A 57360-nucleotide genomic window follows, 5' to 3' on the forward strand; every position below is an offset into this window, starting at 1 on the left:
TTCGCGCCATGTTCGTATTAGCAGTCGTGTTGGCGCTAGTGGCGCTGATCTGACAGGGGCAAGCGATGCGAGACCACGGCGGAAATCTGGATGGGGCGATCAGGACGTTCGGCGGGAACCGCGCCAGCTGGATCGACCTTTCGACAGGGATCAACACGGTGCCATATCCGGTGGGGTCGCTGACGCCCGAAGCGTGGACGCGGCTGCCGGAGCGCAGCGCGCTTGATGCGGTGGAAGACGCGGCACGGCGGGCCTATGGCGCAAGCTGCGCGGTCGTGCCAGTGTCGGGGGCGCAGGCGGCGATCCAGCTGGTGCCGCGCCTGATCGAGCCCGCGCAGGCCGCGATCCTGTCGCCCACCTATAATGAACATGCCGCCGCGTTGCGGGCCGAAGGCTGGCAGGTGACCGAAGTCTCTGACCTTGACGCGCTTGAGGGGTACGCCCTTGCCGTGGTGGTGAATCCCAACAATCCCGACGGACAGCGTCACGCCCCCGACGCCCTACGTGCGCTCGCTGAAACGGTCGAGCTTCTGATTGTGGACGAGAGCTTTGCTGATCCTGATCCAGAGGTGTCGCTGGTCCGCGGCGGGGCGGATCTGCCGAAGAATATCCTTGTCATGCGGTCCTTTGGCAAGTTCTACGGGCTGGCGGGGCTGCGTCTGGGGTTCGTCTTGGCGGCAGAGCCAATGGCCGCAAAACTGCGCGCGATGACAGGCCCATGGCCGGTGTCGGGCATGGCGATAGAGGTCGCATTGCGCGCGCTGAACGATACGGAATGGGCGGCGCAGACCACAAGACGTTTACAAGGCGAGGCGGCGCAGTTGGATGCTATGGCGCTGCGGGCAGGGTGGACGCTGAAGGGCGGCACGCCGCTGTTTCGCACCTATGCCACGCCGGATGCCGCAGCGGCCCAGAACGCTTTGGCCGCACATCACATCTGGTCGCGAATTTTTCCGTATTCCGACAGTTGGATACGCCTCGGCCTGCCAGGCCCGCCCGCCGATTGGGCACGGTTGGAAGCTGCCCTGAAGGGCGGGGCGTGATCCGGCAGCGGGCATCGCGCGTGTTGGCTGCTGCCATTGCTTGCGGCACAATGTTAGCCGTTCCCGCCAAGGTCTATGCCCAAGACCTGCCGCGCGTGGTGTCGATGAACCTGTGCACCGATCAGATGGTGTTGCTGCTGGCCGATGCTGATCAAATCGTCTCTCTCAGCCGCTTGGCGCGTGACCCGCGGTCGTCCTCGCTGGCACAAGAGGCGGAGGCCTATCCTCAAAACGCGGGTGGTGCCGAAGAGATTTACCTGTCGGACCCTGATCTGGTGCTGGCGGGGCGGTACTCTGACAGGGCGACGCTGGCGATGCTGCGCCATCTTGGCCTTCAGGTGGCGCAAATGCCCCTCACCAAAAAGCTTGACGATATACCTGCGCAAATCCGCCAGATGGGCGATCTATTGAGACAGTCCACGCGGGCAGACACGATGGCACGTCAGGTAGAGCAAACATTGGCGGCGCAGCCCGCTTTGCCGCCAGATGCACCCGTGGCCGCGTTTTACTACCCTAACGGCTATTCGCTGGGGGTGGATACTTTGGGGCATGACATCGTGACAACGGGCGGCCTGCGCAACCTGTCGCAAAAGCTGGGCCGACGAAACAGCGGGCGTCTGGCACTTGAGGAGCTGGTGATGAACGCCCCTGATCTGTTGGTCACCACGCACCCCTATCGCGGTGGTTCCCGATCCGAAGAGATCATGCTACATCCTGCCCTCGCGCAATATGCCCAGACCGACAGGATGGTGTATAGCTCCCCCGATTGGGTCTGCGGCACGCCGCTGGCACTAAGGGCGGTGCAGGACGTGCGCAGGGCACGCAATAACATACGCCACGAGGAGAGATAACAGATGACCGACAGCACCCCAGAAGAGAACAAGCGCCACGCCGAGAAGATGGCAAAGGTCCAGACTGCCCGCGCCAAGATGATGGCAGAAAAGACGGTGACCAAGGGGCTTATCATCGTGCACACTGGCACCGGTAAGGGCAAAAGCAGCTCGGCCTTCGGGATGATCATGCGCTGTATCGGTCATGGTTTCCCCTGCGCCCTTGTGCAGTTCATCAAAGGTGCGCGGGTGTCAGCAGACCGTCAACTGCTAGAAGACCGCTTTAGCGATATCTGTCAGGTTTACGTGATGGGCGAAGGCTTTACCTGGGACACGCAAGACCGCGAACGCGACGTCGCCGCCGCCGGTCGCGCGTGGGACAAGGCCAAAGAGCTGATACGCGATCCCAACAACCGCATGGTGCTGCTGGACGAACTGAACATTGCCCTGCGCTATGGCTATATCGACGCGCAAGACGTGGTCGATTTCTTGCAGGCCGAAAAACCCCATATGACCCATGTGGTGATCACCGGCCGCAACGCGCCCGACGCGTTGATCGAGATGGCGGATCTGGTGACCGAGATGAAAGAAATCAAACATCCGTTCCGCAAACAGGGTATCGCAGCACAAGCCGGTGTGGAATTCTGATCGACACCGGGGCAGGGCATCGCGCCTTGCCCTGCCAGCCAAAGGGCGGACATATGGACAAGATCACGCTGGTCACCGGCGGTGCAAAATCGGGCAAGAGCCTTTTTGCCGAAACCCACGTCCGCGCCTATGGGCTGCCACTGGTCTATATCGCCACCAGTCAGGCGTTTGACACCGAGATGGAAGACCGTATCGCCGCTCATAAAACCCAACGCGGGGCTGGTTGGGACACGGTGGAGGAACCGCTGGATCTGTGCGGTGCGCTGGCACGTACGGACGGAGCGGGCGCGCGCTTGGTGGATTGCATGACGCTTTGGCTGTCCAATGTGATGCATGCAGAACTGGACTGGCAGGCGGAGCTTGAAAAAGTGCTACAAACCCTGCGTGAACAATCCTCCCCCGTCATGTTGGTCACGAATGAAGTGGGCGGCGGCATTGTTCCGATGTCCGCACTGGCGCGGCGCTACCGCGATGCCTCGGGCCTGATGAACCAGCGTCTGGCGGCAAGTGCGGGGCATGTGGTGATAGTCACTTGCGGCTTGCCACTTGCGCTCAAGGGCAGTGCTGCTGCTCCGGCGTCGCTTGCCTGATCCCTGATCCCGACATACGATATTATTCAAAACGAAAGAGACCCTTTGCATGGCGCATGTGACTTTTCCCCTGACTTCCCTGTCCGACCTCGGTGCGCTGACCCGCGACCTGCCACAGGCTGACGCTGCCGCCCAAGACGCCGCGCGTGACCGTCAGAATGCGCTGACCAAGCCACCCGGATCGCTGGGCCGGCTGGAAGAACTGGCGGTGTTCATGGCGGGTTGGCAGCAACAGGCTGTGCCACAGATCGACTTTGCACAGGCGCTGGTCTTTGCTGGGAACCACGGGATTTGCGCGCAGGGGGTGAATCCCTTTCCGCAAGAGGTGACGGCCCAGATGGTACAGAACTTCAAGGCGGGCGGCGCGGCGATCAACCAACTGTGCCACGTGAATGACGCGCGCCTGTCGGTGATTGATCTGGACCTTGACCGGCCCACGGCTGATTTCACCGAAGGCCCAGCAATGACCGAAGCCGAGTGTGTGGCAGCGCTAAACGCAGGTGCCGCGGCGCTGCATCCGGCGGCAAGCGTGTTGATTCTGGGAGAAATGGGGATCGGCAACTCCACCGTCGCGGCGGCATTAACGGCTGCGGTCTTTGGGGGGGCTGTGCAGGACTGGGTCGGGCGCGGCACTGGCTCTGACGACGAAGGCGTGCGCCGCAAGGTTGACGCCATCACGCGCGGCCTTGCCCGCCATACCGCGACACCTCAGGACGGTGCCACGATCCTGACGTCCTTGGGCGGACGCGAGCAGGCCGCGATTTGTGGCGCTGTTCTCGCGGCGCGGCAACGGCGTGTTCCCGTGATCCTTGACGGCTTTATCTGCACGGCCTCGGTCGCGCCGCTGTTCGCGCTGTCTCCAGCGACGCTGGACCACTGCCTGATTGGCCACCTGAGCGTCGAACCCGGGCATAAACGTCTGCTGGACGCGATCGGCAAAACCGCGGTGCTCGATTTCGATATGCGGTTGGGCGAAGGATCGGGCGCCGCGCTGGCGCTTGGTATCCTGCGCTCGGCTCTTGCGTGTCACAGCGGCATGGCGACCTTTGCCGAAGCAGGCGTGGCGGGCGGCTGATGCTGCGTGCACGGCTGGCAGAGGCACGGCTGGCGATTCTGCTGCTGACCCGTATCCCCGTGGGAAATCTGCGTGATCCGATCCCTGCGACGGGGGCGTCGGCCTGGGCGTGGCCTTTGGCAGGCTTGATCGCGATGCTGCCCGCAAGCTTGCTGTATTGGGGACTGCATGCGGCGGGCTTTGGGCCGACGGTCGCGGCCCTTGGTCTGATCTTTGCCGCGACCCTGCTGACGGGGGCGATGCATGAGGACGGGCTGGCCGATATGGCCGACGGTTTCGGCGGCGGGCAGACCCGCGCGCGCAAACTAGAGATCATGCGCGACAGCCGCATCGGCAGCTATGGTGTCATGGCGTTGATCCTGTCGGTGGCGCTGCATGTGGCGCTGATCGCACGGTTGGATAATCCGGCGCTCGTCGTACCTGCCGCCCTCGGGCTGTCGATGGCAAGCCGCGCGATGCTGCCTTTCTGGCTGGCGCGGATGCCTGCCGCGCGGGCCGACGGGTTGGGGCATGGGGCGGCGCAGGTGCCTGCGACCTGCGTCTATGTTGCGGTCGCCCTTGGTCTGTTTGGGGTGCTGCCCTTGGGGTTCGGCGCAGGGGCTGTGATCTTTGCGGGTGTCGTGGTGTCGACGGCGCTGATCGCGGCGCTGGCGCTGCGCCAGATCGGCGGTCAGACCGGCGATGTGATCGGGGCGATGCAAAAGCTGGCCGAACTGGCGGGCTGGGGCGTCGCCGTTTATCTTGTCGGGTAAAGCTTGGATCATGCGCCCCTTTGACAGGCCGCAAATCCGATGTAGCAAGGCCCCATGTCGAAAAAGACCCTGAACACCGCAAATCTTGCCGCCCTCGGGGCGGACCGTCTGGCCGAGTTGTTGATCGAGGTCAGCACCGGCAGCGCCGATATGAAGCGCCGCCTGCGGCTTGAGCTCAGCCATAACCTTGGCCCCGCGGAGTTGGCGCGTGACGTGCGCAAGCGGCTGGTCACGATCCGGCGGGCCAAAAGCTATGTCGGGTGGCGCAAGCGGAACGCTCTGATCAAGGACCTGCGCACGCAGTCCGCGATGATCATCGACAAGATCGCCCCAGACGCGCCCGCAGACGCCTTTGATCTGCTGTGGGAGTTTCTTGAACTTGCGCCCTTTGTCATGAGCAGGGTGGACGATAGCAAAGGCGATGTGGGGGCGGTTTTCTTTGATGCCCGTGAAGAGATCGGCCCGATTGCGGCCCGTGCCCCGCTGGACCCGGTCCCGCTGGCCGAACGCACGTGGGAGGCGGTGCAAACCAACAGTGATGGTGCGTTTGACGCGATCATCACGCGCATGGCCCCGTCGCTTGGCGAAACGGGGATGGCGCATCTGAAATCCTTGATCCAGCAGTTCGAAGCCGCACCGCTGGACGCCACCGACGATCACCCTGCGCTGCAATTCTTGCGTGAACTGCGGGGGCGGAGTGGGAATTACGCCGCTCAGCGCAAACGGCGCTTTATCCAGATGCACCTGCGCGAGATCGCCTTGGCGCAGGGGGATACGGAAACCTATATCTCGCTGTTTTCACCCACCGATCTGGCGCGGCCCACCGTTGCGGTAGAGGTGGCCGAGCTATGGGCCGCGCAGGGCGACCACACGGCCGCGCTGGACGTCCTTGATGGGGCGCAGCCCAAGGGCAGGGTCGCGGGGCGCGGCGAATGGGATGCGGCCTATGTCAACGTGCTCATGGCATTGGGACGGGAGGACGATGCCCAAGCGCACCGCTGGCACTGCTTTGCCGAAACGCTCGACCCTGACATGCTGCGCGCGCACCTCAAGCAACTGCCGGATTTCGACGATCTGGAGGTAGAAGAAGCCGCCAAGGCGCATGCCGCAGCGTTCAAAGACCTGAACGCCGCAATTGCCTTTTTCCTTGCGTGGCCCGATTTGCGCGGGTTGGCCACCATGGTCGAAACGCGTGCCGACAGGTTGAGCGGTACCCAAGTCGTCCCTTTGACAAAGGCAGCCGATGCGCTGCGGTCCCGCCATCCTTTGGCGGCGGCGCTGTGCTGGCGAACGATGATCGAAGCAACCCTGCGGGACGCTGCCAAGACGCGCTATGGGCAGGCGGCTGATCACCTGATGGATTGCGCGGCGGCGGACCTCGAAATCGAAGAGTATGGACGTTTTGAGAGCCACGACGCCTTTGTCCAACGGTTGCGCAAGCGATATGCGGGCAAGGCCGCGTTCTGGACGCGCGTCACTTAAACGGCGGGGGTAGGGGGTTCTTGGGCGCGTGTGGGAACTATATCGGCTGTGACGCGTATGGATGCATGAACATATTCAAACGCGCCGCCTTCGTCCCCATCGCCGCCCTTGGCTTTGTCCTTCCAATGACCGCAACTGCCGATGTTGTGGGCAACGTGGACGTGGACTGGCTGGGCAATGACATCGTGGTTGAGGCTGTCGCCGACCCGGATGTCAAAGGCGTTACCTGCCATCTGGCCTATTTTGAACGTGGCCTGATCGACCGTTTGCAAAAAGGTAACTGGTTCGAAGACCCGTCGAACTCCTCCATTTCCTGCCGCCAGACAGGCCCGATCGAAATCGGCGATATCTCGCGCGATGACGAAGGGGAGACCGTGTTCAGCGAACGCCGGTCCGTCATCTTCAAGACGCTGAAGGTCAAACGGATTTTCGACGAAGAGAACAACACGTTGGTCTATATCAGCCACGCGCGCGATGTGCAGAACGGGTCCGCCAAAATGTCGATGTCGACTGTGCCGCTCTACGTGCCGACCAAATAGGCAAAGCTTTGCCAAGGCGTATCATCCGCTTTGCCCGCCCCCGCTCTTCGGCTATTCTATGCCGAAGTCATAATGAATAAGGGCGCGGGCAGTATGAGTATTTCAAGAAGAAGTTTTGCAGTCGGAGTGGCCGCGTTGGGCCTTGCGGCATGTACCACGGGGAACAGGGCGGGCAGCTCTGCACCGCGTGGCGATGCGGGGCTGGCAGCAGACCTACAGCCGCAGCCGAATGCAGGCTATGATGCGTGGGTGTCGGCGTTCAAGTCACGTGCCGCTGCGCAAGGGGTTTCCGACAGCACGCTGCGCCGTGGCTTTGCCGGTACGGGCTATCTGCCGGGCGTCGTCAAGCGCGACCGCAACCAGACCGAGTTCAGCCGCTCGCTTGAAGATTACCTCGCCATTGCCGCATCGGATGAACGGGTCACTAAGGGACGCGCCGCGTTTGCGCGTCACCAAGGCGTGCTGCGCCAGATCGAAGCACGCTATGGCGTACCCGCCGAAGTGGTCACCGCCGTTTGGGGGCTTGAAAGCTTTTACGGTGAGCGACGCGGGAATGTCCCCGTCGTGTCGGCCACATCGACGCTGGCCTATGACGGACGTCGCGGGGCGTTCTTTGAAAAGCAGCTGATCGCGGCACTGCGCATCCTTGAACGCGGCGATGTGTCGGCAGCCGGTCTGACCGGAAGCTGGGCCGGCGCGATGGGGCACACGCAGTTCATCCCCACCTCCTACCAGTCCTTCGCTGTAGATTTCACCGGTGATGGCAAGCGCGACATCTGGTCGGATGACCCGTCGGATTCGCTGGCCTCGACCGCAGCCTATCTGGCGAAATCAGGCTGGAAATCCGGCCAGAAATGGGGCGCAGAGATGGGCACAGCGGCGGCAAGCTCTGCCACGCCGGTACAAATCTTGCAGCCGGATGCAGGCGGGCCACGCTTTGCGATCTTTAACAACTTCAAAGCGATCAAGCGCTATAACAACTCGGACAATTACGCGATTGGCGTCGGGCATCTGTCGGACCGTATCGCGGGGGGCGGGCCAATTCAGGCAAGCTTTGGACCGGACAAATACGGGCTGACGATCGAAGACCGCAAGGCGTTGCAGGAACGGCTGACGGCACGCGGGTTTGATACCGACGGCACCGATGGCGTGATTGGCCCGAACAGCCGCAAGGCGATCACCGCGTACCAGCAAAGCCAAGGTTTGCCCGCAAGCGGTGACCCCTCTCGCGCGCTGCTGGCACGGTTGGGCTAACACCGCGATAAAACATTGATCCGTCCGGTCAGGTCGGGCGGATCAGATCGGCGATTTCGGACAGTTTGCTCGCCAGCGGGCTGGTCTTGCGCCAGATCATCCCCACACGGCGCGTCGGTTCGGGCGCGGGAAAGGCGTTGACCGCCACCTGCGCCGACCGCGTTTCAACCGCGACCGCCATTTCGGGGATCAGCGTGACGCCGATACCCGCACCGACCATTTGCACCAGTGTGGACAGTGAACTCGCATCCAGCCCCTCGCGCGCGGTTTCTGACTGCATATCGCAAAACGACAGGGCCTGATCGCGGAAACAGTGCCCTTCCTCAAGCAAAAGCAGCTTCATCTCGTTCAAGCGCGCACTGCTAGGGATCGGCTTGTCACGGTCTGCCTTGGGGCGGACCAGCATGAATTTCTCGTCGAACAGGGCAACTTCGGTCAGTGACGGTTCTGACACGGGCAGGGCCACAATGGCAGTGTCGATGCGCCCCTCTGTCAATTCAGAGATCAGACGTGGCGTCATTGTTTCGCGGACGTGGATATCCAGCGCGGGGTTCATCTGCGTCAGCTTGGTGATGATCGAGGGCAGCAGATAAGGGCCGATGGTGGGGATGATCCCGATTCTCAGCCGGCCCATCAGCCCGTCCTTGGACGCCCGTGCCATATCCTGCAGCTCGTCCGCGCCTTGTAAAATCGCCCGTACGCGCGGCGCGAAATCGACGCCAAAGCTGGTCAGCGTGATAGTGCGTCCGCCGCGATCAAACAGGGGCGTCTGCAGGTTCTGCTCTAGCTCCTTGATTTGTACCGACAAGGCAGGCTGCGAAATCGCGCAAGACTCAGCGGCGTGGCCGAAATGACGGTGATGGGCGACGGCCTCGAAATAGCGAAGCTGCTTTAGGGTGATGTTGGTCATAGCTTATAGTTATCAAACTGATAGGAAATGCCAACTTAAACTAATCAATAACTCCTGTTAGAACGGTTCCAGAAAGAAGGGGGCGGGCAGATTGGACCCTTACCCCTGACATCCATCCCCCGTGCCGCGCCGCATGCGTCGCGCACCCAGACAGATAAAAACGGAGACCACCATGGACGGAAACGACGTCGAAAACATCAGCAAATGCCCGGTTGTCGGCAGCCACGGCAGTCACGGCCGCAACTCAAAGCGCGGTGCGCGGTCGTTGAACGAATGGTGGCCGAACCAGCTGAACCTCAAGCTGCTGCACCAAAACACCATCGATTCGAACCCGCTTGGCCCGGACTTCAACTATGCTGAAGAGTTCAAGAAACTGGACATCGAGGCGGTCAAGGCAGACCTGCACGCGCTGATGACAGATTCGCAGGACTGGTGGCCCGCAGACTACGGCCACTACGGCCCTTTCTTCATCCGTATGGCGTGGCACGCAGCGGGCACCTACCGTACGGCGGATGGCCGTGGCGGGTCCAGCACGGGCACACAGCGTTTTGCGCCGCTCAACAGCTGGCCGGATAACGCCAACCTCGACAAAGCGCGCCGCCTGCTGTGGCCGATCAAACTGAAATACGGCAACCAGATTTCATGGGGCGATCTGATCATCCTGTGCGGGAACATCTCGCTTGAATCGATGGGCTTGAAAACATTCGGCTTCGCCGGTGGCCGTGTAGACCGTTGGGAACCCGAAGAGGACGTTTATTGGGGCCCCGAAGACGAATGGCTGGGCAGCAAGCGTTATAGCGAAGAGCGCGCATTGGAAGACCCGCTGGCCGCCGTGCAAATGGGCCTGATCTATGTGAACCCCGAAGGGCCAGACGGCAAACCCGATCTGCAAGGCTCTGCCAATGACATCCGCGACACCTTTGGCCGGATGGCAATGAACGACTATGAAACCGTGGCGCTGATCGCAGGTGGTCACACCTTTGGTAAGGCGCACGGTGCCGTGGGCGGCGAGAATGCCGGCCCCGATCCCGAAGCGTCGCCACTGGAAAGTCAGGGCTTTGGCTGGACCAACAAGCACGAGACCGGCCACGGCATCCACGCCTTGACCAGCGGGCTTGAAGGCGCATGGTCGCAGACCCCGACAAGCTGGGACATGACCTATTTCGACAACCTGCTGGGGCTCGAGTGGGAAATGACCAAAAGCCCTGCCGGTGCCGTGCAGTGGACACCAAAGAATGGCGACGCCGCAGGCACCGTGCCGGATGCGCATGACCCTTCCAAACGTCACGCGCCTATCATGTTCACCTCTGACCTCGCGCTGCGCGAAGACCCCGAGTATTTCAAAATCTCGACGCGTTTCCACGAGAACCCCGCGGAATTCGCCGATGCCTTTGCCCGCGCATGGTTCAAACTGACCCACCGCGACATGGGGCCGATTGCCCGCTATTTGGGCAACGACGTGCCAAGCGAGGAGCTGATCTGGCAAGACCCGATCCCCGCCGTGACGCATGCGTTGGTGGATGACGCGGACGTTGCATCGCTGAAAGCCAAAGTGCTGGCATCGGGCCTAAGCGTTCAGGAACTGGTAGCCACCGCTTGGGGCTCTGCCGCGACCTTCCGCGGGTCGGACAAACGCGGTGGTGCCAATGGCGCGCGCATCCGTCTGGCACCGCAGAAAGACTGGCCAGTGAACGAACCCGATCAGTTGGCCAAAGTGCTGGACGTACTGGAAGGCATCCGTACCGAGTTCAACGGCGCCCAGTCAGGCGACAAGGAAATCTCGGTCGCTGACCTGATCGTGTTGGCCGGTGCGGCCGGGATCGAGAAAGCTGCAAAGGACGCAGGCCACGACGTGACTGTGCCCTTCGCACCAGGCCGCGGCGATGCTTCGCTTGAGCAGACCGAAGTCGATTCCGTTGCCTATCTCGAGCCTGTGACAGATGGCTTCCGCAACTTTGCCAAGACCCGCTATTCGGTCACCACGGCAGAGCTGCTGGTTGATCGTGCCCAGCTTCTGACGCTGACCGCGCCGGAAATGACTGTGTTGGTCGGTGGTATGCGTGCACTGGACGTGAACGTAGGCCGCTCCAAACACGGCGTGTTCACAGATGCGCCCGGTACGTTGAACAACGATTTCTTCACCACGCTGCTGGACATGGGCACCGTGTGGTCGAAGGCGGAAGAGACTGCCACCGACGACATCTACGAGGGCCGCGACCGCGCCACGGGTGAGCTCAAGCACACCGGTACCGCTGTCGATCTGCTGTTCGGGTCGAACTCGCAGCTGCGCGCCATCGGGGAAGTCTATGCCGGCGACGTCGCGAAAGAGAAATTCGTCACTGACTTTGTGGCGGCATGGACCAAGGTGATGAACCTTGATCGTTTCGACCTCGCGTAAACACGCGTAACGACACTCCAAGGCGCGGCCGGTCTCCGGTCGCGCCTTTTTCTATGCCAGTGTCCTTTGTGGGACGGGGCGCGGGTAGAGGCCCGTCAGGTGCCGACGTGGCGCAACAAATGGGCCTGTGTTTGCTCGGCGGTCGGGGGCGTGCTGGTACCCAGCAACAGCAGATGCCAGTAAAACTGAACCTCGGCGGGGTCCGACATCAGCGCAGCAAAGGCGTCTTGGTGCCACTGGATCGCAGCCTCATGCGCGGCAGCGACGCCCGTCAGGGCCCGCAGGCGGGTCATCTCTGCCGTAGTCGCGGCTATCATCGGGTCGATCATCGTGTCTTTGACCGTGTTGAAATTCCGTTCCGCCCAGTAATGCAGGTCCAGTGGCTTGGTCGTCCGGTTGGGCAGGCCGCGTCCGCGTTTGACCATGAACTCTGCCGCTGACCGCAAGGAATAGTGGTTCAACCGCGCCCGCGCGTGAGTCTGTAGGGCGCCGAATATATTGATCCGGTTGTCATTTTCGGCGAACCCGTCCGGGGCTGCCTGCACACCGCCAAGATTCCACTGCGGGCTGGTGCTGCCCTTTTTCTTGGGTCGGTGCACACCGAGCTTCTGAAAGGCCGCGGGGCGGTGCAGGGTTTTGAAAAAGCTGCCAGCGGGTAGGTGAAAGGGCTCGGGTGCGGCACGGCTAAACCGGAGCGGGGTCAACGCGTCCTGCAGAGCCTCTTGGCCATCCGCACCGAAAAATCGCCACGGCAGGGCGATCGCATCGGTGTCAGCGGGAACCGCGGCAATCAGATCAGTGAGGCTGCCCATCGGAGCCTGAAGGCACAGGAATTCGTCACAATCAAAGAACAGCGCCCAATCGGCCTGCTTCATCAGATCATGCTGATCCGCCAGCCGCATCGCTTGCCACTGAACCGATTTATCGCAGTCGGGCAGAAAAGGTACATGGGTCACGTCGCCAAGCAGATCCAGCAGTTCTGGCGTGCCATCAGTGCAATCATGCGTGAAAATTAGAAAATCGCTCACCCCCGCGGCGCGGTGATGCGCGATCCATTCAAGGCAGTAGGGCCCTTCGTTGCGCATACAGGTTACAGCAAGGATACGTGTCACGTGGGGTCCTTGGGTTAAGGGGCGGGCGTTTGCCATATGGGTTTAATGCGGTTCAGGCCAAATGCAATCTGCGCCAAGGCCGGTGCCGCCCCCGCTTTATGGTGTCACAAGCGGGGGCAATAAAAGCGGTTAACCCGCGACGCTGCGCAGCCCGAGAATGTCGCGCGCTTGCTGCCATGTCGCAACGGGTCGTTCGTATTTCTCGCACAGATCTGCGGCACGCTTGATCAAGGCCGCGTTCGACGGGGCCAGCGTGTCTTTGTCCAGACGTACGTTGTCTTCTAGGCCGGCACGCGTGTGGCCGCCGGCGGCAATGGCCCATTCGTTCACGACAATCTGGTTCGGCCCGATTCCTGCGGCACACCAAGCTGCCTCGGGGGCCCGCGCCTTCATCTGTGCCACATAGAAATCAAAGACCTCTTTGTCGGCGGGCATGGCGTTTTTGACGCCCATGACGAATTGCACATACAGCCGCCCGAACAGTTTGCCGTTCTTGTGGTGCTGGATGGCTTGCAAGATATGGCTAAGGTCAAAGGCCTCGATCTCGGGAACGACTTCGTAGGTGCGCATTTCCGACGCCAGCCATTCCACCAGATCCGGCGGGTTCTCGTAAACGCGAGTGGGAAAGTTGTTCGACCCCACCGACAAAGACGCCATGTCGGGCCGCAAAGACAGCATGCCGCCACGCGCCTCGCCCGCACCGGACCGCCCGCCCGTCGAGAACTGGATGATCATGCCGGGGCAGTGTTTCTCGACGCCCTCTTTCAGCCGCGCGAATTTTTCAGGGTCCGACGAGGGGGTCTCGTCGTCGTTGCGCACATGAGCGTGGCAGATGCTCGCCCCGGCCTCGAATGCCGCATGGGTGCTTTCGATCTGTTCGTTGATCGTGACAGGCACATTGGGGTTGGCGGCTTTGGTGGGCACGCTGCCGGTGATGGCAACGCAAAGAATGCATGGATCAGACATCTAGGAACACTGTCTCTTTCTCGCCCTGAAGATAAATATCAAACCGATAGACGCCATCGGCCTCTTTCTCCGCGATCAGGGTCGGTACGCGGTTTTGATGTTCGATGCGGGTCAGCAACGGGTCTGCGCTGTTGTCGGTATCGGGGAAATACATGCGTGTATTCAAGCCGATATTGATACCCCGCGCGACAATCCACAAGCTGATATGCGGGGCCATCATCCGCCCGTCAGGAAAGGGCACGGCACCGGGTCGGATGGTGTGGAACACCCACTCGCCGGTGTCATAATCCCCCGCCTTGCGTCCCCAGCCGGTGAAGCTCGGGTCCGCCGCGCCGCGTGGATCGTTGCCGGGGTAAAGTCCCGCGGCATCGGCCTGCCATATCTCGATCATGGCATCCTTGATCGCGGTGCCGGTGCCGTCAAAGACCGTGCCCCTGAGGGTGATCCGTTCGCCCTTGGTATCGGCATTGACCATCTGCGCGCCCAGATCCTCAGGGTAAACACCGGTGATATCGCAAAAATTAGGCACGCAGCCGATATGGACATAGGGCCCTGCTGTCTGGGACGGGCTTTCTTTCAACTGGGTCAGCTCTTGCATCAGGTCCCCTCCATCCGGTTTTCAAACAGGGTCGACCGGCGGCCCCGTAGCACGATATCGAACTTATAGGCGCGGGCATCCATTGGCACGGTATTGTCCATGTCCAGCGGTGCGATCAGCTGTTCAACGGCGGCGCGTGACGGGATGCTTTGGACAATGGGGCATTTCCAGATCAGCGGGTCGCCCTCAAAATACATCTGGGTGATCAGCCGTTGCGCAAACCCCTGTCCAAACACGGAAAAATGGATATGCGCAGGGCGCCAGTCGTTCCCCCCATTTGGCCAAGGATAGGCACCGGGTTTGACCGTGCGCAGGCTATAGCCGCCGTTCTCGTCCGTCACCGTGCGCCCGCAACCGCCAAAATTGGGGTCGAGCGGGGCCAGATAGCCCTCTTTCTTATGGCGATAGCGCCCGCCCGCATTGGCCTGCCAGAACTCCAACAAGGCACCCGGCACGCCGCGCCCGTTCTGGTCCAGCACACGACCATGCACGATGATCCGCTGACCAATCGCCATCTCGCCGTCGGCGGCGTAGTTAAGGATCAGATCGTTATCCAGTGCGCCCAGCATGTTGTGGCCAAAGACCGGTCCGGTCTGCTCGCTCAACGTTGTGTTCATGGAAATCAGCGCCTTTTGTGGCGACCGCACAACCGACGCCTTATAGGCCGGTGCCAGCGCGGGCGGATGCCAGTTGCGGTCTCGGTGAAAGAACGCACCGTTCTGATCGGTCATTCGCCGGCTTCCATTTCCTGATAGGTTTGTTTCGCGAGCTTAAGCGCATGGTTCGCCTTTGGCACCCCCGCATAGATGGCAACATGCTGGAACACCTCTATCACGTCGGATTTGCTGGCACCGGTATTGGCGGTGGCACGGATGTGCATCGGGATCTCGTCAAAATTGCCGGTCGCCGCCAGCAACGCCAGCGTCAGCATTGATCGTTCGCGATGGCTGATCTTGTCACTCGCCCAGACCGTGCCCCAGGCTGCTTCGGTGATCAGGTTTTGAAACGGTGCATCCAGATCGGTCTTTGCCGCCTCGGCGCGGTCGACATGGGCGTCGCCCAAAACGGCGCGGCGGGTTTTCATTCCGATCTCGCTTCGGTCTACCATGGTCTTCTCCTCGGTCACGGAACGTCATCATTGTCGCAGAACCGATTGGACAGGAAAAACACGCGGCGCGCAAACGCATATCCGTGCTTCCAAAGGGTCTAAAATCCCGGGGGAGGGGCCGCAAAGCGGCTCCGGGGGCAGCGCCCCGAGTGGCAGACCTTGCCGCGTAGCCGTGCCCCCTTGACCTTGACAAATCGGCTCGTTTTCTCCCTTTTGTCCCAAACAGCAAAAGGACGCTTCTTATGATGAAAACACGCGCCGCCGTCGCCGTTGCCGCAGGTCAACCGCTTGAAGTGATGGACGTAAATCTGGAAGGCCCCAAGCGGGGTGAAGTCCTGATCGAAATCAAGGCCACGGGCCTGTGCCACACGGATGAATTCACCCGTTCGGGCGACGACCCCGAAGGTATCTTTCCCGCCATTCTGGGCCACGAGGGCGCGGGTGTTGTGCTGGAAATCGGCGAAGGCGTCACCACGCTCGAGGTCGGCGACCATGTTATCCCGCTTTACACGCCCGAATGCCGCGAATGCGAATACTGCTTGTCGGGCAAAACCAACTTGTGTCAGGCGATCCGCGTGACCCAAGGTCAGGGCCTGCTGCCCGACGGCACAACGCGCTTTTCGATGATGGATGGCACGCCGATCCACCACTATATGGGGTGTTCCACCTTTGCCAACCACACGGTGATCCCCGAGATCGCGCTTGCCAAAGTCCGCAAGGACGCGCCGTTCGATAAAATCTGCTATATCGGCTGTGGTGTGACCACGGGCATCGGCGCGGTGATCAACACCGCCAAGGTCGAAATCGGCGCGCGCTGCGTGGTCTTTGGCTTGGGCGGCATCGGACTGAACGTCATCCAAGGCCTGCGCCTGGCCGGAGCCGACCAGATCGTCGGCGTCGATCTCAACGACGACAAAGAAGAGACGGGCCGCTACTTCGGCATGACAGACTTTGTGAACCCCAGCAAAGTCGAGGGTGATTTGGTGGCGCATCTGGTTGAATTGACCAAGGGCGGCGCGGACTATACTTTTGATGCGACGGGCAACACCAAAGTCATGCGTCAGGCGCTTGAAGCCGCACATAAGGGCTGGGGCGAAAGCATCATCATCGGTGTCGCACCGGCAGGGGCCGAAATCTCGACCCGTCCGTTCCAACTGGTGACGGGTCGCGTCTGGAAAGGGACTGCATTCGGCGGGGCCAAGGGCCGCACCGACGTGCCCAAGATCGTCGACTGGTACATGAGCGGCAAGATCGAGATCGACCCGATGATCACCCACAAACTGACGCTGGACCAGATCAACGAAGGGTTCGAGCTGATGCACAAAGGTGAATCCATTCGTGCGGTCGTTGAATTCTAAGCGTAAATTTGTAAAATCTATGGCAAACGCCGTCCCAGTGGGGCGGCGTTTTATGCTTTCTACAGCCCCCTAGGCCCTCATGTTTTGACGTGAAGGGAGAGGGGGCTGCGGGACAGGGTGGGTTTACCACTTCGTTTCCGCTGGTATTTATAGAGTGAACGTTGGGAGACAGGGCATGAAACTTACGGTGAATGGCGTGATCCATGATGTGGACGTCGAGGAAGACATGCCGATGCTGTGGGTCTTGCGCGATATTCTGGGCATCACGGGTCCAAAGTATGGGTGTGGCATCGCACAGTGCGGGGCCTGTACCGTGCATATGGACGGGATCGCGGTTCGCGCCTGCCAGCTGGCTGCCGGTGACGTAGAGGGCGAGATTACCACCATCGAGGGGTTGGGGACCCCCGCCGTGCGCCATGCCGTCCAAGAGGCATGGATCGACCTGCAGGTCGCGCAATGCGGCTACTGCCAATCGGGCCAGATCATGCAGGCGGCCTCTTTTCTTGAACTGAACCCGACGCCCACCGACGACCAGATCGACGCCGCCATGAGCGGCAACCTGTGTCGATGCGGTACCTATCCCCGTATCCGCGAGGCGGTGAAGACCGCCGCGCTCAAGCTCAAGGCGGTGTGATATGGGGCGCGTGAAAACCATTGCCCGCCGGAGCTTCCTTGTCGGCTCTGTTGCTGTTGCGGGGGGCGTTGTCTTTGGCACTTATCTTTACAAACGCGAGGGCGAAAACCCGCTGCTTGACGGGCTGAAACCCGGTGAAACCGCGATCACGCCTTACGTCAAGATCGATGCCCAAGGGGTCACGCTGATCACGCCGCGTGCGGATGTGGGGCAGGGTGCGTGGTCGATGCAGGCGCATATGATCGCAGAAGAGCTTGATATCAATCCGCGCAACGCCAAGCTATCGCCTGGTCCGGCGGATGCGATCTATTACAATGGCGTTGTCGGCGCAGAGGCGCTGCCGATTGCCGCGACCTCTGACACGCTGCTGGCACGCGGCGGGCGCGGCGCGGTGGATGTTGTGGGCAAGCTGATGGGGCTGCATATCACCGGCGGGTCGTCGACTGTGCCCGATATGTACGACCGCCTACGTATGGCTGGTGCCGTCGCGCGCGAGACGTTGATCAAGGCCGCGATGAAACAGACCGGCCTGCCGCGCGATCAACTGGGCACCGAAGATGGTTGTATCGTGCTGCCGGACGGGCTGAAGATTGAATACATCGACCTTGCCAGCATCGCCGCCGAGATCGAGCCTGTGCAGGATGTCACCCTGCGCGACCCGTCGGAATGGCGTTATCTGACCAAGCCGCAAAAACGCACCGATGTGGTGGCCAAATCCACGGGCACGCAGATCTATGGCATCGATATGCAGATGGACGGTATGGTGATCGCCACGACCCGCACCAATCCGGCGATTGGCGGCGGGTTGAACAGTTTTGAGGCCGAAGCGGCGCAACAGATGCGCGGTGTTCATGCGGTTTTGCCGATCACAGGTGGCATTGCTGTGGTTGCCGATAACACATGGCGCGCGTTTCAGGCCGCGCAGGCGGTTGACTGTGACTGGGGGCCGTCGCCTTACATCGGCAACAGCGCCGACCAGTTCGCGGCAGTGGCGGCCTCCTTCACCGACGACCACCGCGACAGCCGTTTCAAGGATGAAGGCGACGTAGAGGAAGCGCTGCAAGGCGCCTCAGTTGTCGTGGCAGAATACCGCATCCCCTATCTGGCCCACGCCCCGATGGAACCGATGAGCGTCGTGGTCAAGCTGACCCATGGACGCCTTGATATCTGGACCGGCACGCAAATCCCCCGCTTTGTCAAAGCCAACATGGCGCGGCTGACGGGGATGGATGGCGATGACATCCATGTGCATGTGCTGATGTCCGGCGGCAGTTTTGGGCGACGCCTTGAGGATGACTATATCGCCCAAGCGGTAGAGATCGCGATGCAGCTGCCCGACACGCCGATCAAGATGATCTGGCAGCGCGAAGAAGACTTCACCCATGACTTCCCGCGCCCGCTGGCGATTGCGCGCGGACGCGGAGCTGTGGCGGATGCCGGTATCGCAGCGTTTGATTTATCCATTGCCGCCCCTTCGGTCGCTGAATCCTCGCTCGCGCGGTTGAACCAACCCGCCTTTGGCCCAGACGTGGCGATTGTCGCAGGGGCATGGGACCAGCCGTTCCAGATCCCCAACTACCGCGTCACCGGCTACCGGACGCCCGCGATGGTGCCCGTCAGCTCGTGGCGGTCGGTGGGTGCGTCTGGCAACGGGTTTATGCATGAAAGCTTCATGGATGAAATGTGCCATGCCGCCGGCGTCGACCCGCTGCAAGAAAGACTGCGCCTGTGCTGGCACGATGCCTCGCGCAAGGTCTTGGAAGCCGTGGGCGAGATGTCGGAGTGGGGCAGCGATCTGGGGCCGAACCGCGGGCGGGGGCTGGCCTTTACGCTGGCCTTTGGCGTGCCCGTGGCCGAGGTGGTCGAGGTCACCAACACCTCCGACGGCATTCGCATCGACAAAGTCTTTGTTGCCGCCGATGTGGGCCGCGTGCTGGACCCTGTGAACTTTGAGGCGCAGCTGCAAGGCGGCGTGATCTTTGGCTTGGGCCACGCGATGAACTGCGAGCTGACCTATCGCGACGGCGTGGCAGAGCAGGATAACTACCACGTGTACGAGGGCATGCGGCTGTATCAGACCCCGCAGATTATGGTGCGCGGGCTTGAGAATGGCGACAAGATCAGGGGTATCGGCGAACCCGCCGTGCCCCCTGCCGCGCCCGCCTTGGCCAATGCGATCTTTGCCGCCACAGGGCAGCGTATCCGTGAACTGCCGCTGTCTAAGTCGATCGATTTTGTATGAATATTTTTCGCCTAGCGGCCGCTGGCGTGATCGGGTTTGTGCTGTCCATGGCAAGTGCTGCGGTGGCGCAAGACGCGTCCGATCGCGCCGCGGCGCTGGCCGCGTGGGATGATATTCACGCCGTCGTCTCGCATCCGCGCTGCACCAATTGCCACGTCGGCCCCTCTGGTCTGCCCCTGTGGGAAGGGCTGGAACGCGGCGAAACGTTGGGAAAGGAGCTGGTGCACGGCATGAATGTGCGTGCCGATGACAGCCGCATCGGAGCGGAAACAATGCCATGCCGGACCTGTCACATCAGCGCCGCGTCAGCCAACAGCGTGCCCCATGCACCGCCGATGATTGCAGATGCGTGGCGGCTTCCCCCGATTGAGATGACGTGGAAAGGCAAAACCAGCGCCGAGATTTGCGTGCAGTTGCGTGACCCCGACCGCAACGGTGCTTTCACGCCCGAAGAACTGTCCGATCACGTCGGCACCTCGGCCTTTGTCGCGTGGGGGTTCGACCCCGGCGCAGGGCGCGCGGCCGCCCCCGGATCAATCCCCGAGATGCAGGAAGCGCTGGCAATTTGGGTAGCAGGCGGGACACCCTGTGTCGGCGACCCGTAAAACGCGCGGTTATGCTGTAAACAGGTCCGCGTAAATCTCGCGCAGCAGGTTCTTTTGCACCTTACCCATCGTGTTGCGGGGCAGGGCGTCGACCACCACCAAGCGGCGCGGACACTTGAACCGTGCCAGTGCTTGCCCGATGGTTTGCGACAGTGCATCAAGGTCCAGATCAGCGGTACCATCGGCCACCAGCACGCCGACAGGGGCCTCGCCCAGATCGGCATGAGGCACGCCAATCACCGCGCTTTCCAGCACGCCGGGTTGATCGTCAAGCACCTGTTCGACTTCTTTGGGATAGATATTGTAGCCGCCCGAGATGATCAGGTCTTTGCCGCGTCCGACGATTTGCACATAGCCGTGATCGTCGATCAGCCCCAAATCTCCGGTGATGAAAAAGCCGTCTTCGCGCAGTTCTGCGGCGGTTTTCTCTGGCATTTTCCAATAGCCCTGAAACACATTTGGCCCGCGCACTTCGACGACGCCTATGTCGCCTTGGGGCAGGGTCTCTCCGGTTTCGGGATCGCAAATCTTGAGCTCGACACCCGGTAGCGGGGTGCCCACCGTGCCCCCGCGTCGTGGTCCGTCATAGGGGTTTGACGTGTTCATATTGGTCTCCGTCATCCCGTAACGTTCCAGAATACGGTGACCTGTCCGCTCTTCGAACTGCTTGTGAGTTTCCGCCAGCAGCGGCGCAGAGCCCGAAATGAACAGCCGCATATGTGCGGTCAATCCGGCGGTGAAATCATCAGAGGAGAGTAAGCGGGTGTAGAAGGTCGGCACGCCCATCAGCGCGGTGGCCTGCGGCATAAAGCGGATCAACTGGTCGATATCGAGTTTGGGTAGGAACACCATCGCGCCGCCACTCAGCAGCATGATGTTGGTCGCCACAAACAACCCGTGGGTGTGAAAAATCGGCAGCGCGTGCAGCAGCACATCAGCCTTGGTGAAGTGCCAGACATCGACAAGGGTTTCGGCGTTGCTGAGCAGGTTTTGCTGGCTCAGCATTGCCCCCTTGGACCGGCCCGTTGTGCCGGAGGTGTAGAGGAACGCGGCCAGATCCTCTGCGGTGCGGTCTACGGTGTCGAATGTGTCGGGCAGTGTGGCTGCCAGATCGCGCAGCGTGCCGCGGCCGGTGGCGTCCATGGTTTCAACAGCCGCGCCAGCGGCAGCGGCAACGGGGGCCAGTGCGCTGACATCGGCAGGATCACAAACCAGCAGCCGCGCACCTGAGTTGCCGACGAAGTAATCCACCTCGGACGCGGTGTAGCCGGGGTTGAGTGGCAAAAACACTAGCCCCGCCTGAACACAGGCCGCATAAAGCGCCAGCGCATCGGGGGATTTGCCGATTTGCACCGCCACACGGTCGCCCACTGTCAGCCCCTTGTCGGCAAACGCGTTGGCATAGCGTGCGGCAGAGCGGATGAATTGATCATGGGTGATGGTGCGCCCGTCGGGCAGGATCAGAAATGCCGTGGATTGCCCGATATGGCGACCGAATAAAGCGTCGTAAAGCGGGTTGGGCATTGTCGTCTCCTTGTGTTCTTTCGCGTTGCCGAATTTGCGTCATTGGCCGGACGAGGTAAAGGGCGGCGAGCGGCGCATTCTGATCTTTCCGACATCTTGCCCTCGCAGACGGCCTTGACGACCCGTGGCGGATGACTTACCTCTCCTTTCGTAGCGCGGGCGTTGTGTAATGGTAAGACCTCTGCCTTCCACGCAGAAGACGCGGGTTCGATTCCCGCCGCCCGCTCCACTCTTTCCTGAAATTCCTTTGATTACCCGCATTTGCGCTGGATCAATGCGCTTTTGTCGCAAGTTCGCTAAGGGGGCAGCACTTGACCCCGCGCGGCGTGCGGGCGATGACACAGCAGCACTCCAAAGGATATCTCATGGCACGTACCCCGACGCCCGGCCCCGGCACCGAAGAACGCGAAAAATCGCGTGAGCTGGGGGCCCTGCGCGCGTTGCTGCCGTTTCTCGCGCCGTATCGGGGGCTGATGATCGCTGCCATACTGGCGCTGGTACTGACGGCGATGATTTCGTTGACGCTGCCCTTAGCTGTGCGCCGGGTGATCGACACCTTTGGCAGCGGCGAGGCCGAATTGCTGGACCAGTATTTTGTGGCGGCCCTGATCATCGCAGGGCTGTTGGCCGTCGGCACGGGGCTGCGCTATGCGCTTGTCACCCGCTTTGGCGAGAGGGTCGTCGCTGATATCCGCAAGGCCGTTTTCGACCGCGTCATTTCCATGAGCCCCGCGTTCTACGAGAACCTGATGACGGGCGAGGTGCTCAGCCGGATCACGACCGACACGACGTTGATTCTGTCGGTGATCGGGTCGTCGATGTCGATCGCATTGCGCAATATGCTGATCGTGACCGGTGGTCTGGTGCTGATGTTGTTTACCTCGGCCAAGCTGACGGCGATGGTGCTGCTGATCGTGCCCGCGGTAATTGTGCCCATTCTTGTGTTGGGGCGTCGCCTGCGCGTGCTAAGTCGCGAAAATCAGGACTGGATCGCGGCGAGCTCGGGGAATGCGTCCGAAAGCCTTGGTGCAGTGCAGACCGTACAGGCCTTTACCAACGAGGCCGCCAGTCAGGCGCAGTTCGGGCAGATGACCGAAGCGTCCTATGATGCTGCACAGCGGCGGATCAAGACCCGTGCGCTGATGACAATTATTGTGATCTTTTTGGTCTTTGCCGGTGTGGTGGGCGTCTTGTGGATGGGCGCGCGATGTGCGTGCCGATCAGATGAGCCCCGGTGCGCTGGTCCAGTTCGTGATCTATGCCGTCATGGTCGCAGGCGGGGTCGCCGCCCTGTCCGAGATTTGGGGCGAATTGCAGCGTGCCGCCGGCGCGACAGAGCGTCTGGTCGAACTTCTGCGCACGCAAGACACCGTGCAAGACCCTGAAACCGACATTGCCTTGCCCACCCCCGTCGCAGGGCGCATTGCCTTTGAGAATGTGCATTTCACCTACCCTGCGCGCCCCGGCGTTCAGGCGCTGGACGGGATTAATCTGTCGATCAACCCCGGTGAAACGGTCGCTTTTGTCGGCCCGTCGGGCGCTGGCAAAACAACGATCATCCAGTTGATCCTGCGGTTCTATGACCCCGCCTCGGGGCGGATTACCCTTGATGGTGTTGACCTGCGCGACGTGTCGCGTGCGGTCTTCCGGCAGTCGGTTGCCCTTGTCCCGCAAGATCCGGTGATCTTTGCGGCCTCTGCCCGCGAAAACATCCGCTTTGGCCGCCCCGACGCCACAGACGCGGAAATCACCGCCGCCGCCGAGGCAGCCGCCGCGCACGGGTTCATCACCGCGCTACCCGACGGCTACGATAGCTACTTGGGCGAGCGTGGGGTGATGCTGTCGGGCGGGCAAAAGCAACGTATCGCCATCGCCCGCGCCATCTTGCGCGACGCGCCGGTGCTGCTGTTGGACGAAGCGACCAGCGCCTTGGACGCCGAAAGCGAACGTGCGGTGCAGGCCGCCGTGGACCGGCTAAGCGCTGACCGCACGACCCTGATTGTCGCGCACCGTCTGGCAACCGTGAAAAAGGCCGACCGCATCGTTGTGCTGGAAGCAGGGCAGATCGTCGATATGGGCACCCATGACGAACTGGTGACCAAAGGCGGGCTTTATGCGCGGCTGGCACGGCTACAATTCACCGACGGGCGCGGTGACGCATAAAAAAACCTTGTGAAATACTTGGCGAGGTGGAAACACTCGTACCCGAGTGGATCCAGAAGGAGAGCAACATGGGTTTGTGGAGTTTCGTAAAAGACGCTGGCAAGAAAGTATTTGGCGGCGGTGATGATACCGAAGTCACCGGAGCCGCGCTTCAGGACGAATTGAAAGACCTCGGGCTTGATGCCGACGGGCTCGACATCTCTGTCGAGGGCGACAAGGTCAAAGTATCCGGCAAGGCTGCCAGCCAAGAGATGAAAGAAAAGGTCATTCTTGCTGTGGGGAACGTCGAAGGCGTTGCCGCGGTTGAGGAAGACATGGACGGCGGCGAGGGCGACGGCACCTTCCACACGGTTGAAAAAGGTGACACGCTTTGGGCGATCGCGGCCAAGACATTGGGCAACGGCGCACGCTACGAAGAAATCTTTGAAGCGAATAAAACCCATGCTGTCGCACCCTGATAAAATCTATCCAGGCCAGATGCTGCGCATTCCTACCAAATAATCGTACCAGACATAAAACGGGGGCATTACACGCCATTTCCCCATAAATTAGAGCGGCAGGCAGGGTCTGCCGTTCTTTTTTTGGCCTTCCGTTGGGTCAGTGGGCGTGAACACAGCGTTTGGGGGCCTGCAAATGCTTGCGAAAGCTGAATTTAGCAATCATCTTTGACGACAGGGAATAACGGGATGCGGGCAAACCGCACCACTAAGGGAGGAAAATAATGTCATTTGCCGGTATAGAAGACCGTAATGCAATCGAAGCAGAGATGCCGTGGGCTGACCGCGATGTGCCTAAAACCCTATGGGGTATGCTCAGCGATACCGCGGGAAAGTTTCCCAGCCACGATGCCATCAGCTATCAACTGTTCTCGGGTCCAAAAGATCACGCAGAAACCCTAAGCTGGTCGCAGTTGCGCGGGCAGGTGGGGCGTGCTGCCAACCTGTTCCGGTCGCTGGGTGTCGGCCCGACAGATGTTGTCGCGTATGTTCTGCCAAACTGTAATGAAACGGTCATCACGCTTTTGGGCGGTGCCGTTGCAGGGATCGCGAACCCGATTAATCCGCTGCTAGAAGCGGAACAGATTGCGTCGATCCTGCGCGAAACCAATGCCAAGGTCGTTGTGACCCTGCGGCCTTTCCCCAAGACGGACGTGGCTGACAAAACCGCCGAGGCGGTCAAACTGGCCCCGAATGTCACGACCGTGCTCGAAGTGGACCTATGCCGCTATCTGACCGCACCAAAGTCGTGGATCGTGCCGCTGATCCGCCCGAAAATGACGGTGACCAATCGGGCGACCTACAAAAACTTTAACGCGGAAATTGCCAAACAACCCGCCGAGCTGACCTTTGATGATCCGCAAGAGGATCGCGTCGCGTTCTACTTCCACACCGGTGGGACGACGGGCATGCCAAAAGTGGCGCAGCATAAATATTCGGGCATGGTCTATAATGGCTGGCTGGGGCACACGCTGCTTTATACGGAAAACGACAACATCATGTGTCCGCTGCCGTTGTTCCACGTCTTCGCCTGCCACGTGATCTTGATGGCGGCGGTGAAATCCGGTGCCCATGTCGTGTTCCCGACGCCCCAAGGCTATCGCGGCGAAGGCGTCTTCGATAACTTCTGGAAGCTGGTCGAACGCTGGAAAATCACCTTTATCATCACCGTACCCACGGCGATCTCGGCCAAGATGCAGCGGCCGATCAATGCGGACATCTCTACGGTAAAAACCGCCTTTTCGGGCTCGGCCCCGTTGCCGCTGGAATTGTTCCGCCGCTTCGAAAAGGCTACAGGCATCACGCTGATCGAAGGCTACGGCCTGACCGAAGCGACCTGCCTTGTGTCGTCGAACCCGACGGATGGCCTGCGTAAAGTGGGCAGTATCGGCATCACCTTCCCCTATACGGATGTGAAGATCGTCAAAAGCACCGGCGAGGGGCTTGTCGAGGCTGACGTGGACGAGATCGGCGAAATCTGCATCTCGAACCCCGGTGTCTTTGCGGGCAATACTTATACCGAAGCGGACAAAAACATAGACCTCTACTATCAGGACAAATACCTGCGCACAGGGGATCTGGGCCGTATCGACAGCGACAAATACCTCTGGATCACGGGCCGTGCCAAAGATCTGATCATCCGTGGTGGCCACAACATCGACCCCGCCGAGATCGAAGAGGCTTTGCTGGGTCACGAAGCGGTGGCCTTTGCTGGTGCCATCGGTCAACCGGATGCCCACGCCGGAGAGGTGCCCTGCGCCTTTGTCGAACTGGTTGCCGGGGCGTCGGTCACCGAAGCCGAACTGCTGGAGTTCTGCAAAGAGCACGTGCAAGAGCGCGCGGCGCAGCCCAAGCACATGACGATCATGAGCGAATTGCCCAAAACCGCCGTTGGCAAAATCTTCAAGCCTGACCTGCGCAAAAACGCCATCACCCGCGTCTATGATGAAACGCTCGAGGCCGCGGGCCTGCCTGCGCGGGTTGCCTCTGTCACCGACGATAAAAAACGCGGGCTGGTCGCGCAAATCGCTATGAACGGCGCAAGCGAGGCCGATGTGGGCGCATTGCTGAACGCCTTTACCTTCGGTTGGGAGGCCGCGTGATCTAATGCAAGGTCGTTGACCATCGGCTAGCAGCGCATCGTCTATCATCGGATGTGCGCTGCTTTTCACCTACCTTACCCCGACGGGGCAGCACATGGGACGTTCCTTTCGGAAGCGTCCCATGTCGCGTTTTAGGGGGAGGGCGCGCGTGTCATAGGACAGGGTGTTTGCTTGAACGGCTACCGCGTTCTTCGATCCGGCGACGACTGCTAAAACGCGAGGGCTACTTCAGGAAAGACTGCGCCTTCATCGTTTCGGCGATAGGCGCGCCCAAACGGCCAAGGATCGTCGGCGCAAGCTGCAGCTGGTTGATCACGGTATCCTCTGATGGGCCCTCGGCATCACCAAAGTAATACAGCGCCGTTTCCTGCTGCAATGCGCCGCGCCCGCCGTGGTGGCCGCGCGCGTCCTGACCATGATCGGCTGTAACGATGACTTCGTACCCCATCGCTCGCCATTTGGGGATGAAAGGGGCCAGCATCTCGTCCATCACGGCGCAGGCGTGGTCCATTTCCTGACAATCGTGAAAGAACCGGTGCCCCATGCTATCCAGCGTACAGGTGTGCAGCATCCCGTAGTTCAGACCGAACCGCAGCGCCAGATTGGTGAGAGAGCCGAACAGGTCTACATCCGAGGGCGTCATCTGGTTCACCAGCCCATAGCCGGTCATCGTGTGGAACCGCCCGTGGTTGATCGTATCGCTGTCGGGTTCGTCATATTCAATATCACGCACATAGTCGAACGGATGGCGGTTGAAAAATTGTGACCAAAAGGAATGGGCGACAGCACCCGTCACGCCGCCCGCGGCGCGGGTCTGGGCAAAGACGTCCTTGTGCTTGAGCCGAAAGACATTGCCATTGCCCGTGCAGCCATGCTCTGCCGGTGCCACGCCCGTGTGTATCGACGCATAGCACGCGGCAGAGATCGACGGCAGCACTGCACGCTGGGTCCACACGCGCGCGTCGCCGCTGTCGACCCAACCTTCCAGATTGCCGAACAGACGGCGGAAATTGCGGTAGGGGACACCATCAAGGATGATCAAAAGCAACTTGTTCTTCATGTGGGCTTCCCTTTGGCAGGCGGCAGATATGGCATTTGTCCGATACGAACCTCTGCACTATCCACAGCTTTAATTGCCAGCGCTTTCCATTTTGCGATGTGCGATGGTTTCTTCCAGCCAGCCGATCTTCATTTCGGGGACCGAGCTGAGCAACAGGTCGGTATAATCGTCAAATGGCGGCGACAGCACATGACTTTTGGTGCCATAGCGCACGACTTCGCCCTGATACATCACCGCGATGCTGTCAGCGATGGCCTTTACCGTGGCCAGATCGTGGGTGATGAACAGATAGGCCACATCCTCGATCTTTTGCAGGTTCAGCAGCAGCTTGAGGATGCCGTCAGCGACCAGCGGGTCAAGCGCGCTTGTGACCTCGTCGCAGATGATCAGCTTGGGCTTGGCGGCCAGCGCACGGGCGATGCAGACACGTTGTTTTTGCCCGCCCGAAAGCTCTGCTGGATAGCGGTCCTGAAACCCGTCGCCGAGTTCGATCTCGTCCAGCAGTTCCTGAATACGCTTCTGTTTGGCTTTGCCTTTCAGCCCGAAATAAAACTCAAGCGGGCGGCCGATGATGGTGCCCACGGTCTGACGCGGGTTCATCGCGGTGTCGGCCATCTGGTATATCATCTGCATCTCGCGCAGGTCTTCGATGGGGCGTTGGGCCAACGCGGGGGCAAGTTCGCGTCCGTCAAAGGTGATCGTCCCGTCGCCTGGCGGCAGCAGGCCGGTAATGACGCGGGCCAATGTCGACTTACCCGAGCCGGATTCCCCGACCACCGCCAGTGTCTGGCCCGGGTGGACGTCCACATTGATCTTCTTGAGCACGTCGAAATCCGTACCGGGATAGCGCGCGGTCACGTTTTCCACGCGCAGGACAGGGGTGTCGGTCGGTGTTTTCTCTTCGTGACGGATCGACCGGACTGAAACCAGCGCCTGCGTATACTCTTCCTTGGGGGCGTTGATGATCTGATCAACAGTGCCGTATTCGACCATTGCGCCCTGTTGCAGGACCATGATGTGATCGCTGACCTGCGCCACAACCGCGAGGTCGTGGGTGATATAAAGCGCTGCCACACCGGTCGCCGCAATGGCTTCCTTGATGGCGGCCAGGACGTCAATCTGCGTCGTCACATCCAGCGCTGTGGTCGGTTCATCAAACACCACTAGATCGGGCTGCGGACACAGCGCCAGCGCCGTCATGCAACGCTGCAACTGCCCACCCGACACCTGGTGAGGATACCGGTTTCCGATGGTTTCAGGGTCGGGCAGGCCAAGCTTGCGGAACAGATCGACCGCGCGTTCCTCGGCTTCGGCCTTGGTGAACTTGTTTTGATAGATCGCGGCCTCGGTGACTTGATCCATGATTTTTTTCGCGGGGTTGAAAGACGCCGCGGCGGATTGCGAGACATATGTCACCTCGGCACCGCGCAGGCGCCGCACGGCGCGCAAACGTTCCTTGAGGATATCGCGCCCGTTGACCCAGACCTCGCCGCCGGTGATTTCGACACCGCCCCGGCCATAGGCCATCGCGGCCAGCCCGATGGTGGACTTACCCGCACCGGATTCCCCGATCAGCCCCAGGACCTTGCCAGGTTGCAGATCGAAGTCGACGCCATGCACGATCTTGATATCAATCGGCTTTTCGCCGGGCGGATAGGCCGTCGCGCCGATTTTCAGGCCGCGTACTTTGAGAAGTGGCTCGGTCATCCGCGGCCCCCTTTCAGCGATGTGGTGCGGGTGAGGATCCAGTCCGCAACAAGGTTGATAGAGATACAGAGCGTGGCGATGGCATAGGCAGGATACAGCGCCGCCTGAATGCCATAGTTAATGCCTTCCTTGTTCTCTTTCACGATGCCGCCCCAGTCCGCTTGGGGCGGCTGCACGCCCAGTCCCAGAAACGACAGGGTCGACACAAAGAGCACTGCAAAGATAAAGCGCAGGCCCATCTCCGCGATCAGCGGCGATAGGGCATTCGGCAGGGTTTCACGGAAGATGATCCAGCCGATTTTCTCGCCGCGCAGACGGGCGGCTTCGACATAGTCCATCACAGTGATGTCCACGGCCACAGCGCGCGCCAGACGGTACACGCGGGTGCTGTCCAGCAGGCCCATCAGGATGATCAGGATCGGCACCGTGGTCGGCATGACCGACAATACGACAAGCGCAAAGATCAGCGACGGGATCGACATGATCAGATCGACAAACCGCGAGATAGCCTGATCCACCCAGCCACCGGACACAGCGGCAAAAAAGCCCAGAATGGACCCCAGCGTAAAGCTGAGGATCGTCGCCGCAGTGGCGATAAAGATCGTCGTGCGCCCGCCATAGATCATCCGCGACAGCAGGTCGCGCCCGATGCTATCCGTGCCCAACAGGAACTCCGAGGAGGAGGGCTCCCATACGTCACCGACGATTTCAGCCATGCCATAGGGGGCAAGCCAAGGCGCAAAGAGGGCCATGAAGAAATAGATGCTGGTAAAGAACAGGCCGATCATGGCCGAGATTGGGATATTTTTCATGGGTTGGCTCCCAAACAGATAAAGGGGGCAACGATTGGCGGTGATGCGGCAAATGGGCGGTTCCCTACGCATTTGCTTTGTACAAACGTTCGGTTGCGCATGGCGCGTTTGTTCTGGAATAAACTCATTTGGGATGCCTCAGCCTTGGGTTGGCAAGGATCGACACGATGTCCGCCACAAGGTTGAGCCCGATATAGACCGCGGCAAAGATCAAGCCGCAGGCCTGTACCACGGGCACATCACGTTTGCTGACGTGATCCACCAGATATTGCCCCATGCCGGGATAGGCAAAGACGACCTCTACCACGACGACGCCGACCACCAGATAGGCGAGGTTCAGCATCACCACGTTGACGATCGGGGCGATGGCGTTGGGGAAGGCGTGTTTGCGGATGATCTTGAGCATGCCCAAGCCCTTGAGCTCGGCTGTTTCGATATAGGGCGATTGCATCACGTTCAGGATCGCAGCCCGCGTCATGCGCATCATATGCGCCAGCACAACCAGCGTCAGCACCATCACCGGAATGGCAATCGCGTTCAGCTTGGCCCCAAGGGACATGCTGTCGTTGATGATCGCCACAGACGGGAACAGACGCCATTTGATCGCCACCCAGTAAATCAGCACATAGCCGATCATGAATTCGGGGATAGAGATCGTCGTTAGCGTGATCGCCGAAATCAGTTTGTCCGGCCAGCGGTCTTTATAGCGCACGGCCAACAGGCCTAGAAAGATCGCCAATGGTACAGAGATGGCAGCGGCCCAGAAGGCGAGGAACAGGGTGTTTTTCAGACGCCCGCCAAGGCTTTCGGCGATGTCGCGGCCATTGGTCAGCGCGGTGCCCAAGTCCCCCTGAAGCACGCCGCCAAGCCAAGCGAAATAGCGGGTCATGGCAGGATCGTTTAGGCCAAGCTCGCGGCGCATGTTTGCTAAGGCTTCGGGCGTGGCCGATTGACCTAATATGGATTGTGCCACGTCGCCGGGCAAAATCGAGGTGCCTACGAAGATAAGGATCGACGCGGCAAAGAGGAGAAGAAGGCCCAACGCTAAGCGTTGGGCGATCAGTTTGACGATGGGATGCATAAGCTGGGTCTACCTTATGCGTCTTTGACCCAGCATTTGATTCCGGCTTTGTTGTTGGACATCTCGGCATTGGGATCCACGACCCAGCCACCGACATTGTTGGCAACGCCATCCACAAAGTCGTTGAACATCGGCAGGATCAACCCGCCTTCGTCGCGGACCATCTGACCCATCTTGGAGTAGATTTCCTTGCGTTTGGCTTCATCCAACTCGGCGCGTGCCGACAGCAACATCTCGTCAAATTCGGGACGCTTCCAGCGTGTGTCGTTCCAGTCTGCTGTCGACAGATAGGCGGTCGAATACATTTGGTCCTGTACCGGACGGCCACCCCAGTAAGAGGCACAGAACGGCTGTTTGTTCCAGACTTCGGACCAGTACCCATCGTTAGGTTCGCGCTTGATTTCCAGCGGGATACCGGCGGCTTTGGCGGATTCCTGGAACAGGGACGCCGCATCGACCGCACCGGGGAAGGCACCGTCTGAAACGCGCAGGATGATCGGGCTGCCGTCATGACCAGAGGCTGCGTAATGCTCTTTCGCCTTCTCGACGGAGTATTCACGCTGCGGGATGGTGTCGTCGAACAGCGGGTAGGACGCGTTGATCGGCATGTCGTTCCCGACGGTTCCATAGCCGCGCAGGATCTTGTCGACCAGTTCTTCGCGGTTGATCGCATATTTCAGCGCCATACGCAGGTCGTTGTTGTCGAATGGGGCCGTGTCGATGTGCGCGATGAACACATAGTGACCACGACCGGCGACGGATTTCACCGACAGGTTCGGGGCACGGTCCAGCAGGGCGGCAACTTTGGGGTCGACGCGGTTGATCATATTGACCTGACCCGATTGCAATGCCGCAGTACGGGCGGTCGCATCGTTCAGCACCAAAACTTCGTTATAGTCGGTGTGGCCGCGGTTTTCGGCATCCCAGTAGTTTTCGTTGCGGGTAAAGCCGTGGCGCACTCCGGGTTCGTCGACCTCAAGTGTATAAGGGCCGGTGCCGATGCCCGCGCCGGGGTTGTCCATGCCGCCATCGGGCTGGATCATCAGGTGGTAGTCGGCCAGCAGATAGGGAAGGTCAGCATTACCGACACCCAGTTCAACGATAAAGTTGTCGCCGTCGACCTTCATGTTCTCGATGCCGCGCATGATGCCCAAGGCACCGGACTGGCTGTCTTCGTTCGAGTGGCGCTGCATGGTTTTCAGCACGTCTTCGGGGGTCATGTCCTTGCCGTTGTGGAACTGGATACCCTTGCGGATCTTGAACGCCCAGGTCTTCGCATCGGCAGAGGCCTCATAGCTTTCGGCCATGCGGTTTTCGATTTTGCCGTTCGGATCGACCTCGACGAGGCTTTCGTAAAGGTGGCGCAGGTTGTTCAGCGGAACCTCGGAAGCGGTCAGCGCCGGATCGAGCGTGTTGGTGGATTCACCGCCCGACGACCCGATCTTGAGCGTGCCGCCACGAATCGGAGCCTCGTGGGCAGCCGCCTGGGCATTGTTCGCCAACATCGAATTGGCGACGGCGGCTGTCACGCCCAAAGCAGCGGCGCGACCAACGAATTCGCGTCGTGTCATCGTGCCCATGGCCACTTGGCCGGTCATATGTTTCAGTTGATCATCCATGATGAAAACTCCCTGTTTTAGGTGATATATCCGCGCATTTTAGCGCAGGCTTTTTATTGACTGATGGCACAACGTTAAGCATTTCAGCCCGTGTCGCAAGCAGTATTACCAGCGGCCATTTGACGAGTTTGTTATATAAAGTGTCGCTTAATGTCTTCCGTCACGTCGCGTTCATATATCATTTTGTCGTTTTCGTACGCCTCTAGTCGGGCAGACAGGTGAAAGTGGGTAGCGTCCGACCACATCTGCGACCGGGTTTCCGTACGCAGAAGGATACCGTCACGTTCCAGCTCTTCGGTCCAGTGACAGCTGCCTTTGGCCGAGAGCGGATCGTCGGGATGGATGGTCCATGTTTCGCGTGCAAGGGACCCTGCGATCAGCCCGTGATCGGCATCACGTAGCTTGCCGAAATCATCCTCGATGATCAGTGAAATATTGCCGGTGACGCGGTCGATCTCTTGTCGGCGGATGTGGTTTTCAGGGCGCAGTGTCTCTGTCTCCCACGGGGCGGCAGAGGTGGGCGGGGCAAAGCTGTATTCGTCGCCGCCATTGGTAGGGCGCTGCGGCAGGTCGATATGGCCCGACGACAGTGTCACCTCGGCGGCCTCTGGCGCGGGCCAAAGCAGGGGCCAGTATGCGGTCGAAATCGACACCCGCAGCCGGTGCCCTTTGGGAATACGGTAGGCGATGTGGTCCAGATCAAGTGTGATATCTGTGGCGGCGCCCGGTGTCATTGCCTGCGGGTGTTCGGCGCTGTCGCGATGGCTGAGGTTCAGCACGCCGTAAGTAATCCGCGCCGACGCGCCGTCGGGATGGATATGGTTCAGCCGCACGGCGATCTGCCCCTGCGGTTTGTCGCAAGCCAGGCGCAAATGCAGGCGGGGTGCGCCAACGATATCCATCTGTTGATCCAGCGGCCCGCTGTCAAAGCAGATCGACAGCGCATCGTCTTGCCGCTGGTCGCCGGGCATCTCGGGCCCAAGCCAGATCGCGCAGTATTCGCCGCTATCCGCACCGCAATGGGCGGGGGAGGCGACGCTTTGGTCCAGTGGGGCCGGTGTGTCATGCAGCCCGTCGTTGGTCAGGTGCAGCGTTTCAGCCGGAAGGTGCGAGGTCGCGCCCGTGGCTTCGGTGATCCAGCGGCCAGGGCGCTCGTGTGTCCATGTCGCGGGGCGCATGCCGTCCATCAGATAGGCGCGATAATCGGGGTCGTCTTCAACGCCGGTGTCGATGTCCTTGAGCCAACGATCCCACCAGCGAAGGGCTTCTTGCAGAAAGCCGATGCGCGGTTCGGGGATGGCGAAATGCGGGTATTTATGCACCCAAGGGCCGACGATCCCTTTCGCATCGGGCAGGGCTTCGACCAACTGGGGCACAGCGTTTTTGTAGGAATCGCCCCAACCGCCGACCGCCAGCACCTTGGCTTTGATCGCGCTGTAGTCCTCGATCACCGATCCTTGCTTCCAATAGGCGTCGCGCGACTGATGGCGCAGCCAAAGCGCAGGCAGGAACGGCTCTGCCTCCAGTCGTTCCTGCCACATCTCGCGCCAGTCGGGGCGCAAGGCAGGGTCGGGCGCACGGCTTGAATAGGCCCACATCGTCGCCCCCCAGCCGAGGTTCTCGTTCAACAGGCACCCGCCCTTGTAATGGATGTCATCGGCAAACCGGTCGACGGTGGAGCACAGCGTGATCACCGCTTTCAGCGCGTCTGGCGCATGGGCTGCGACCTGTAGGCCGTTAAAGCCGCCCCAGCTAATACCCATCATGCCGACGGCGCCACTGCACCACGGCTGCGCGGCTAGCCAGTTTATCACCTCTAGGCAGTCGGCCTGTTCTTGCGGGGTGTATTCGTCTTCCATCACGCCGTAGCTGTCGCCGTTCCCGCGCATGTCGACCCGCACACAGGCATAGCCACGTTCGGCAAACCACGGGTGCGTTAGCGCATCACGGGCCGTCGTTCCGTCGCGTTTGCGGTAGGGCAGGTATTCAAGGATAACGGGAACCGGCGTTGCATTTGAATTTTCAGGGCGCCAGATCCGCGCAGAGAGCCGGCATCCGTCCGAGAGAGTGATACCCAAATCCGGGTCTTCGATCAGCGGCAGCGGGGTGTTTGGGGGGGTGTTCATGTCCCGAAGGTTGCGAGGGAACCTATTTTTGTCAACCGTTTAGGTAGGGATAAGGGGCCTGCGCTCAAGAGCTTTTCCTGAATAAATTGAAATGGTTAATAATGCAGCACGTTAACCTTAGTTAACAACTTCCCGCTCTGATAGAAACTGTGGCCGCGATGCACCGTTGAAATAAGGCAAGAATGTGGCGTGTCAGTTTAAACTTGGCTTTTATGTGTCTAGGCGGCTATCTTCTGCCTCAATAATAGCGTCGTTTTAAAGACGAAAAATATTCAGGCGGCTGCACGATGCGATCAACGCGTTGGCGGCCATAAAATTTTCTCAGGTGTCGCGCGTAGAATGCGTACCGAGGTGGAGCAGATATTATGAAGACGATAGATTTCGTCGTTCGCGATCAAGCGGGCGCATTGCAACGTGGCACGGTTGCCGAAAACGCAAACTTCCACGTCATTCAGGCTACATCAGGTCAGGAAATATCGCTGAACCTGCGTCAGACCGATTTCCAGTCGCATCAGCGCTCGGGCGACAATCTTGTGCTCACGCTCAATGACGGGTCGGTCATCACCATCGAGAATTACTTTAACGACACCGGTGCCGCGAACCGTCTGTTTATTTCGGCGGATGGCTATCTGAACGAAGTCGCCTTTGTCGAGGGCGAGGGTGGCGGTCTGTATGCCCAGTACGGCCCGACAGAGCAGTGGGGCAAATGGAGCCCTTCTGACGATCTGATCTATCTAGGTCGCAGCGATGTGGCATCAGTGCCGGGCGGCGTAGAGCCGGGCGATGACGAAGTATCCATGCTCGCAGCCCCCTTGTTGGGTGGCGTTGTCGGCGGCGGTGGTGCAGCAGCAGCAGCCGGTGCGGCAGTTGTGGGTGGCGCGGCGGTCATCGGCGGCGGTGGCGGCGGTGGTGGTGGTGGTTCCTCTGCGGCGGCACCCTTTGTGAACGATGCGGAAACCACCGGCACCGTGGGCGGTGACGATGCGGTTGAACAGATTATTGTCACGGGCGGCGGCGAGCCGGGCTCTGACGTTGTCGTCACGATCGGCGACAAGGACGTCACAACGATCATTGGCGAAGACGGCACATTCGAAGCGGTGTTCGAGGGCGACAACTTCCCCGAAGACGGTGATCATGAGGCCGAGGTGGTTGTCACAACCGACGGAACCGAGGCAGTGCTAGACGGTCCGACGTTCATTATCGACACCACTGCGCCCACGGTCACGTTGTCCCAAGGTACGCAAAGCGTCGGCGACTTCTTTAACGGTGAAGCTTTCGCTGATGGCGTTACTTTGGCCGGCAACGGCGAGGCGGGCGCATCTGTCGATGTGACAATCGCCGGCATCACGCGCAGCACCATCGTGGCCGAAGACGGTACATGGTCCGTCACCTTTGAAACCGGCACATTGCAGGGCGGCGAATACGAATCCGACGTGCTGATTTCGACATCCGATCAATATGGCAACACCTCGACCAGCACTGAAACGCTGGTGGTGGATACTGTTGCGCCGACGGTCGCTGTCACATCCGGCACGCAATCCGTGGGCGACAGCTTTAACGCGGCTTCCTTTGCGGGCGGCGTCACGCTGAACGGCACCGGCGAACCCGGCTCGACCGTGCAGCTGACCATCGGTGGCATCACCCGTAACGCGACCGTGGGCGACAATGGCGCATGGTCCGCGACATGGCAGGCAGGCACTTTGCCCGCAGGTGAATACATCAGCGATGTTACCATCGTAACGACCGATGCTTTTGGGAATAGCTCTACTTCGACCGAGCAGCTGGTGGTGGATACCGTCTCCGAGGTCACGATTGCGGCGGATGCGGTCGAAGTCGACGGCGTGATCAACGCGGCAGAGCGCGGCGACGGCGTGACGCTGACCGGCACATCGCAGCCGGGATCGACCGTTCAGGTCAGCTTTGGCGGCGCGACACGCGATGCGTTGGTTGATGCAAACGGCAACTGGTCCGCGGATTTCGCGGCCTCTGACATTCCAACCGGAGAGACAACAGCGACCGTCACGGCTGTGGCGACGGATACGGCGGGCAACACCGCGACCGCAACCAGCCAAGTCGAGATCGACACACTGGTAAATAATCTGGCCTTCACGGGTCAGACCGGCGGCAACGACGGCGTGATTAACGCGACAGAGGCCGCGCAGGGCATCGTCATGACCGGCACGGTCGAGCCTGGCTCGTCTGTTATGGTCCAGCTTGGCCAGATCTCGCGCGCGGCAACGGTTGCGGCAGATGGCACGTGGACCGTCAGCTTTGCACCCAGCGATATTTCTGCAGGCACATACACCAGCACAATGACCGCCACCGCAACAGACGCGGCGGGCAACGTGGATAGCGTGTCGCAAACAGTCACTGTTGATACCGAAGCCGGATCGCTGACCATCAGCCCGCTGCCGGTTGAAGGCGATGATGTGGTTAACGCCGCCGAAGCAAGCGACGGTGTGGCCATTTCCGGTACCGCAGATGCGGGCGCGGTCGTACAGGTCACGCTGGCCGGTGTGACACATACGGTTGTGGCGAATGGCAGCGGCCAGTGGACAGCATATTACGCCGCCGGCGAGGTTGCCCAAGGCGTCTATACCGCCGACATCAGCGCGACCACGACCGACGCCGCCGGCAACAGCCGCAGCGCCTCTGACAGCGTGCGCGTGGATACCCGCGTCGACAACCTGTCGCTGAACACGGTCGAAGGGGATGACATCATCAGCGGGGCAGAGCGTCTGGCCAACGGCGGCGTGCTGGTCACTGGTACCTCTGAAATCGGGTCGTCCATCGTTGTGTCGCTTGGCGGCGCGTCGGTGAACGGGGCCGTGGATGCCAATGGCAACTGGTCCGTGACCTTTGCGCCGGGTCAGGTGTCCCAAGGCACGATCAACACCACCGTATCTGTCAAGGCAACCGATGCAGCAGGCAATACCGCCACGGCAAGCCACGGCGTGCTGATCGACACGGTCGTTGACCCGCTCGAGATGGCGCAAGCAGGCGGGAATGACGGTGTGGTCAGCTCCCGCGAAGCGCAAGCCGGCATTGATTTGAACGGTCAGGTTGAAGCCGGCTCAAGCGTTGTGGTCAACTTTGACGGCACCAACTACACCGCTTTCGTAGATGGTGCGGGCAACTGGTCGGTGACGATCCCGCCCTCCGAAATCCGCGAAGGCACATATGATGCCAATATCTCGGTCACGGCGACGGACCGTGTCGGCAACATCGCATCAATCACCGACACACTGGCGATTGACACCTATGCCCCCGAAGGCCCCGTCATCGCGTCCTATACCCGTGACGGCGACGGCATCCGAGGTATCTCGACCGAGATCAGCCCCGATACACTGGACGTGCATCAAGTGCATGCAGACCGCTCTATCTCCGAAGTGGAATCGACCAGCTTTGACATCGACCCCATCGGCGAGCGGAACTTTCAGTTCAACAGCAATGTACCGGACGGGTCCGACCTGATCGTGACGGCAACGGATGCGGCGGGAAACTTCTCGGGCACATATCTGGCGCTGGATGACGAGGCGGCAAATACGCAGCTTAACCTGACCAACCCGAACCTGGGCAACTACAACATCGAAACCGTTGATCTGCAGTTCGCCGAAGAGGCGCAACTGACCATTACCGAAACCGCATTGGTCAACCTGTCGAGCAACACAAACGAGCTGATCATCGACGGGCACAACGACGACACAGTGACGATCACCGGCGCGCAGCGTGGGGGGTCCGAAGTACGTGGCAACCAGACCTACGACATCTACACCTTGGGTGACGAAGCCACGTTATTGATCGACAACGATATCAACGTCATCGTCTAACGACTGCACCGCGCCCTCTGTCCAAGGGGGCGCGGGTGGCACACGCAGGCGGCAACGACCGCAGGCGTTTCCAAAATAAAAAAACCGGCACGCTAAGGGCAGGATAATGAGGCAGAGTGTAAAACGGGCAGGGGGCATATGCGCAGCAGCGCTGGCCCTATCCGGCTGCATGTCGGATTTCGGCAGCGGCATGATGCCCGGTGACCTGATGCCGACCGACATCGTCACACGGTTCCGCACCCCCGATGCCTCGCAGGCGATGAAACCCACCTACGCTGAAAAAATCACCGCAGACAGCCAGATCATTCAAGGTCTGGCACTGCGGTCTTCTGTTTTGCCCGATGGTACCGTGTCGGATCAGGTTGCCGCGGCCGTGCTGGCCGCCAACAGCCGCACCGCCGAGGCAGAGCTGCGCGCCGCAACGTTGCGGTCCGAGGCGGCGAGCAAGAACTGGCTCCCCAAGATCGGGCCACAGGTCAACCTCACCTCGCTGGGGTCGCTCGCGGCCAATCTGGTGGTGGATCAGGTGCTGTTCGATAATGGCCGCCGCGCGGGCGAACGCGCCTTTGCTGTGGCCGACGTCGAAGTCGCTGCCGTGTCGCTGGCGCAAGACACCAATAACCGCGTGTCCACTGCGCTGAAACTATACACCAACGCGATCGAGGCGCGCGATACCGCCGCGCTAAACCGTGTCTCGCTCAAGGATATGACCCATTTCGAATGGGTGATGCAGGAACGTGTCAAAGGCGGCGTATCGGATGTGTCCGACCTGACCATCCTGCGCCAGAAGCTGCTGGAAATCCGCGCCACGCTTGATGCCTCGGTTGAGCGCGAAGCGACATCGATGTCCGAGCTGAACGCCATGTCGATCCACCCTCTGGATGCCATGCACGGCGTGCCAGAGGTCCCCGTAAACAGCTTTGCCGGCGCGCCATTGTCCGTGGTCCGTGCCGAAGCCGAAAAGACCCGCGCCATTGCGGCGTCCAAGGTCGAACGTGCCGGATTTCTGCCGGGCCTGTCCGCGGGCGCGACCATCGGTGAAGGGGGCGGTGCAGGACTGTCGCTTGGGTCGGATCAACTGTTGGGTCTGGGCACCAAGGCGTCGCTTGACGCGTCGGGCATGGCCGAGGAAACCGCCACGCGCAAAGTGCGCCAATCGATCGAAGACGCGAACCGCACGTTGCGCCGTCTGGAAAAACAGCTGAGCGCCAAAACCCGTCAGGCCGCCGAAGCCGCAACCCTTGCAGTACAGGCCAAACGCAACCTAGATCTATTTCAGGAACAGTATGACGCCGGTCAGCGTCAGGTCATGGATGTGGTCGGCGTCTACGAAACATACTCGCGCCAGCAACAATCGCAAATCACCCTTAAATACGAGGCGGTGCGTCTGAAAATCGAGATGGCGCAAATACAGGGCGTGCTGGCGGACGGGAGCGCGATTTGACCCAGAAGCCGACCTTTACGCTGACGATCACCAACGGCAACCAAGGTCGAATGGCGGCAACGGAGGCGGTGCAGCCCAAGGCAGAGAATGCCAATCGCCCCGAGGACCGTATCATGGCGCGGGCAAAACTGGCCGCGACCTATGCCGGATTACTGGGGGTCACCACTGCCGCCCGCGATATCTTTGACGTTGTTGCCGCGGCCCCGCAGCATGGCAACGATCCGCATGTCGAGGCCGAAGCGCTAGCGCGTGGGATGGAGACAGCAGGGCTGGTCACTCAGGTCAGCCGCGTGCAGGGCATTTCGAAAGATATGTGGCCGGCCTTGGCCTATATGACATCGGGGCAGGTGCTGTTGGTGATGGGCCAGCAGCGCGGCGATCTGATCCTCTATGATACCACCTGCACCGACAACCGCGCGATGGTGCCGATCAGCGATTTCAAGCCCTTCTTTGCAGGTTTGGTGCTGCGCGCCGAAGCCTCGCTGAAGACAGTGGCGGAAACCCATAAAACCGACGGTGCGCCTGCGCATTGGTTTTGGGGGCAATTTCCGCGTTTTCGTCGCCAGCTGATAGAGGTCGCAACGGGGTCGTTTGTGGCGAACCTGCTGGCTGTCGCCGTGGCGCTGTTTTCGTTGCAAGTCTATGACCGCGTGATCCCGCACCAGTCCGAAGCGACGCTATGGGTGCTCGCCGCCGGTGCAGGCCTCGCGCTGTTGATGGAGGCCTTCCTCAAGATGGCGCGGGCGCGGCTGATGGACGGGGCAGGGCGGCAGATCGAACTATCGGTGCAAGACGTCTTGATGCGCCGGTTGCTGGGCATGCGGTCGGACGCGCGCGGCCAAGCGCCCAACCAGCTGTTCTCCGCAATGCGTGAATTCGGGTCGGTGCGCGAATTCTTTACTGCGTCGACCATTGGCACGATCGCGGATATCCCGTTTATTTTCGTCTTCCTGTTCCTCGTCGCCAGCATCGCGGGCAATGTGGTCTGGGTGCTGGTGCTTGGCGGGATCTTGATGCTGGTGCCGGGGTTCTTTCTGCAAAAGAAAGCGATCCAGTTGACGCAGGAAACCCAAGGGGCGTCGACTAAATCCTCGCGGCTGCTGCACGAGGCGATATTCGAACTGGATACGGTCAAGACCCAGCGGGCAGAGGACCGCGTGCTGCGTCTGTGGACCGAGCTGAACACCTTGTCGTCGGTTAAATCCTCAGAGCAACGGAAGCTGGCGTCGTTCCTCACGTTTTGGAGCCAAGGGGTCCAGCAGGCTACCTATGTTGCCGCGGTGATCGTGGGCACTTATCTGGTGTTTGCGGGTGAATTCACCGTGGGGTCCATTATCGCGGTCGGTATCCTGACGGGCCGGACGCTGGGGCCGCTGACGCAGCTTTCGGGTACGATGGCGCGGTGGGGCAATGTCAAAGGCGCGCTGGACGGGCTCGACGCGATTGTCGCCGCACCGCAGGACACCGCCGAGGCGCGCACCTATTTGCGGCGCGAAAAGTTGAAAGGCCAGTTCGAGCTGCGCGATGTGATGTTCCGCTATGAGGACGACGGCGCACCGACGGTTGATATCAAAGCGATACTGATCCAGCCGGGGCAGCATGTTGCCGTGCTTGGGGCCAACGGATCGGGCAAATCGACGCTGCTGAAAATGCTCAGCGGGCTCTATGCCCCGACCGAAGGGCGCATCCTGATTGACGGCACAGAGCTGGGCCAGATCGAGCCGCGCGACCTGCGCCGGCTGATCGGCTATCTGGGTCAGGACGTGCGCCTGTTCTCGGGCACGCTGCGCGACAACCTGAACCTCACCATGCTGGAGCGTGACGATGATCGCCTGCACGCCGCGCTTGATTTTGCGGGTCTGGGGCCGTTTGTGCGCAACCACCACAAGGGTCTGGACCTAGAGATCAAGGACGCAGGCGCGGGCCTGTCTATCGGACAGCGACAATCTATTGGTTGGGCGCGCCTGTGGTTGCAGGATCCGGCGATCTGCCTGCTGGATGAACCGACGGCTGCGCTGGACCAACGACTGGAAGCGACACTGGTTTCGCGATTGCAAGACTGGATGGCAGGGCGCACCGCGATCATCGCGACGCACCGTGCGCCGATCCTTGCACTGACAGAACGTACGCTGGTGCTCCAAGATGGCCGTATGACCGTTGACGGGCCAAAAGAAAAAGTGCTCGCCCATCTGGCGGGTCAGAAGGGGCATGTCGCATGAACTCTGTCAGCACCACGCCGCTGGGGGCGCAGATGACGGGGCAGATGCGCGGGCCTTCCATAGTGATCTGGCTCTGCGGCGCATCGGTGCTGGTGTTTTTGCTGTGGGCCGCTTTTGCGTGGGTCGATGAAATCGTGCGCGCCGAAGGGTCGATGATTTCCAGCTCGCGGCCACAGATTATCCAGAACCTCGAAGGTGGCATTCTGGCCGAGCTTGCCGTGGGCGAGGGCGATCACGTGGAGAAGGGCGACGTGTTGGCACGGTTGCACGGCACGCAGTTCCAGTCCTCGGTGGATGATCTGCGCGATCAGATCAGCGCCTTTGAAATCCGCCGCCTGCGGCTGGAGGCAGAGCTGGCGGGGCAATACGACTTTGACGTGCCCGACGCCTATAGCACGCGCACCCCTGATATCGTCGCCTCGGAGCGCACGTTGCTGAAGGCGCGGCAATCGGATTTCGTTTCGCGCTCTGAGGGGGCGGGGCGGGTGCTGACCGAGGCCACGAAAGAGCGTGAGCTGCTTGAAAATATGCTCAAGAAAAAGATCGTATCACTGATCGAGGTCACGCGTGCCCGCAAGGCCCATGCAGATGCACGGATCAAACTGGACGAGATCGTCACCGGCACAGAGCTGGACCGCGCGCAGGAATATTCGGACGTTCTGAAAGAGCTGGCGACGCTGAAACAGAACCTCAAGGCGAGCACCGACCAGTTGAACCGGACCGTGCTGGTCAGCCCGCTGCGCGGCATCGTCAACAACCTGAGTGTGACCACCATCGGCGGCGTCGTGCGTCCGGGCGAGGAGATCTTGCAGATCATCCCGCTGGACGAAGAGCTGTTCGTAGAAGCCCGCGTCAAGCCAGAAAACATCGCTGGTGTGCGTCCGGGGCAAGAGGCGACGGTCAAGCTGTCGGCCTATGACTACACGATTTACGGGACACTCAAGGGGACGGTCAAACTGATCTCGGCTGATACGTTCAAGGACGAACGGTCCCGCGCGGCGGATGGCGATCCGCATTATAAGGTGACGTTGCAGGTGGATACTGAACACCTCACCCCACGACAGGCGTCTTTGCAGATCCGCCCGGGGATGCAGGCGAGCGTCGAGCTGCACACAGGGTCAAAGACGGTTTTGCAGTATCTGTTAAAGCCGCTTTATAAATCTAAAGAGGCGTTTCGCGAGCCGTAGGCCTGGCAAGGGGGGCTGTCGGCCCCCTGACCCCCCGAGGATTTTTTCCATTTGGAAGATCAGGGGTTTTCCGTATCGAGCCAGAGGGTGACGGGGCCGTCATTGGTCAGGGCCACGGACATGTCGGCCCCGAACGCACCTGTCTGGACGGGAACGCCGAGGGCTTCGACGCAAGCGATAAAATCTTGGTACAGCATCTTTGCCTGATCGGGCTTGGCCGCGCGCGAGAAACCGGGACGCGTGCCACGGGACGTGTCGGCAGCGAGGGTGAACTGGCTGACGATCAGTGCGCTGCCGCCCGTATCGGAGAGGCTGCGGTTCATCTTGCCTGCATCATCCTTGAACAGGCGCAGCTTGGCGATCTTTTGCGCCAGCGCCTGCGCGGTCGTTTGGGTATCGTCGGGCATGGCGCAGACGAAAATCAGCAGGCCATGGTTGATTTGCCCGATGATCTGGCCGTCGACAGTGACAGAGGCGTCGGTAACGCGTTGGAGAAGTGCGCGCATGTCAGGCCTTCCAGTCGATAATGTCGGCGGGCCTGGCCCGCTGCGTGCGGAACCGGTTGATCGGAGCTGCTTCGTCTGCATAGCCAAAAGAGATCGCGCAGAGGATCAGACGGTCTTGGGACAGGCCGAAATGGTTACGCACGGTGGGCGCATAGGCGGCGATGGCGGCTTGGGCGATGGTGGCAACGCCAAGCGCTGTGGCAGCCAGCGTAAAGGCGGTGACAAAGCCGCCGCTGTCCAGCGCGCCATATGCCCCGAGCTCTGCCGGAGAGGTCACAATCGCCACATGCGGCGCGTCAAATAGCGCATAGTTCCGCACCATCTGCGCGGCGCGGCCTGCGCGGTCTGCCTTGTCGATGGCAACCGCGTCATAGAGCTGGAAACCGCAGGCCCGCCGCCGATCGCCGTAAACGCCACTGTAGGATGTGGGCCAATCGAGATCGGCGGCGGGGGGTGTCCCCTTGGCGATCTCTTGCGCCAGCGCGTCGCGGAAGCGGTCGGTCGCGGCCCCTTTGGTGACGGTCAGCTGCCACGGCTGCGCATTGCACCACGACGGCACATGGCGGGCGGTTTCGACGATGCGCGTGATCACCGCCTCATCGACCGGATCGGGGCGGAAAGCACGGCAGGACGATCGCGCCTTTAGAATATCGGTGAACGTATCGATCTGGGTCATTTTTGCAGCGCCATAAAATATCCGACGATCCCGGCGACAATCAGGCCGAGGATCACCGCAAAGGTGATCTTGACGGTGGAATAGGGGCGTTCCCCCTGAACACTGCCGGTGCGGCCGTTGACGACAAAACGATAGGTCTTGCCGCGGTATTTATAGGCCGCCAGCCAGACCGGCAGCAGGATATGCTTGAACGTCACATCACTAACCTGCGTCTGGATATTGTGGATGCGCTGGCGGTCGCCCCCAATGTCAAAACGCACGTCGCGCTGGATCATTCCGTCCATGACCTCGCGGGCCTGCGCATAGCCTTCGTCAAGCGTCACCGCATAGGCTTCGGCGCGAAACCCTGCGAGGTATTCCGGTGCATAGGGTTCCAGCGCCGCCAGATCCCACGGAGCCAGTGCATCGGTAAACCGTTTCGGAAGCGACGTTGACGCCAGCACCAGCACATCGTCAAAGAAACGCGCCACACGACCCGAGGTCGCCCGCCAGCGGATTTTGGGCACCTGCTGCTGCACGCGCTTGCCGTCGCGCATCACGGTTTGGGTAACGTAATAGACCGTCCCCCTCTCGCCGGAATAGCTGGATCGGGTGTCGGCGTCATAGGTCCAGTAGGGCACATAGATCCCCTGCATCTTGCGGCCCTTGCGCGCGTATTCTTGCAAGCCGTTGGGGGCAAACCAAAGGCTGCCAAGCCAATCTGTCATGGCATCGCGTGCGGTATTTTCGGTCAGGCCAAAGGGCAGCACAGCGCGGGGTTTAATGTGGCGGTTCAGGCCGGTGTCGATCACCACAGGCGTCGCGCAGAACGGGCACTCCGTCGCGTGTTTGCCGGGGTCAAATTCCACTTGCGCCGCGCAGTTGGGGCAGGTGGTAACGCGGGTTTCCTCCATCTGGGATTGGGGGAGCGCGCTGGCGAGGGCGGCTTGAAAATCGAGCTCGGCGATGGGGCTATGCACACCGCGCGCATCCGAGATTTCTTCGGTATTGCCGCAGTGGTCGCAGACCAGCAGATATCTTTCGGGATCAAACCGCAGATCGGATCCGCAGGTATCGCAGGGAAAACGGTGTTCCTCGCTTGGCGTCGGAGGGAGCGCGGGGTCGTCAAAGCCGGTGCTGGCGGGCATAGAGCTGTCCTTTGGTCAGGCCTGCACCAGACATAGGGCACCGCGCAGGCTGCGACCAGAGCGGGGCTACAAAAAACGGTGCAGCAGCTTGGGGGCCATGATGCGCAAGGCGTTGTCGCGCAGATGAATGTGGCGCCAGATGTGAAACCCTGCATGGGCGAGCACGATGCCTGCAAGGGCGTAAAATTCGATACTGTGGATCAGGCCGACCCAGTCGTTGGCACGCGGCAGGTCAAGCGGTACGGCAATCGGGACAATGCCCCCGGCCCATAGCTGCACAGTAGATGTAACCCCGATCATGAGCCCCGTGAGCGCGACACCTAAGATACCCCAGATCAGGGTTTTATGCAGCACAGGATGCAGCCAGCGGACCCAGCCTGTCAGTTTGGGGCCGGGGCGGCCCAGTAATCCACGTCGCATATAGTGGACCCACCACAGGAGCGCCGCACTGACAAAGACAAGTCCCATGACAGAATGAAACCGCACCGCCGCAGGCCCGATCCGCGCCACGTCGGACGGCTGCACCAGCAAGAACCAGACGAACAGGGGCACCATGCCCCAATGTAACAGTTTCATCAGGGTGCGCCGATGGGGCAACAAGGGGCGGCGGGGTGTGATCATAGCCTAGACACGTGGGCCGCCCCATCTGAGTTTCAGACCGCTTTATGCACCGGCGGGCGGCGGCGGGGGCGGCAGCACGGTAAAGAGCTGCGCCAGTTCTGCCACGTCGTCAGCTTTCAGCCAGCCATCCTGACCCGGTGTCCAGACATAGGTTTCGCGTTTCAGCCCGCCATCGGCAGCCATGCGCCCCAAGGCGGCCTTGGAAAACGGGCCCTTGGTTTGGCCGTTTTCGGCCAGATGCCAGACCTTGTCGGGCTGAGGCGGCGGGGGAGGAGTGTGGGAGGCAGGGGCCGCGGCAGCGGGGCGGGGGCCCCACGGGCCTGCCTGCGCGGCGGCAGCCTGACCCATCTGCATCCCCAACCCAGCCCCAAGGCCGGTTTGCAGGGCGGCACCGGCAGCACCTTCGCGGCCCAGGGCTTCGGCGGCCTGAAACTGGGTGAACTTGTTAAGATCGCCGATCACACCCATCGAGGATCGCTTGTCCATCACCTCTTCCACGGCAGGGGGAAGCGAGACGTTTTCAATATAAAGCTCGGGGATGGTCAGGCCGTATTCTGCAATAGTAGCCGAGATTTCAGTGCTCACCAGTTTGCCCAATTCGCGGGTATTGGCGGCCATATCCATCACCGGAATATTCGACAACGCGATGCTGCGCGAAAATTCCTGCACAATGATGTTGCGGATCTGATAGCTGATCTCGTCCATGGTGAATTCGCCGTCGGTGCCGACAATTTCGGTGAGGAACCGCGCAGGGTCCGACACTTTGACAGAGTAGGTGCCATAGGACCGTAGGCGCACGGGGCCAAATTCGGGGTCGCGCACGATGATCGGGTTCTTGGTGCCCCATTTCAGATCGTTGAAACGCGTGGTGTTAACGAAATAAATCTCGGATTTGAAGGGGCTTTTAAAGCCGTGGTCCCAGTGCTGCAACGATGTCATGATCGGCATGTTGTTGGTTTCAAGCATATAAAGCCCGGGCGTGAACACATCGGCCAGCTGGCCTTCGTGGACGAACACCGCAGCTTGACCCTCGCGGACGGTCAGCTTGGCCCCGTATTTGATCTCGTGGCCCTCGCGTTCGAACCGCGACACCATCGTATCGCGGGTGTCATCGGTCCAGTGGATAACGTCGATGAATTGGCCAGAGAGAAAATCGAGAATACCCATGTCTTGGTCCTTTCGGGGGAAGTCGGAGGCGGGTTAAACGGGCCCGCCAAGTAGTTCATTTGCGATCTCGCGGGCGACGGGGGTGGCCTCTTCGGCGGTCATGCCAGCATGCAAGCGAGGATCATAAAGCATCTTGAGCAAAAGCTCGTCATGGCGGGTCAGCAGCGCGAATTCGTCGTCATCGTTGAAGATCGACGGGCGTGCGGTGGGGCTGTCATTGGCAAGGCCAAGCCCCTGCGCGAGCTCTTCGTGGATGCACGACAGCCGCATAAGGGACGGGTTTTCTGCCCGGATCACGGCCACGGCAGCAGTATAGATGTTGGGGTCTGCACCCCCGGCATAGGCTGCGACGACGCAATAGGTATCGCGGCGCAGATCGCTGAGCGCGGCAAGGCTTTCGGCAGTGACACCGGGGATGCGCTTGGCTGCGAGGGCCAGAGCATCGGACCGGTCGTCCTCGCCGGCGACGATCACCATAAAGTTCGGTTTCCCCCCGACTGAGACGGAATGCTGCGTCGTCGCGGCCAGACGGGCGGCGTAATCTTTGATAGAAGCCTCGTCACGCGCGCGTTCAGACGGGGGCACGCCGTCGCCGAAAACCACCTCCATCCGCACGGGGCGTTCCCAGCGACGCATCGGGGATTTGTCCCCACGGCCGGTCAGGGTGGCATTGTATTCGTTGTAAAAGGCGATTTGTTCAAAGTTGCGCACCAGCATACCGGCAGAAAAAGGGGTATCCTGCCCGCCACCATCACGTCGTAAAAGGCCTTGGCTAAGCTGCGCCTGCTGAACCTGATGGAAATAGCTGCGCAGCTTGGCGCTTTTTTGCGACGTCGGCTTGGCCACCACAGGCGGCGGGGCCGGTGGCGTTTCGGGGCGCGCGATGGGCTTCAGCGTCGGTTCAACCGGGGGCTGCGGGGTACAGGCGGCGAGCGCGGCAAGCATTGCCACCGTGCCGAACCATCCTGCCTGCCCTAACCGTTGCCATGCCATATCGCGCGCTCCAAGCGTAAAAGGGATTAAACCGAAGAGGGTGCGGGCTTGGCCGCTTTGGCAGAGGCCAACGTGTCGCGCAGATTGGCTTCCATTTCCTGTAGGTCTTTTTCGGCAGAGGCGCGGCGCGCTTTGCCTTCGTCCGCGATTTGCAGGGATTCCTGAATGGTCCCGATCAGGTCGGCGTTGGCCTGTTTGACCGCTTCGATGTCGAAAACGCCGCGTTCCATCTCGGTGCGGATGACCTTGTTGCTTTCGCGCAAGTTCTGCGCGTTCGACGTCAGCAGTTCATTCGTCAGATCGTTGGCATCGCGCACGGCAGCGGCGGCTTCGGCGCTGCGCTGGATGGTGACCGCCTGCGCCAACTGGGTTTCCCACAGTGGCACGGTGTTCACGAGGGTGGAATTAATCTTGGTTACCAGCGACTTGTCGTTTTCCTGCACCAAGCGGATAGAGGGCAGCGACTGCATTGTCACCTGACGGGTCAGCTTGAGGTCATGCACACGGCGCTCCAGATCGTCGCGCGCGGCGCGAATGTCACGCAATTCCTGCGCGACCATGACTTGATCCGCCTCGGGCGCGGCGTCGACCTGCGCTTGTTTGGCGGGAATAGTGGTCGCGTCCAGCTCTGCCAGCTTGGCCTCGCCTGCTGCGATATAAAGGGCGAGTTCGTCATAGAACTGCAGCGTCTTTTCATACAGCATATCAAGTGATTTGATATCCTTTAGCAGGGTGTGCTCATGGGTCAGCAGCTCGTCCGTGACGCGGTCGATCTGACCTTGAACCTGTTCGAACTTGGCGGTGAACTTGGCAAAGGGGGCGGCGCGACCCAGCAGACGTTCCCACCAGCTGCGTTCACGGCGAACGTCCAGTTCCGACACCGAAAAACCGCGGATGGTCGTCACGATATTGCGCAGGCTGTCACCGGCGGGGCCAACATCCTTGTTCCGCACATCTTGCAACATCGCTTGGCTGATTTCCTGCAGCTCAGCCTGCGCACCGGAGCCGAAACCGATAATCGATTGCGTGTCGCCCATGTCGATCTCTGCCATGCGGCTTTTGATCTCGGCCGATTGTGGCGCATCTGCCTTTTCAAGCGAAACGACAGCATCCGCGGGCGCGGGGTCGGCCAGCACTTGGGCGTTTACCTCATCCACCAGCGCTACGGATTGGGTGGCTTTTTCACGAATGGTATCAGACATGGTTCAAGTATTCCTATGTTCTTGCGGGTGCGACAGATTAATCGAGGCGCACGCCTTCTCGGGAAAGCCGCTCGCGCAGCACGTCGATTTCGATGTTCAGGTCGGTCTTGTCTTCCAATAGCGATTTTTGGGTGCGCGCGGCAAAATTTTTGTCCAGATCATCCAGCAAGGCCAGATAATCGGCACGCGCCTGCGCATCGCCTGTGCTGGCATATATGTCAGCGAACTTGATCGTCGCGTCCCGTGCACCCAAAAGGTAGACCGACAAATATTTGCGGGCACCGGTCAGATCGCGCGGGTCATCCTGTACAGTGCGGATCAGGGTGCGCGCCGTGTCCTGAAACTGGGCCAGGCGGTCCCGCGCTTGTCGGTCGCCTGCGCGCACAATAGCGGTGTTCATCGCGGCAAGGTGCTTTTCGGCCTCGTCCACGACACGGGCGACGCGATCTTTTTGAAAGCTGTCCACGCCTTCCATCCCTTTGGCGGTCAGCGGATCGATGCCAAAGGCCGACACATGTAGCCCCATCGCGGCCAAGCCATACAGCACGGGGGCCACCAGGCCGGGATCATTCTTATAGGCAGCCAAGGCCACACCCGCACCGGTGAGCAGGCTGGCGATGATCTTGCGCGGTAGGGCGGGGCGTTCAGCCACTTTGCGCGCGGTATAGGCGGCTTCGGCTTTTAATCCTTCGCGCAGCATCCACGCGGCACCGGTCAACGTCGCTGCGGCCACCAAGCCAAGGGCAAGCCCCTGAGCGCCGTCGTTCAATGACAGGAACACCAGCGGAATGGCGGGGATGAACAAGAGCGTTGCCCGCCCGCTTGCGGGGTCAACCTCTATGCGTTTTGCACGGGCTTCACGCGGGGCTGACGCGTCGCCGCTGCTGTCTTGATTGCTGTATTTACCGCCAAAGCGCTGTGCCATGGATCAAAGCCCCCCAAGCCAGCCGGTGGACACGCCGAACAGCAAAACGATCAGGGCAACATAGGTGATTTTCTGAAACGGTGTCGGTGCCATGGGGCGATAGATCTCCTGTCCCTGCGCGGGTGCCGATGCGCGACGGCTTGCGTCCAGTATCCTTGCGACGATTGTCACCAAAATGGCGACAAACGCAACAATCAGCGCCAGCGTGGCGACAATGACTAGCAATCGACCCATCAGAACTTCCTTTGTACGACATATAGTCGCCGTACCGGCTACCGACTAGGGTTGAGCACGTAAAAGAAGCTGACAAGGGGCCGTAAACCCAAAGAAATCAGGGTTTACGGGTGGATTTCACGCGGGTGCCGAATTTGCGCGGCGCAGGGGCGTCGAACGCAGTGCGGGCAGGCTTGGATTTGCCATAGCCGGGCTTGGGCTTGCCGGGGATGGTTTTGCCGGTGGCGGTCTTGTCGCCGGGTTCTTTTGGCAGACCGGGGCGACCGGGGCCTGGCTCTCCGGGTTTGCGCGTCTTTCGTTTGACGATACGCGCGGGCTTTTTCTTGACGGCGGTACCAGTGGAATCCGCAATCTCAAGCCCAAGCTGGTCACGGACGATCTTGCGTTTCAGCTCTTCGACCTCACCGGGTTTCAGCTCGCCCAACTGGAACGGACCATAGCTGGTGCGGATCAGACGGTTGACTGACAGGTGCACCGCTTCCATCGCGCGGCGAATTTCGCGGTTCTTGCCTTCGCGAAGCCCGATCGTAAGCCAGGCGTTTGCACCCTGTTGCCGATCAAGCGATACCGTCATGGGCTGGAAATCCTCGCCATCGACGGTGATGCCCTTGCGCAGCGGTTCGAGCATATCATCGGTGGGCCGGCCATTCACCCGCACGCGGTAGCGCCGCAGCCAGCCGTTCGATGGCAGTTCCAAACGGCGTTTGACCTCGCCGTCATTAGTCAGCAGCAACAACCCTTCGGAGTTAAGGTCAAGCCGACCGACGCTCATGACGCGGGGCATGTCTTCGGGCAGATCATCAAAGATCGTGCCGCGGCCTTTTTCATCGCGATTGGTGGTCACCAGCCCCGTGGGCTTGTGGTACAGCCAGACGCGGGGTGGTTCGGGCTCGCCGACGGGCTTGCCGTCCACGGTGATCGCATCGGCAGGCGTCACGTTCAACGCGGGCGAATCGATTTGCGCGCCGTTGACCCGCACGCGGCCGGCCTCGATCATGCGCTCGGCTTCGCGGCGGCTGGCAAGTCCGGCACGGGACAGGACTTTGGCAATACGGTCACCGGGAGGGGTGCCGGATTTCGGGGGCTGGGAGGGTGTATCTTCGCTCATACCACAGCGCTTACCCTGTTTCCTGCGCTTGCGAAAGGGCGCCGTTTGCGGGCATGAGACATGAATGAGCTTTACCTCTTATATGTCCATCGCATTAGAACAGGCCCGCGCCGCAGCTGCCCGCGGTGAAGTGCCCGTGGGTGCGGTCATCGTCGCACCTGATGGCACTGTCGTGGCCCAAGCTGGCAACCGCACGCGCGAGCTGAATGATCCGACCGCCCACGCCGAGGTGCTGGCCATTCGCGCCGCCTGTGCTGCGGCGGGGTCCGAACGGCTGGGCGGGCACGCGCTTTATGTGACGCTTGAACCCTGCGCGATGTGTGCCGCCGCGATCTCGGCGGCGCGGGTGGCGCGGTTGTACTACGGCGCGTCCGACCCTAAGTCAGGCGGAGTGGCACAGGGCGCGCGGGTGTTTTCCCATGCCCAATGCCACCACGCCCCCGACGTCTATGACGCCATCGCAGCCGCCGAGAGCGAAGAGCTGCTGAAGACGTTTTTTGCTGCGAAACGAAAAGGATAAGCGCCATGGCCCAACGGGATGAACTGAGCATTTTCGTGCGCGACGCGTTGACCGCAGGCAAGTCCCGCACCGAGATTACTGCCGCGTTGGCCCACGCGGGCTGGCGCAGCGCAGAGGTGCAGGACGCCCTGAACGGATGGGACGAGATGCCGTTCTCTCCGCCCGTTCCTCGCCCCGTGGCGACGGTGTCTGCGCGGGATTTCTTTACCTATGCGCTGACGTTTTGCGTACTGATTCTTGGGGCATTCAATCTGGTGGTTGTGTTGCAGGCGCTGGTTGATCTGGCCTTTGCCACGGGGGATGGCGGCAGTGACCGGCCAATCCGCTGGGGCGTTGCCGTGTTGATTGTGACTGCGCCGCTGTACCTATGGCTCACCCTGCGGGAGCGGCGGAAACTGGCGCGCGACCCTGCGCATTACCGGTCCGCGATCCGCAAATGGATGATCTATATCGGGCTGCTCTTGGCTGCGCTGACCCTGCTCGGGGATGCAATTGCCACGATCTATGCACTGCTGACCGGTGATCTGACCCTGCAATTTATCGTTAAGGCGCTGGTGGTACTGGTCGTGGCGGGGGGCATATTCGGTTTTTATGTGCGGGACCTGCGCGAAGAGGCCCCTGCGTGAACAAACTGCTACTGATCTGCATGTGCTTGCTGGTCGGCGGGGCCATTGTCGGTGGCTTGATGGTGGTAGGTGGACCAAAGCAGGCGCGACTGGCGCGCGAGGACAAGCAGCGCATCAGTGACCTGCGGATCCTTCGCAGTCATCTCATGTGCATCGGCCCCCCGCGCAAGCCGCTGCCCCAGACCCTGACGGATGACGCCTATTGTCCCAGCACGCGCCACAGCCTGCACGATATCCTAACCAGTGGCGATCCTGCGAGCGGCGCACCTTATGTGTACCGCCGTTTCAGTGACACCGCGTTCGAGGTTTGTACGACGCTGGCCCTGAACCCGCAAAAGGCGCGCAAAGCTGCGTTTGATCAAGGCAACATCGCCCTGCGCGCCGACGACACCCTCTGCTTTACCGGGGAGCGTGCCGTTTCTATCGATTAGGGGGATCCTATAGCGTGATGGCCTTGAGCACTTCGGGCTCGATCACGTCCACGCCGGGCAAACCGTCGACCAGCACCCGAGCCGATTGCTCTAGCGCGTCAAAGGTGCGGTAGTGGCAGGGGATCACGGTTTTGAAGTCGAAATACCGCTTGGCCGCATAGGCCGCGCCGGCCATATCCATAGTGAAATGTCCGCCCGCGCTCAGGATGCCGATGTCGGGTTTGTGGTAGTCGCCCATCCAATCCATATCCGCCATAATATCGGTATCGCCCGACACATAGACCGTGTGACCTTCGCCCCTGATCATAAAGCCGATTTCAGCCCCCATATAGACCGGACCCGCGTCCCCATCGACCGAAGAGGAATGCGACGCCGGCACCATCGTCACGTCAACCTTGCCGCAGCGGATCGTGCCGCCTTTGTTGAAGCCCGTGGTGTTTTCCACGCCTTGCGCGCCGAAATACCCCATCAGTTCAACCATGCCCGCAACCGGTGCACCGGTTTTTTCCGCGACCATCTTGAGGTCTTGGGTGTGGTCGAAATGCCCGTGGGTCACCAGGATTTGCGTCACGCCGGACAGTGCGGCATCGTGCTGCGCGTCGTCCAGCATCGGGTTGCCGGTGAGCCAAGGGTCGATCAGCAGAATCTGATCCTCGATCTCGATGCGAAAGCTGCCGTGGCCTAGCCAGATGATATCCATTTTGGTCTCCCTTTATGTGGTGTCTTTCGCGGACTGTAGCGCGTGTTTGTGCTATGGGGAGCCTCCGGCTGGAGTTTATTTGGCAAAATGAAGGATCAACCGGCGCGATCAAGGGCTAGAAGCAGTGGCCAGACTTGCGGGGGCGGGCAGGGGGCGATAAACGGCACCCAATCAGATGAAGGAGCGCCCATGTCCATTGACGAGTCCACAGCCGCACGGGTGGCGAAACTGGCCCGCATCAAGGTCGAACCCGACGCCTTGCCCGCGCTGGCGCAAGAGTTCAACAATATCCTCGGCTTTATCGAGCAGCTGAACGAAGTCGATGTCGACGGGGTAGAGCCGATGACATCCGTAACACCTCAGGTGTTGAAAAAGCGCGAGGACGTGGTGCGCGATGGCGACCAGCAGGCCAAAGTGCTGGCCAATGCGCCCGATGCGCGTGAAGGATTTTTTGCGGTTCCGAAGGTGGTTGAATAATGGCTGATTTGAACAAACTGGGCCTTGCCGAAGCACGTGACGCGCTGCGCAAAGGCGACGTGACCTCGGCCGAGCTAACCGGCGCATGTTTGACCGCCATCGAAGGCGCGGGCGCGCTGAATGCATTCGTGCACCACACCGGTGATCTTGCGATGGATCAGGCCAAGGCGGCAGATGCGCGGATCAAATCCGGTGATGCGCCTGCGATGTGTGGTTTGCCAATCGGCATCAAGGACCTGTTCTGCACCAAAGGTGTGCCGTCGCAGGCCGCGTCGCGGATCCTTGAAGGCTTCGTGCCCGAGTATGAGAGCACCGTGTCGCAAAACCTGCTGGATAGTGGCGCGGTGATGTTGGGCAAGCTCAACATGGATGAATTCGCGATGGGCTCGTCGAATGAAACCTCCGTTTATGGCAATGCTGTGAACCCTTGGCGGCGGTCCGGCGATGACACTGCGCTGACGCCCGGCGGGTCTTCGGGCGGGTCGGCGGCGGCTGTAGCAGCCGACCTGTGTCTGGCGGCAACCGGCACCGATACGGGCGGTTCCATCCGCCAGCCTGCGGCCTTTACCGGCACCGTCGGGATCAAGCCGACCTATGGGCGCTGTTCCCGCTGGGGCATTGTGGCGTTTGCCTCTTCGCTGGATCAAGCGGGGCCAATGACCAAAACCGTACGCGACGCGGCAATCATGTTGGGCGCTATGGCCGGGTATGACGCCAAAGACAGCACCTCTGCCGAGCTGGCCGTGCCCGATTTCGAAGCGGCGCTGACGGGTGACATTCGGGGCAAAAAGATCGGTATCCCGCGCGAATACCGCATTGATGGCATCCCCGCAGAGATCGATAAACTGTGGCAGGACGGTATTGCCATGCTGCGCGATGCCGGGGCCGAGATCGTCGATATTTCCTTGCCGCACACGAAATACGCTTTGCCTGCCTATTACGTGATCGCGCCGGCGGAAGCCTCGTCGAACCTCGCCCGCTATGACGGGGTGCGCTATGGCCACCGCGCCAAACTGGACCACGGCGACGGCATCACAGAAATGTATGAAAAGACCCGCGCCGAAGGGTTCGGGGCCGAGGTGCAGCGCCGGGTTATGGTCGGTACCTATGTGCTAAGCGCGGGGTTCTACGACGCTTATTACAATCGGGCACGCAAGGTCCGTACCTTGATCAAGAAAGATTTCGAAGACGTATTTGCAGCAGGTATCGACAGCATCCTGACACCGACCACGCCGTCGGCGGCCTTTGGGCTGGGCGAGATGACGGATGCCGATCCGGTGGCGATGTATCTGAACGACGTCTTTACGGTCACCGTGAACCTCGCGGGGCTGCCTGGCATCGCGCTGCCGACCGGTATCAGCGACAAAGGGCTGCCCCTTGGTTTGCAACTGATTGGTCGCCCATGGGAAGAGGCCGATCTACTGTCTACCGCCTATGCGCTAGAGCAGGCGGCCGGCTTTGTAGCCAAGCCGCAAAAATGGTGGTAAACCCCCGCCGATAAACCAGAGCAGATAAAGCAGGTCCGATGATGATACGTTGTTCAATTGTTGCAGCCTTGGGGCTCGCCCTCTCGGCCTGCCAACCCGCGGTCCCCGACAGTGGACGGGGCGTCGGTTTCGACGGTTCATTCGATTCCGCGCAAGCGCAGCGGGATACGGCACTGGCAGGCGGGGCGGTGGCAAGTATGCCGGCACCAGCCACTGTAGATGCCACGCCGCTGGATGCCGTCAATGACGGCTCCCCCGCCGCTACGGCAGCTGCAACGGCGCGTATTCTGGATGCCACGCGCCCCGGTGGTCTGGGCAACGATGCCGCGACCAATTCGGGCGTGGCACCGGTCAACGCCAGCCCGTCGAACCCTGCGCCACCGGTGCTGGGGGCAGGGGGGATATCGCAAGAGAACAACTTTGACGCGGTGGCCGATGAGCGCAGTATCGAAGGGGATGCGGCCCGCATCGCGGCCAATCGTGCGCAATACCGTGTGGTGCAGCCCGAGGCGCTTCCGGATCGCGCCGACGCCGGCCCTAATATCGTAGCCTACGCATTGCAGAATTCCCATGCCGTTGGCACCGCGCAATATACCCGTCGCGGGTTCAACAAAGAACGCAAGTTCGCGCGGGCCTGCGCACAGTATTCACACCCCGATCAAGCGCAGATCGCCTTTCTGAGCGCTGGCGGGCCTACCAAAGACCGCGATGGCATGGACCCTGACGGCGATGGATATGCCTGCAACTGGGATCCAAGCCCCTACCGCAAAGGGGTGCAGGGCTAGGGCTGATGGTTGGCACGCCGCTGCACTGTAAATCTCCGAATCATGGGCCGCGCCGGAACGGGCTGCGGCCCTCTTTGATCGTGTTGCACTATACCGCAATGGACAGCGCCGAAGCCGCCTGTGCGCGCCTTTGTGACCCCGAGGCCGAAGTTTCGGCCCATTACCTCATCACCATGACGGGCGACACGGTGCCGCTGGTGCCAGAGGATCAGCGTGCCTGGCATGCGGGAGCCGGAGAGTGGCGGGGGCACTCTGACATC

51 protein-coding genes, 1 tRNA gene and 2 pseudogenes (2 of these 54 cut by a window edge) are annotated in these 57360 nt (G+C 60.8%); 30 read left to right on the top strand and 24 right to left on the bottom strand.

Features of this window, described 5'->3' with window-relative positions:
• The 10 genes from cbiB to ACVBAU_RS06420 form a co-directional block, all read left to right on the top strand.
• A protein-coding gene (cbiB, locus tag ACVBAU_RS06375) for an adenosylcobinamide-phosphate synthase CbiB (protein WP_448328554.1) crosses the window boundary here: on the top strand, window positions 1-53 show its 3' portion. Its footprint begins 889 nt before the window's first position; only the last 53 of its 942 coding nucleotides appear in the window; its start codon lies beyond the left edge, outside the window; the stop codon is at window positions 51-53.
• Between the two features lie 12 nt (window positions 54-65).
• Window positions 66-1043 carry a threonine-phosphate decarboxylase CobD gene (cobD, locus tag ACVBAU_RS06380; RefSeq protein WP_448328556.1) on the top strand — a complete coding sequence of 326 codons (978 nt, stop codon included), beginning with the start codon at window positions 66-68 and terminating at the stop codon, window positions 1041-1043.
• Window positions 1040-1894 carry an ABC transporter substrate-binding protein gene (locus tag ACVBAU_RS06385; protein WP_448328558.1) on the top strand — a complete coding sequence of 285 codons (855 nt, stop codon included), beginning with the start codon at window positions 1040-1042 and terminating at the stop codon, window positions 1892-1894. Before cobD ends, ACVBAU_RS06385 begins: the two co-directional genes overlap by 4 nt.
• 3 nt (window positions 1895-1897) lie before the next feature.
• Complete coding sequence (cobO, locus tag ACVBAU_RS06390) at window positions 1898-2521, top strand: cob(I)yrinic acid a,c-diamide adenosyltransferase (RefSeq protein ID WP_448328560.1); 624 nt, start codon at window positions 1898-1900, stop codon at window positions 2519-2521.
• 53 nt (window positions 2522-2574) lie between these two features.
• Entirely contained in the window at window positions 2575-3111 is a 537-nt protein-coding gene (cobU, locus tag ACVBAU_RS06395; protein WP_448328562.1) for a bifunctional adenosylcobinamide kinase/adenosylcobinamide-phosphate guanylyltransferase, read from the top strand.
• Between the two features lie 49 nt (window positions 3112-3160).
• Window positions 3161-4186, top strand: a complete 1026-nt coding sequence (cobT, locus tag ACVBAU_RS06400; RefSeq protein ID WP_448328564.1) for a nicotinate-nucleotide--dimethylbenzimidazole phosphoribosyltransferase — start codon at window positions 3161-3163, stop codon at window positions 4184-4186.
• Window positions 4186-4938 carry an adenosylcobinamide-GDP ribazoletransferase gene (locus ACVBAU_RS06405; protein ID WP_335745182.1) on the top strand — a complete coding sequence of 251 codons (753 nt, stop codon included), beginning with the start codon at window positions 4186-4188 and terminating at the stop codon, window positions 4936-4938. The genes cobT and ACVBAU_RS06405 overlap by 1 nt, the downstream gene beginning before the upstream one ends.
• A 54-nt stretch (window positions 4939-4992) precedes the next feature.
• A complete protein-coding gene (locus tag ACVBAU_RS06410) occupies window positions 4993-6420 on the top strand; it encodes a DUF6880 family protein (RefSeq protein ID WP_448328567.1) in 1428 nt (475 codons plus the stop codon).
• A gap of 65 nt (window positions 6421-6485) precedes the next feature.
• Entirely contained in the window at window positions 6486-6959 is a 474-nt protein-coding gene (locus ACVBAU_RS06415) for a CreA family protein (protein WP_448328569.1), read from the top strand.
• Window positions 6960-7052: 93 nt separating this feature from the next.
• Window positions 7053-8213: a lytic murein transglycosylase gene (locus tag ACVBAU_RS06420; RefSeq protein ID WP_448328570.1), complete on the top strand. Its 1161-nt coding sequence runs from the start codon at window positions 7053-7055 to the stop codon at window positions 8211-8213.
• Between the two features lie 28 nt (window positions 8214-8241).
• On the opposite strand, the gene ACVBAU_RS06425 is transcribed toward ACVBAU_RS06420, so the two are convergent.
• Complete coding sequence (locus tag ACVBAU_RS06425) at window positions 8242-9123, bottom strand: LysR substrate-binding domain-containing protein (protein ID WP_448328572.1); 882 nt, start codon at window positions 9121-9123, stop codon at window positions 8242-8244.
• Between the two features lie 172 nt (window positions 9124-9295).
• On the opposite strand from ACVBAU_RS06425, the gene katG reads away from it, so the two are divergent.
• Window positions 9296-11521 carry a catalase/peroxidase HPI gene (gene katG / locus ACVBAU_RS06430; protein WP_448328574.1) on the top strand — a complete coding sequence of 742 codons (2226 nt, stop codon included), beginning with the start codon at window positions 9296-9298 and terminating at the stop codon, window positions 11519-11521.
• Window positions 11522-11616: 95 nt separating this feature from the next.
• On the opposite strand, the gene ACVBAU_RS06435 is transcribed toward katG, so the two are convergent.
• The 5 genes from ACVBAU_RS06435 to pcaC all read right to left on the bottom strand — a co-directional run bounded on the left by ACVBAU_RS06435 (window position 11617) and on the right by pcaC (window position 15305).
• Window positions 11617-12633, bottom strand: coding sequence for a glycosyltransferase family 2 protein (locus ACVBAU_RS06435; RefSeq protein ID WP_448328577.1), 1017 nt, complete (start codon window positions 12631-12633; stop codon window positions 11617-11619).
• Window positions 12634-12762: 129 nt separating this feature from the next.
• Window positions 12763-13599: a BKACE family enzyme gene (locus tag ACVBAU_RS06440; RefSeq protein ID WP_093733783.1), complete on the bottom strand. Its 837-nt coding sequence runs from the start codon at window positions 13597-13599 to the stop codon at window positions 12763-12765.
• Window positions 13592-14197: a protocatechuate 3,4-dioxygenase subunit alpha gene (gene pcaG / locus ACVBAU_RS06445; RefSeq protein WP_448328579.1), complete on the bottom strand. Its 606-nt coding sequence runs from the start codon at window positions 14195-14197 to the stop codon at window positions 13592-13594. Before pcaG ends, ACVBAU_RS06440 begins: the two co-directional genes overlap by 8 nt.
• A complete protein-coding gene (gene pcaH, locus ACVBAU_RS06450; protein ID WP_448328581.1) occupies window positions 14197-14928 on the bottom strand; it encodes a protocatechuate 3,4-dioxygenase subunit beta in 732 nt (243 codons plus the stop codon). The genes pcaG and pcaH overlap by 1 nt, the downstream gene beginning before the upstream one ends.
• The gene (gene pcaC / locus ACVBAU_RS06455; RefSeq protein WP_448328583.1) at window positions 14925-15305 is read right to left on the bottom strand and encodes a 4-carboxymuconolactone decarboxylase; all 381 of its coding nucleotides are present in this window, start codon (window positions 15303-15305) and stop codon (window positions 14925-14927) included. The genes pcaH and pcaC overlap by 4 nt, the downstream gene beginning before the upstream one ends.
• A 245-nt stretch (window positions 15306-15550) precedes the next feature.
• Between pcaC and ACVBAU_RS06460 the strand changes: the two genes are divergently transcribed.
• The 4 genes from ACVBAU_RS06460 to ACVBAU_RS06475 all read left to right on the top strand — a co-directional run bounded on the left by ACVBAU_RS06460 (window position 15551) and on the right by ACVBAU_RS06475 (window position 20144).
• Window positions 15551-16663, top strand: a complete 1113-nt coding sequence (locus ACVBAU_RS06460) for an S-(hydroxymethyl)glutathione dehydrogenase/class III alcohol dehydrogenase (protein WP_138925160.1) — start codon at window positions 15551-15553, stop codon at window positions 16661-16663.
• A gap of 175 nt (window positions 16664-16838) precedes the next feature.
• Window positions 16839-17297, top strand: a complete 459-nt coding sequence (locus ACVBAU_RS06465; RefSeq protein WP_138923915.1) for a (2Fe-2S)-binding protein — start codon at window positions 16839-16841, stop codon at window positions 17295-17297.
• Between the two features lies 1 nt (window position 17298).
• The gene (locus ACVBAU_RS06470) at window positions 17299-19539 is read left to right on the top strand and encodes a xanthine dehydrogenase family protein molybdopterin-binding subunit (RefSeq protein WP_448328586.1); all 2241 of its coding nucleotides are present in this window, start codon (window positions 17299-17301) and stop codon (window positions 19537-19539) included.
• The gene (locus ACVBAU_RS06475) at window positions 19536-20144 is read left to right on the top strand and encodes a hypothetical protein (RefSeq protein WP_335745173.1); all 609 of its coding nucleotides are present in this window, start codon (window positions 19536-19538) and stop codon (window positions 20142-20144) included. Before ACVBAU_RS06470 ends, ACVBAU_RS06475 begins: the two co-directional genes overlap by 4 nt.
• 9 nt (window positions 20145-20153) lie before the next feature.
• Here the strand turns inward: ACVBAU_RS06475 and ACVBAU_RS06480 are convergent, their stop codons facing one another.
• Entirely contained in the window at window positions 20154-21668 is a 1515-nt protein-coding gene (locus ACVBAU_RS06480) for a malonate--CoA ligase (RefSeq protein ID WP_448328588.1), read from the bottom strand.
• A 155-nt stretch (window positions 21669-21823) separates the two neighbouring features.
• Here ACVBAU_RS06480 and ACVBAU_RS06485 point away from each other — a divergent pair.
• The 4 genes and pseudogenes from ACVBAU_RS06485 (at window position 21824) to ACVBAU_RS06500 (ending at window position 26430) form a co-directional block, all read left to right on the top strand.
• Window positions 21824-21897: transfer RNA gene (locus ACVBAU_RS06485), tRNA-Gly, on the top strand.
• Window positions 21898-22033: 136 nt separating this feature from the next.
• Window positions 22034-23831, top strand: a pseudogene (locus ACVBAU_RS06490) (ABC transporter transmembrane domain-containing protein).
• A 68-nt stretch (window positions 23832-23899) separates the two neighbouring features.
• Window positions 23900-24332, top strand: a pseudogene (gene lysM / locus ACVBAU_RS06495) (peptidoglycan-binding protein LysM).
• Window positions 24333-24552: 220 nt separating this feature from the next.
• Window positions 24553-26430, top strand: coding sequence for an acyl-CoA synthetase (locus ACVBAU_RS06500; RefSeq protein ID WP_448328590.1), 1878 nt, complete (start codon window positions 24553-24555; stop codon window positions 26428-26430).
• A 223-nt stretch (window positions 26431-26653) separates the two neighbouring features.
• Here the strand turns inward: ACVBAU_RS06500 and ACVBAU_RS06505 are convergent, their stop codons facing one another.
• The 6 genes from ACVBAU_RS06505 to ACVBAU_RS06530 form a co-directional block, all read right to left on the bottom strand.
• A complete protein-coding gene (locus ACVBAU_RS06505; RefSeq protein WP_448328592.1) occupies window positions 26654-27490 on the bottom strand; it encodes an alkaline phosphatase family protein in 837 nt (278 codons plus the stop codon).
• A 69-nt stretch (window positions 27491-27559) separates the two neighbouring features.
• Entirely contained in the window at window positions 27560-29197 is a 1638-nt protein-coding gene (locus tag ACVBAU_RS06510; protein WP_448328594.1) for an ABC transporter ATP-binding protein, read from the bottom strand.
• Entirely contained in the window at window positions 29194-30009 is an 816-nt protein-coding gene (locus ACVBAU_RS06515; protein ID WP_138923906.1) for an ABC transporter permease, read from the bottom strand. The genes ACVBAU_RS06510 and ACVBAU_RS06515 overlap by 4 nt, the downstream gene beginning before the upstream one ends.
• A 124-nt stretch (window positions 30010-30133) precedes the next feature.
• Window positions 30134-31090, bottom strand: coding sequence for an ABC transporter permease (locus ACVBAU_RS06520; protein ID WP_093733795.1), 957 nt, complete (start codon window positions 31088-31090; stop codon window positions 30134-30136).
• Between the two features lie 14 nt (window positions 31091-31104).
• Entirely contained in the window at window positions 31105-32709 is a 1605-nt protein-coding gene (locus tag ACVBAU_RS06525) for an ABC transporter substrate-binding protein (protein ID WP_448328596.1), read from the bottom strand.
• A 131-nt stretch (window positions 32710-32840) separates the two neighbouring features.
• A complete protein-coding gene (locus tag ACVBAU_RS06530) occupies window positions 32841-34835 on the bottom strand; it encodes a CocE/NonD family hydrolase (RefSeq protein ID WP_448328598.1) in 1995 nt (664 codons plus the stop codon).
• A 365-nt stretch (window positions 34836-35200) separates the two neighbouring features.
• Here ACVBAU_RS06530 and ACVBAU_RS06535 point away from each other — a divergent pair, with 365 nt between their 5' ends.
• From ACVBAU_RS06535 to ACVBAU_RS06550, 4 genes are all read left to right on the top strand, one after another.
• On the top strand, window positions 35201-38665 hold the full coding sequence (locus tag ACVBAU_RS06535; protein ID WP_448328600.1) for an Ig-like domain-containing protein: 3465 nt from the start codon (window positions 35201-35203) through the stop codon (window positions 38663-38665).
• Between the two features lie 136 nt (window positions 38666-38801).
• Complete coding sequence (locus ACVBAU_RS06540) at window positions 38802-40109, top strand: TolC family protein (protein ID WP_138925159.1); 1308 nt, start codon at window positions 38802-38804, stop codon at window positions 40107-40109.
• Window positions 40106-42328, top strand: coding sequence for an ATP-binding cassette domain-containing protein (locus ACVBAU_RS06545; RefSeq protein ID WP_138923902.1), 2223 nt, complete (start codon window positions 40106-40108; stop codon window positions 42326-42328). Before ACVBAU_RS06540 ends, ACVBAU_RS06545 begins: the two co-directional genes overlap by 4 nt.
• The gene (locus ACVBAU_RS06550; RefSeq protein WP_335745164.1) at window positions 42325-43515 is read left to right on the top strand and encodes an HlyD family efflux transporter periplasmic adaptor subunit; all 1191 of its coding nucleotides are present in this window, start codon (window positions 42325-42327) and stop codon (window positions 43513-43515) included. Before ACVBAU_RS06545 ends, ACVBAU_RS06550 begins: the two co-directional genes overlap by 4 nt.
• Window positions 43516-43574: 59 nt before the next feature.
• On the opposite strand, the gene dtd is transcribed toward ACVBAU_RS06550, so the two are convergent.
• From dtd to ACVBAU_RS06600, 10 genes are all read right to left on the bottom strand, one after another.
• Entirely contained in the window at window positions 43575-44021 is a 447-nt protein-coding gene (dtd, locus tag ACVBAU_RS06555; RefSeq protein ID WP_335745163.1) for a D-aminoacyl-tRNA deacylase, read from the bottom strand.
• A 1-nt stretch (window position 44022) separates the two neighbouring features.
• Window positions 44023-44697 (bottom strand): nitroreductase family protein, encoded by a 675-nt coding sequence (locus tag ACVBAU_RS06560; RefSeq protein WP_448328603.1) that lies wholly within the window; start codon window positions 44695-44697, stop codon window positions 44023-44025.
• On the bottom strand, window positions 44694-45824 hold the full coding sequence (locus tag ACVBAU_RS06565) for a primosomal protein N' (replication factor Y) - superfamily II helicase (RefSeq protein ID WP_448328605.1): 1131 nt from the start codon (window positions 45822-45824) through the stop codon (window positions 44694-44696). The genes ACVBAU_RS06560 and ACVBAU_RS06565 overlap by 4 nt, the downstream gene beginning before the upstream one ends.
• A 66-nt stretch (window positions 45825-45890) precedes the next feature.
• A complete protein-coding gene (locus ACVBAU_RS06570; RefSeq protein ID WP_448328607.1) occupies window positions 45891-46400 on the bottom strand; it encodes a cytochrome b/b6 domain-containing protein in 510 nt (169 codons plus the stop codon).
• A gap of 87 nt (window positions 46401-46487) precedes the next feature.
• Window positions 46488-47612, bottom strand: coding sequence for an SPFH domain-containing protein (locus ACVBAU_RS06575; protein WP_335745160.1), 1125 nt, complete (start codon window positions 47610-47612; stop codon window positions 46488-46490).
• 33 nt (window positions 47613-47645) lie between these two features.
• Complete coding sequence (locus ACVBAU_RS06580) at window positions 47646-48605, bottom strand: DUF2927 domain-containing protein (protein WP_335745159.1); 960 nt, start codon at window positions 48603-48605, stop codon at window positions 47646-47648.
• Between the two features lie 26 nt (window positions 48606-48631).
• Complete coding sequence (locus ACVBAU_RS06585; protein ID WP_448328609.1) at window positions 48632-49807, bottom strand: toxic anion resistance protein; 1176 nt, start codon at window positions 49805-49807, stop codon at window positions 48632-48634.
• Window positions 49808-49844: 37 nt separating this feature from the next.
• Complete coding sequence (locus ACVBAU_RS06590; RefSeq protein ID WP_448328611.1) at window positions 49845-50732, bottom strand: 5-bromo-4-chloroindolyl phosphate hydrolysis family protein; 888 nt, start codon at window positions 50730-50732, stop codon at window positions 49845-49847.
• A 3-nt stretch (window positions 50733-50735) separates the two neighbouring features.
• Entirely contained in the window at window positions 50736-50966 is a 231-nt protein-coding gene (locus ACVBAU_RS06595; protein ID WP_448328613.1) for a hypothetical protein, read from the bottom strand.
• A gap of 97 nt (window positions 50967-51063) precedes the next feature.
• Entirely contained in the window at window positions 51064-52074 is a 1011-nt protein-coding gene (locus tag ACVBAU_RS06600; RefSeq protein ID WP_448328615.1) for a pseudouridine synthase, read from the bottom strand.
• 64 nt (window positions 52075-52138) lie between these two features.
• Between ACVBAU_RS06600 and ACVBAU_RS06605 the strand changes: the two genes are divergently transcribed.
• Genes ACVBAU_RS06605 through ACVBAU_RS06615 form a run of 3 tightly spaced genes read left to right on the top strand, consistent with a single transcriptional unit; the run spans window position 52139 to window position 53651 of the window.
• Window positions 52139-52594: a nucleoside deaminase gene (locus ACVBAU_RS06605; protein ID WP_138923890.1), complete on the top strand. Its 456-nt coding sequence runs from the start codon at window positions 52139-52141 to the stop codon at window positions 52592-52594.
• A gap of 5 nt (window positions 52595-52599) precedes the next feature.
• On the top strand, window positions 52600-53220 hold the full coding sequence (locus tag ACVBAU_RS06610; RefSeq protein ID WP_273053523.1) for a DUF5671 domain-containing protein: 621 nt from the start codon (window positions 52600-52602) through the stop codon (window positions 53218-53220).
• Entirely contained in the window at window positions 53217-53651 is a 435-nt protein-coding gene (locus ACVBAU_RS06615) for a hypothetical protein (protein WP_448328617.1), read from the top strand. The genes ACVBAU_RS06610 and ACVBAU_RS06615 overlap by 4 nt, the downstream gene beginning before the upstream one ends.
• 7 nt (window positions 53652-53658) lie before the next feature.
• On the opposite strand, the gene ACVBAU_RS06620 is transcribed toward ACVBAU_RS06615, so the two are convergent.
• Complete coding sequence (locus tag ACVBAU_RS06620) at window positions 53659-54351, bottom strand: metal-dependent hydrolase (protein ID WP_448328619.1); 693 nt, start codon at window positions 54349-54351, stop codon at window positions 53659-53661.
• A gap of 189 nt (window positions 54352-54540) precedes the next feature.
• Between ACVBAU_RS06620 and gatC the strand changes: the two genes are divergently transcribed.
• The 4 genes in view from gatC to ACVBAU_RS06640 are tightly spaced (at most 38 nt apart) and all read left to right on the top strand, a layout consistent with a single transcriptional unit that may run on beyond the window.
• On the top strand, window positions 54541-54828 hold the full coding sequence (gene gatC / locus ACVBAU_RS06625; RefSeq protein ID WP_005852277.1) for an Asp-tRNA(Asn)/Glu-tRNA(Gln) amidotransferase subunit GatC: 288 nt from the start codon (window positions 54541-54543) through the stop codon (window positions 54826-54828).
• The gene (gene gatA, locus ACVBAU_RS06630) at window positions 54828-56315 is read left to right on the top strand and encodes an Asp-tRNA(Asn)/Glu-tRNA(Gln) amidotransferase subunit GatA (protein ID WP_335745152.1); all 1488 of its coding nucleotides are present in this window, start codon (window positions 54828-54830) and stop codon (window positions 56313-56315) included. The genes gatC and gatA overlap by 1 nt, the downstream gene beginning before the upstream one ends.
• A 38-nt stretch (window positions 56316-56353) precedes the next feature.
• Window positions 56354-57100, top strand: a complete 747-nt coding sequence (locus ACVBAU_RS06635; protein WP_138923885.1) for a hypothetical protein — start codon at window positions 56354-56356, stop codon at window positions 57098-57100.
• 5 nt (window positions 57101-57105) lie between these two features.
• Window positions 57106-57360 carry the 5' end (the start) of an N-acetylmuramoyl-L-alanine amidase gene (locus ACVBAU_RS06640; RefSeq protein ID WP_448328622.1) on the top strand. The gene runs 405 nt beyond the window's last position, so the window shows 255 of its 660 coding nt (coding positions 1-255); its start codon is at window positions 57106-57108; its stop codon lies off the right edge, out of view.

The organism is Sulfitobacter sp. M13 (assembly GCF_053474885.1).

Bases quoted from the DNA above. Each gene is read 5' to 3' on its own strand.
- cobD (WP_448328556.1), top strand. From the start codon at position 66: ATGCGAGACCACGGCGGAAATCTGGATGGGGCGATCAGGACGTTCGGC.
- cobO (WP_448328560.1), top strand. From the start codon at position 1,898: ATGACCGACAGCACCCCAGAAGAGAACAAGCGCCACGCCGAGAAGATG.
- cobU (WP_448328562.1), top strand. From the start codon at position 2,575: ATGGACAAGATCACGCTGGTCACCGGCGGTGCAAAATCGGGCAAGAGC.
- cobT (WP_448328564.1), top strand. From the start codon at position 3,161: ATGGCGCATGTGACTTTTCCCCTGACTTCCCTGTCCGACCTCGGTGCG.
- ACVBAU_RS06405 (WP_335745182.1), top strand. From the start codon at position 4,186: ATGCTGCGTGCACGGCTGGCAGAGGCACGGCTGGCGATTCTGCTGCTG.
- ACVBAU_RS06410 (WP_448328567.1), top strand. From the start codon at position 4,993: ATGTCGAAAAAGACCCTGAACACCGCAAATCTTGCCGCCCTCGGGGCG.
- ACVBAU_RS06415 (WP_448328569.1), top strand. From the start codon at position 6,486: ATGAACATATTCAAACGCGCCGCCTTCGTCCCCATCGCCGCCCTTGGC.
- ACVBAU_RS06420 (WP_448328570.1), top strand. From the start codon at position 7,053: ATGAGTATTTCAAGAAGAAGTTTTGCAGTCGGAGTGGCCGCGTTGGGC.
- ACVBAU_RS06425 (WP_448328572.1), bottom strand. From the start codon at position 9,123: ATGACCAACATCACCCTAAAGCAGCTTCGCTATTTCGAGGCCGTCGCC.
- katG (WP_448328574.1), top strand. From the start codon at position 9,296: ATGGACGGAAACGACGTCGAAAACATCAGCAAATGCCCGGTTGTCGGC.
- ACVBAU_RS06440 (WP_093733783.1), bottom strand. From the start codon at position 13,599: ATGTCTGATCCATGCATTCTTTGCGTTGCCATCACCGGCAGCGTGCCC.
- pcaG (WP_448328579.1), bottom strand. From the start codon at position 14,197: ATGCAAGAGCTGACCCAGTTGAAAGAAAGCCCGTCCCAGACAGCAGGG.
- pcaH (WP_448328581.1), bottom strand. From the start codon at position 14,928: ATGACCGATCAGAACGGTGCGTTCTTTCACCGAGACCGCAACTGGCAT.
- pcaC (WP_448328583.1), bottom strand. From the start codon at position 15,305: ATGGTAGACCGAAGCGAGATCGGAATGAAAACCCGCCGCGCCGTTTTG.
- ACVBAU_RS06460 (WP_138925160.1), top strand. From the start codon at position 15,551: ATGAAAACACGCGCCGCCGTCGCCGTTGCCGCAGGTCAACCGCTTGAA.
- ACVBAU_RS06465 (WP_138923915.1), top strand. From the start codon at position 16,839: ATGAAACTTACGGTGAATGGCGTGATCCATGATGTGGACGTCGAGGAA.
- ACVBAU_RS06470 (WP_448328586.1), top strand. From the start codon at position 17,299: ATGGGGCGCGTGAAAACCATTGCCCGCCGGAGCTTCCTTGTCGGCTCT.
- ACVBAU_RS06475 (WP_335745173.1), top strand. From the start codon at position 19,536: ATGAATATTTTTCGCCTAGCGGCCGCTGGCGTGATCGGGTTTGTGCTG.
- ACVBAU_RS06480 (WP_448328588.1), bottom strand. From the start codon at position 21,668: ATGCCCAACCCGCTTTACGACGCTTTATTCGGTCGCCATATCGGGCAA.
- ACVBAU_RS06500 (WP_448328590.1), top strand. From the start codon at position 24,553: ATGTCATTTGCCGGTATAGAAGACCGTAATGCAATCGAAGCAGAGATG.
- ACVBAU_RS06505 (WP_448328592.1), bottom strand. From the start codon at position 27,490: ATGAAGAACAAGTTGCTTTTGATCATCCTTGATGGTGTCCCCTACCGC.
- ACVBAU_RS06510 (WP_448328594.1), bottom strand. From the start codon at position 29,197: ATGACCGAGCCACTTCTCAAAGTACGCGGCCTGAAAATCGGCGCGACG.
- ACVBAU_RS06515 (WP_138923906.1), bottom strand. From the start codon at position 30,009: ATGAAAAATATCCCAATCTCGGCCATGATCGGCCTGTTCTTTACCAGC.
- ACVBAU_RS06520 (WP_093733795.1), bottom strand. From the start codon at position 31,090: ATGCATCCCATCGTCAAACTGATCGCCCAACGCTTAGCGTTGGGCCTT.
- ACVBAU_RS06525 (WP_448328596.1), bottom strand. From the start codon at position 32,709: ATGGATGATCAACTGAAACATATGACCGGCCAAGTGGCCATGGGCACG.
- ACVBAU_RS06530 (WP_448328598.1), bottom strand. From the start codon at position 34,835: ATGAACACCCCCCCAAACACCCCGCTGCCGCTGATCGAAGACCCGGAT.
- ACVBAU_RS06535 (WP_448328600.1), top strand. From the start codon at position 35,201: ATGAAGACGATAGATTTCGTCGTTCGCGATCAAGCGGGCGCATTGCAA.
- ACVBAU_RS06550 (WP_335745164.1), top strand. From the start codon at position 42,325: ATGAACTCTGTCAGCACCACGCCGCTGGGGGCGCAGATGACGGGGCAG.
- dtd (WP_335745163.1), bottom strand. From the start codon at position 44,021: ATGCGCGCACTTCTCCAACGCGTTACCGACGCCTCTGTCACTGTCGAC.
- ACVBAU_RS06560 (WP_448328603.1), bottom strand. From the start codon at position 44,697: ATGACCCAGATCGATACGTTCACCGATATTCTAAAGGCGCGATCGTCC.
- ACVBAU_RS06565 (WP_448328605.1), bottom strand. From the start codon at position 45,824: ATGCCCGCCAGCACCGGCTTTGACGACCCCGCGCTCCCTCCGACGCCA.
- ACVBAU_RS06570 (WP_448328607.1), bottom strand. From the start codon at position 46,400: ATGAAACTGTTACATTGGGGCATGGTGCCCCTGTTCGTCTGGTTCTTG.
- ACVBAU_RS06575 (WP_335745160.1), bottom strand. From the start codon at position 47,612: ATGGGTATTCTCGATTTTCTCTCTGGCCAATTCATCGACGTTATCCAC.
- ACVBAU_RS06580 (WP_335745159.1), bottom strand. From the start codon at position 48,605: ATGGCATGGCAACGGTTAGGGCAGGCAGGATGGTTCGGCACGGTGGCA.
- ACVBAU_RS06585 (WP_448328609.1), bottom strand. From the start codon at position 49,807: ATGTCTGATACCATTCGTGAAAAAGCCACCCAATCCGTAGCGCTGGTG.
- ACVBAU_RS06590 (WP_448328611.1), bottom strand. From the start codon at position 50,732: ATGGCACAGCGCTTTGGCGGTAAATACAGCAATCAAGACAGCAGCGGC.
- ACVBAU_RS06595 (WP_448328613.1), bottom strand. From the start codon at position 50,966: ATGGGTCGATTGCTAGTCATTGTCGCCACGCTGGCGCTGATTGTTGCG.
- ACVBAU_RS06600 (WP_448328615.1), bottom strand. From the start codon at position 52,074: ATGAGCGAAGATACACCCTCCCAGCCCCCGAAATCCGGCACCCCTCCC.
- ACVBAU_RS06605 (WP_138923890.1), top strand. From the start codon at position 52,139: ATGAGCTTTACCTCTTATATGTCCATCGCATTAGAACAGGCCCGCGCC.
- ACVBAU_RS06610 (WP_273053523.1), top strand. From the start codon at position 52,600: ATGGCCCAACGGGATGAACTGAGCATTTTCGTGCGCGACGCGTTGACC.
- ACVBAU_RS06620 (WP_448328619.1), bottom strand. From the start codon at position 54,351: ATGGATATCATCTGGCTAGGCCACGGCAGCTTTCGCATCGAGATCGAG.
- gatC (WP_005852277.1), top strand. From the start codon at position 54,541: ATGTCCATTGACGAGTCCACAGCCGCACGGGTGGCGAAACTGGCCCGC.
- gatA (WP_335745152.1), top strand. From the start codon at position 54,828: ATGGCTGATTTGAACAAACTGGGCCTTGCCGAAGCACGTGACGCGCTG.
- ACVBAU_RS06635 (WP_138923885.1), top strand. From the start codon at position 56,354: ATGATGATACGTTGTTCAATTGTTGCAGCCTTGGGGCTCGCCCTCTCG.